The sequence below is a fragment of the Streptomyces sp. NPDC002446 genome (assembly GCF_053595675.1).
On record NZ_JBSFYC010000023.1, the window covers coordinates 53,745 to 103,211 of the forward strand.

Genomic DNA, 49,467 nt, shown 5'->3' on the forward strand with positions numbered 1-49,467 from the left:
CCGGTGTCGCCGTCGTCGATCGACTGGATCTGGAGGGAGTCGACGATCAGGCCGATCTTGGCCATCTCGGTCTTGGAGGTCTCCAGGACCTCGGTGGCCAGCTTCTGCCGCTCGGTGACGATCTCCTCGACGGTCATCGAACCGATGATGGAGCGCAGATGGCCGGCGAAGATGCGGCCGGTCAGGACCGACATCTGGTCCTGGTCGGACAGGAAGCGCTGACCGGCGTTGACGACGCTCTCGGTGTCGTTGCCGACCTTGAACGCGATCACCGCGCGGACCGTGAGGGCGATGCCCTGCCGCGTCACGCACTTCTCGGCGACCTCGGCCTCGCACATCGCCAGGGTCAGAAAGCGGACCTTGCGGAACACCGGCAGCACGAACTTGCCGTGGCCGGTCACCACTCGGAACGGCGCGCCTCCCTGTCCACGCCTGCCTCCCGAGATCAGCATGGCCTGGTCGGGGGCAGGAACGCGGTAACCGAACATCCTTCGTCTCCTCAGCCGGCGTCGCCGGCGGTGCCGGTCGACGCGTCCAACGGATCGGCCCACTCCATGACGTCGACCTGACGATGGCCACGGGACTCGATCACGAGCACGGTCGCCCCTACCGGAAGGGGCTCGTCGGACCAGGCGAGAAAGGCCTCAGAGCCACCCCTGATCCGCACCAGAACCTCACCGGGGCCGGCAGCCCCACGAGTGCCGATCAGCAGCACTCCCGTACAGCCGATCACGGCATCGTCCTGTGCCATCGGCGGCTGCCCTCCCCCGTAACGTTCCTGGAAAAACGACCATAGCGCCCCGGATGCACGGGGCCTATGGGGGGATGGCGGCGAGTTGGGAGGCCGCTCGCGGCGCCGGATCGCGGTGAGTCGCGGGCGGTCAAGGCTCTTTTCGACGCCGGTGGGAGCGCGCCGGCGGGCGGCCACCGCGCCGCCGACCTGCTGGGCGGTGGAGAGCACACCGGACGCCATCCCCACCTGCTATTGGCGGCATGCGGCCCCTGACCGAACACGCCGCGCCGCATACAAACCGGGGGTATGAGATTGCGTATTCACATGCTGTGACGGACCGTTAGCGGAGCCTGTCGTTCGGCTTTCACTACGTGCTTCGGGCAATCCAGTGTGGAGATACGGAGGGGGATTCCACCATCTGGTTCCGGATGGGCAACTGGCCCATGCTGGTACCGGAGTTCGGCAAGCAGAAGGAGCCCGTCTGCGTCCTCGGCGACCAGCGCGTCACTCACCACCGGCCGATCCACGCCGGCGGCCGGCTGTGGTTCGCGACCACCGTCCGCGATATCCGCGACATCGGCCGGCACGAGCTCTTCGAGAGGGAACACCGGGTGACGTCCGAGGACGGAGAACCCGTCTGCACCGTCGTCGACCAGATGATCTCCCGCGGCTCGGCCGCGCCGAAGGAGTAAGGGCCATGACTGTCCAGGTCGACTACGACACGGTGCCCGTCGGAATGCCGCTGGCCGCCCGGGAATTCCAGCTGCTGCCGGTCAACGAAATCATGTACTGCGGCGCCTCACTCGACTTCGCCGGCGTCCACTGGAACCCGCGTGTCGCGCGTTCCGTGGAAATGGATCATATCGTCGCGCACGGCCCGCTCACCGCGGCCAAGGCGCTCAGCCTGATCCACGAATGGACCGGAGATCCCGGCGCAGTCGTGGCCCAGCACGCCCGTTTCCACCGGCCGGTGCTGATACCGGACGACGGAGTGGGCGCCCGCTACCGCATCCATGGCACCGTCACCGAGAAACTGGCGGACCGGCGGGTCGTGGTCGAATTGACCGCGGTATCCCCGCAGGACGAGGAATTGGCCACCGTACGCGCGGTAGTGCAACTCGCGTGAATGCCCCAGAGACCCCAAGGAGCTCACCCATGCGCACGCTGCTCGTCGACAACCATGATTCCTACACCTTCAACCTCTTCCAGCTCATAGCCGAGGTCAACGGCGTCGATCCGGTGGTCGTCACCAACGACACCCCGATGCTGGGGACCTTCCGTCAGAGCGGCTTCGACAACATCGTCATCTCCCCGGGCCCCGGCCGCCCGCAGGAGGCCCGCGACCTCGGCCACATACCCGGCCTGCTGCGCCACACCGATCTGCCGGTCCTCGGCGTCTGCCTCGGCCACCAGGCCATCGCCCACGCGGCCGGCGCCGCCGTGATCCCCGCGCCGCGCCCCCGCCACGGCCACCTGGCCCGCATCACCCACGACGGCGACCCCCTCTTCGCCTCGATGCCCGCGGAGTTCACCGCCGTGCGCTACCACTCGCTGTGCGTCCAGGAGCCGCTCCCGCCGGAGCTGGAGGTCCTCGCCCGCGCCGACGACGGAGTGATCATGGCGCTCCGGCACCGGGACCTGCCGCGCTGGGGCGTCCAGTTCCACCCCGAGTCCATCGCCTCCGCCTACGGCCGCGAGCTCCTCACGAACTTCCGCGATCTGACCCGCGAGGCGTCGGGCGCGGCCCGGCGCACCGGCCGTACGGCCCCCACGACCCGGCACCCCGCGACCCCCGCCCGCCGTCCGGCCGACGCCCCCGCCCTCCGGCTGACCACCACCGCCCTGCCGAGAGCCATCGACACCGAAGCCGCCTTCACCACCCTCTACGCCGGGGCCCCGCACTGCTTCTGGCTCGACAGCAGCCGCGTCGAGGAGGGCCTGTCCCGCTTCTCCTTCCTGGGCGACGCCACCGGCCCGCTCAGCGAGATCCTCACCTACCGGCTGTCCGCCGGCGCGGTGAAGGTGCAGGACGCGCACGGGCTGCGCCTGGAGAGCGGCTCCATCTTCGAGGTCCTCGACGCCCGTCTGCGCCGGCGCCGCCTCGACGCCGCCCCCGACCTGCCCTTCGACCTCACCGGCGGCTATGTCGGCTACTTCGGCTACGAGCTCAAGGCCGACTGCGGCGCCGCCAAGCGGCACACCGCGGACACCCCCGACGCCACCTGGATGTTCGCGGACCGTCTGATCGCGGTCGACCACCTGGAGGAGCGCACCCATGTGATCGCGGTGCACACCGACGACGAGCGCGCAGCCATCGACGCCAAGGAGTGGGTGGAGGCCACCGCCGAACGCCTCACCGCGCTCGGGCCCCGCCCCGACGACGGCGTCACCGACCGGCGGCCCGCCGATCAGGCCCCCGACGCGGCCCCCTTCCTCGTCCGGGACCGCGAGCGCTACCTCGCCGACATCCAGGAGTGCCGCCGCCAGCTGGTGCGCGGCGAGAGCTACGAGATCTGCCTGACCGACAAGCTGCGGCTGCCGTTCGCCGAGGACGACCTGGCGTTCTACCGCCGGCTGCGCCGCGCCAACCCCGCCCCGTACTCCGCGCTGCTGCGCCTGGGCGAGGTCACCGTCTTCAGCTCCTCGCCCGAACGGTTTCTGCGCATCGACCGTGACGGCACCGTCGAGAGCAAGCCCATCAAGGGCACCGCACCGCGCGACCCCGACCCGGTACGCGACCGGGCGCTCGCCGAGGAGCTCGCCGCCGGCGCCAAGACCCAGGCCGAGAACCTGATGATCGTGGACCTGCTGCGCAACGACCTCGGCCAGGTCTGCGAGATCGGCAGCGTCACCGTCGACCGCTATATGGCCGTCGAGTCCTACGCCACCGTCCACCAGCTCGTCTCCACCATCCAGGGCCGGCTCAGCCCCACCGTCAGCGCGGTCGACTGCGTACGCCACTGCTTCCCCGGCGGCTCGATGACCGGCGCGCCCAAGCTCCGCACCATGGAGATCATCGACCGTCTGGAGACCGAGGCCCGCGGCATCTACTCCGGTTCGCTCGGCTACTTCGGACTCTCCGGCGGCACCGACCTCAACATCGTCATCCGCACCGCGGTCCGCAACGGCGACGCGCTGACCATCGGCGCGGGCGGCGCGATCGTCCTCGACTCCGACCCCGAGGACGAGTACGACGAGATGCTCCTCAAGGCCGCCGCCCCGCTGCGCGCCTGGCAGGCCGGGCGGTGAACCAGCGCCTGCGCTGGGACGACGCGGCGGCCGCCCTGCGCCCCGCCGGGCCGCCCGGCACCGTCCACGCCATCGACTCCTGGCTCAGCGCGGAGGGCAGGGTCCGCGGGCTGCCGCTGCACAACCGACGGTTCGCCGCCGCCTGCCAGGCCCTCGGCGGCCCCCCGCAGCCGCAGGTCGCCGCCTTCTTCCGGGCGGCCGCGGCCCGGGTCCCGACGACCGGCACATGGTTCCCGCGCGTCGAACTCGCCGCGGAGGAAGGGGAGTTGTCGCTCCGGCTGTGGATCCGTCCGGCGCCCGCACTCGGCGAGAGCGTACGGCTGTGGACCGCCGACGGTCCCGACCGCCGCGCCCGCCCCGACATCAAGGGCCTCGACCTCGACCGGCTCACCGCCCTGCGGCAGCGGGCCATGGCGGCCGGCGGAGACGAGGCGCTGCTGCTGGACGGGGCCGGCCGGATCGTGGAGGGGTCGACGACCAGCCTGATGTGGTGGCGCGACGACACCCTGTGCACTCCGCCCGCCACGCCCCGGCGGCTCGCCTCCGTCACCCGCGAGCTGCTCCTGGCCGTCGCCGCCGCCCAGGGGGTCCGCACGGCCCACGAGACCCCCACACCACGAGAACTCGACGGGCTCGAAGTCTGGGCCGTCAACGCACTGCACGGCATCCGCCCCGTGACGCAATGGACATCTGCGCAGGTCAGCGCCGGACCGGCGGTCCGCGCCGCGCGCTGGCGCGGCCATCTGAGCCGTCTGGCGCAGCCCGTCCCCACCGCCCTCTCGACCAGGAGGTCCGACCATGCCCGCGACACCCGCGACACCCGCCAGCCGACCCCAGCCGAGCGATCAGGCGCCACCGGCCTTCGAGCGTGATCTGCTGCACCAGCTCACCAAGCGCTGGGGCAAGCGGGTCGCCGTCAAGAAGGACGAACTCGACCTCGACGGCCACTTCGACCCCGAACTCCCCGACTTCCCCGAGCATTTAGTGCCGCTGCTCGCCCTCCCCGGGAGGAAGCCCCTGGACGCCGACGCCCGGCGCCAGATCCTCTCCGCCTCCTGGATCGCCTACAACGCCAAGACCACCGCGATCGAGGACGAGGTCATCCTGCCCGCCTGCCGGCTGATGCTGCACGAGCGGATCCCCGTACGGAAGGACGAGGCGGCCGTCACCGCCCTGCACCAGACGATCATCGACGAGCACTACCACATCCTGATGTGCCAGAACGCGGCCTCGGTCACCCGCCGCCGCCGCGGTCTGACCGGCCTCACCTTCGACCCGCGGGACTGGTCGGTGGTGCGGGCGCTGCGGGAGCGCCGCCGCGAGCTGACCGGCCCGGCCCGCGACCTGGTGGAGATCGCCTTCGCGCTGGCCGCGGAGACCACCATCAACGCGTTCCTGTCCACCATCTCCACCGAGTACGGCATCCAGCCGATGAACCGCATCACCGTCGACCTGCACCGCCGGGACGAGAGCGGCCACGCGGTGGTCTTCCGCGAGCTGGCGGTCTCCCTCTACGGCGAACTGGCCGCGGACCAGCGCGAACTGTTCAAGGACGCGCTGGTGCAGGGCTTGGACGCCTTCCGGGCGCCGGACTTCGACCCCTGGGTCGGTGTGGCGGCCGCCGGCGGGATGGACGTCACCGCAGACGAACTGCGCAGCGCGGCCGCGAACCGCCCGGCCGCACCCCGGGACACCGGCCCGCTCCAGACCCTGCTGGCCGACCTGGGCCTCGCCGAGGAACTGGCCCCGGCCCTGGCCGCCCCTTCCGCACCCGCGCAGAGGGCACGAACGAGATCATGCGGCTGATCATCGCGCGGGGGGTGGTGGGGGCGGCCGCGTGAGCGGGCGCGCCGGTCTCCGGCCGACGAGGGGGCGCCGAGGGGGCGGCGAGGGGCGGCCAGGGCGTATGGGTGTCGCGTCAGGCCGCCGGTCGTGTCCTCAGCGCCCCCCGCCGTCGAGGGCGGCGACCTCGCGTACGGCCGCGGCGACGGCCGGGAAGTCCTTCCTGAGGATCGCACCGTGGTTGCTGGCGACCTTCGCGCTGAGCCGGATGTTCGGGTTGCGCGCAAACACCGGGTCGAGACCGGCGCGAATGCGTTCCTGCTCATCACCCTTGCTTCCGAAGGACCTCCCCGAAGCAAGCACATACCGCACCGGGACGGTGATGCTGTCCAGGACGGGGCCCAGCTCGCGCTCGCGGGAGAGCTTGCCGACCTCGATGTTGCTGTTCGCCATCTGCTCGACGGTCATCCGCGGGGTCAGGCCCGTCGGGCGCAGCAGCGGCAGGAACCAGCCCATCCGCTTGAAGAACGTGCGGATCCCCTGCTCCATCTCCTCGGTGAGCCAGTCGTACGGCTGGGCGCCGTCGACCAGGACCGCGCCCAGGCAACGGCCGGGATTGCGGCTGGCCCAGTGCGCCCCGACGTACGCCCCGTAGGACCAGCCCACCACCAGCGCCCGGTCCACACCCCGGGCCGCGAGAACGGCATCGACGTCCCGGACGGCCGCCTCGAAGGAGTAGTCCGCCGAACGCTGCGACTTCCTGCCGCGGGCCCGCTCGTCGTAGGTGATGTGCCGCCACCCCGTCCCCAGGTCGCCGATGACCCGCCGCCAGTACCCCTGCGTGGCGAAGTGGCCGTTGAGGTAGACCACCGGGATCCCGGGACCGCCGGTGTCGGTGACGGCCAGGGCGGTGTCGTCGACCGGCACCATGCCGCTCCACGTGGCGCTGGTCGGGGAAGTGCTGGTCTTCGTCATGTGTTCCTCCTGGTCGTGTGGGGTGTCTTGCGCGGCCGGGCAGTCCTGGTCCTGCTCCGTCAGAGGCTGCGGGCGGTGATGTCGCCGTGGGAGGTGGTGGCGCGGATGTCGAGTTCGGCGGTGCCGTCGTTCTTGAGGGCGTTGCTGACGCGGCCGTAGGCGGTGCCGGCGTCCAGGGCGGCCGAGACGCCGGCGGCGGCGCCGACCGAGATGTTGCCGGACTGGGTGCGGAGCACGACCGTGCCGCGCACGGCCTCGGTGATCCGGATGTCGCCCCTTGCGGTGCTGATCTCCGCGGGGCCGCCCAGCAGGCCGACCTCGACGTCGCCGTCGGTCGCGGTGAGGCGGACGCTCGCGGCCTCGTCGATCTTGATCTGGCGGTACGCGCCGTCGAAGGCGACGTCGCCGAGGCGTCCGACGCCGCGGAGCTCGGCGCAGGCGGCCTTGCCCTCGATGCGGGAGCCGGCGGGCAACTGGACGGTGATCTCCACGGATCCGGAGGGGCCGAAGAGCTGGTTGTTGGGGGTCGGGGCCGTGATCCGCAGGACGCCGTCGGCGTAGGCGACCGCGGTCTGCTCGGCGGCCTTGGTGTCGCGGCTCTTGGCGGGGTTGGTGGGCCGGATCTCGACGGTGGTGTCGGCGCGGTCCGCGGCGATGAGCTGGACGCGTCCGGCGGGGAAGTCCAGGACGGCGGAGATCGGGGCGGGGGTGTCGAACTTCTGCATGGTGTTCTCCGTGGTCGTTTGATTGGCCGTTCGGTTGGCCGTTCGTTGTTTCTGACTCCAGAAACGCTACGTTGCTTTCCAGAATCCGACAACGACTTTGTTGCGTAGGATCGGCATTCATGCAGGTCAAAGCAGCAAAACTGTTGCAACGAGTGTGAACGTAACGCAACGAGAATCGCTCGACTCATTGCAATGACTGAGAAGTGAACGCTATGATGGGGGCTCAGGAACCGACCGCCACGAAAGATCACCCAGGATCACCAAGGAGACCGCAATGCCGGGAGGCAGGCTCACCCAGTCCGAACGCCAGCAGATCGCGCTGGGGCTGGCCGACAGCCTCCCCTACGCCGAGATCGCCCGACGCCTCGACCGTCCGACCTCGACGATCACGCGTGAGGTGATGCGCAACGGCGGCCCCACCGCCTACCGCGCCGACCTGGCCCACCGCGCCACCGAACGCCGCGCCCGCCGGCGCGGGCCCGCCCCCTCCCGGGGGCCGCAGTCGGCCCCGCAGCCGCATGGGCGCGACGCCGAGGCCGTGGCCGAGTACGAGGAGGCGTTCACCACCCTCCTGATGGGGCAGGGCATGCCCAAGATGACGGCTCGGGTGCTGACCTGCCTCTTCATTGCCGACGCGGGCAGCCTCACCGCGTCCGAACTCGTCCAGCACCTCCAGGTCAGCCCTGCGTCCGTCTCCAAGGCGATCGCGGTCCTCGAAGGGCAGGGCCTCATCCGCCGGGAACGCGACGAACGCCGCCGCGACCGCTACTTCGTCGACGACGACGTCTGGTACCAGTCGACGATCGACAGCGCCCGCGGCATCGCCCAGGTCGCCGAGACCGCACGGCAGGGCGTCGGCGTCCTCGGCCGCGGCAGCCCGGCCGCCGTCCGCCTGGAGAACATCGCCCGCTTCAGCGACTTCATCAGCGAGAGCATCCTCCGCGCCACGGAGCAGGCCCGCGAGGTCCTCTACGCCAAACCCGAAACCACCTCGAACGACACCGCAGCCCCGCCACGTCCGGACCACGGGTAGGCGGCCGCACGAACCTACGCACCTACGCACCTACGAACCTAGAGGCTCTAGGTAATCCTTACCTAGGGGTGCTAGGTTTCCACCTAGAGGCTCTAGGTAGGTGTAAGTATTCCCAGGTGGGAGGTGACGACCCGTGGTCCGTGCCGGTCTCAACGCGGCCAAACTCACGGAGGCGGCCGCGCAGATGGCGGACGAGGTCGGGCTGGAGAACGTCACGGTCTCCGCGCTCGCGCGCCGCGTCGGCGTGAAGGACGCCAGCCTGTACTCGCATGTGAAGAACCTGCGGGACCTGCGCGTACGGATCGCGCTGCTCGGCGGCGAGGAGATGACCGGCCGCATCGCCGAGGCGGTGGCCGGCCGGTCGGGCAAGGAGGCGCTGGTCGCCTTCGCCGACGCCTACCGCCAGTACGCGCTCGAACATCCCGGCCGCTACGCCGCGGGCCAGATGCGTCTCGAACCGGAGGAGGTCGCGGACTCCGTCGGCCTGCGCCGCAGCATCGAGCTGACCTACGGCATGCTCCGCGCCTACGGCCTGACGGAGCCGGACCTGACCGACGCCGGCCGCCTGCTGCGCGCCACCTTCCACGGCTACATCCACCTGGAGCTCAGCGGGGGGTTCGGTCACCCCCGTGCCGTCCAGGACTCCTGGTCGCGCTCGCTCGACGCGCTCCATGTGCTCCTGGAGAACTGGCCGTCCCGACCCGATGGGAACACGTGATGAACGCTCCCCAGACCGGCATGCTCAAGGTGCCCGGCGCCACCCTCCACTACGAGACGCGCGGCAGCGGCCCGGTCCTGCTGCTCATACCCGGCGGCTCCGCCGACGCCGGCCTGTACGCAGGCATGGCCCCGGACCTCGCGACCCGTCACACCGTGGTCTCCTACGACCCTCGGGGCCTGTCCCGCAGCCCGCTCGACGGCCCCCTCGCCGACCAGAGCGTCGAGGTGTGGAGCGACGACGCCCGCCGGCTGCTCGACCTCCTCGCCCCGGACGACGAAGCCTCCGTCCTCGGCTGCAGCTCCGGCGCCATCGTCGCCGTCGACCTCCTGGCCCGGCACCCCGGCCGACTGCGCAAGGTGGTGGCCCACGAGCCCCCGCTCCTGCAGCTTCTGGAGGACCCCGCCCCGCACATGGCGCTCTTCGCCGAGGTCCGCGAGGTCTTCCGCACCGAAGGGGTGGCCGCCGCGATGATCCGCTTCAGCGAAGCCCTGGGCGCCGAGCCGTCGGAACCGTCATCGGAGCGGCCGGCCGGGCAGCCGGAGCGGCGGGCGTCGGAACCGTCATCGGACGAGCCGTCGAAGCGCCCGACGGACCTGCCGCCCGAAATCCAGGAGATGTCGGCCCGGATGCACGCCAACCTCCCCGTCTTCCTGGACCACATGCTCTGCCCCTTCTCCTCGACCACACCGGACCTCGCCGCACTCCGCACCGCCGCCCACAAACTGGTCCCGGCGGCCGGCCGAGACTCCCGCGGGCAGGTACCCATCTACGGCCCCGTCTCCCGCCTCGCGGGACTGCTCGGCTCGGAACTCGTCGAGTTCCCCGGCGGCCACCTCGGAGCCGTCGAGTCCCCTAAGGAGTTCGCGAAGCAGCTTCTGGAGGTTCTGGGGGACTGAACCGCCGTACCGCGCTCTGCCCTTGCCGGGCGCGAGCAGGGGCGCCGTCGCCGTCGTCGGCGTCTTCCGATGCGGGCAGCCGCCCGAGCCTGCTGTCCGCGATCCGCAGGGCGTCGTCGAGGGCCATCGTGGTCCGCTTGAGCGTGACGCGGAGGGTGAGCGGCCCCGCCATGTGGTCGTCCAGCACGTCTTCCGCGTCGGCGAGTGCGGCGGCGCCGTCGCGCATCTGCTCGGCCTCCATCTGGTCGGCCTTCCGGGACAGGTAACTGCCGCGGTCATCCGTGCTCAGGAAGCACGGCTGTCCCGAGGCCGTCTCCCACGGCAGCAGGCGCAGCTTGGAGCCGGGGCGCTGGGGGTTGTCCGGGTCGTAGGTCATCGCGCGACCACCAGGGTCCGGCGCCGAGCCTGCTGGGCGCGGCGTTCCCGCCATTCTTCGGGTGTCAGCGCATAGGGGCGGATGAGGTGCGTGTCCTCGCCGCGGTACAGCGTCTCGGCGCTGCGGAAGACCGGGGGAAGGGGCGGGGGCAGGGGCGCGGGCAGGGGCGCGCGGTGGCGGCCCCTGGCGGGAATCAGCAGACCCAGCAGCGCGCAGAAGGATCGGGCGATAACTTTGCCCATGTCGTCAACCTCCAGGGGGTTGGTGGCCATGCCCCCGGGCCGTCGCGAGCGGTCGCGGGGGTCATTGCCGTGCAGCCTCCACTGTCAGTGACGGCGAGTAGCCTCGCTAGTACTCAGAGTGTGACAAGCCTTTTCGCACAAGGGAGTTGACGAGTGGGCACTACGTACGGGGACTGGCTGCGGGCCCAGCGAGAGGCGGCCGGGCTGACGCAGCAGCAGTTGGCGGACGCGGCGATGATGACGCGCTCGCACATCGCACACATCGAGGCGGGGCGACGGATCCCGTCCAGGGAGGACGCGCGGCGGCTGGACAAGGTGCTGAACACGGGGGATGTGCTGAGCAGCTTCTTGCCGCAGGACGACAAGACAATCGCCGACTACTTCGAAGCGGCGCGGCAGCTTGAGCAACAGGCGACGATGCTCCACGAGTTCGCACTGTCCTACGTGCCGGGAATCCTGCAGACGCGAGGTTACGCAACTGCGGTTCTGGGGGCTGGCTTCCCTCCCCGGAGCGACGAGGAATGTGACAAGCACGTCGTCACACGCCTGGAGCGCGCCAAGATTCTCACCAACCCGGTAACGCCTGTGGTGTGGGCACTGCTTGATGAAGCCGTGCTGCGTCGCCCTATGGGTGGCCCGGAGGTAATGGCGGAACAGCTGATGCACATCGTGGGACTGGCCGAGGACAAGCGTGTCCGCGTCCATGTGATGCCGTTCGGTGTGGGCGTCTATCCGCTTTTGCAGAGCATGCTGACGCTCATGTGGTTCGAGGATCAGCCCCCGGTGGCCTACTCCGAGGGTCAGGCCATCGGCAAGGTGCATGACTCTCCTGCCGTGGTCCAACGGCTGCAGAGCGTCTACGCTCTCGCACTGGGCGAAGCGTTGTCGACGAAGGAGTCAATCGCCCTGATGAGGGCGACAGCGAGGGAATTCGGACACCATGACTGAGCACACCATCACCGATACTTCCGGGCTGAGCGGTTGGCGCAAGTCATCACACAGCGGATCCGAATCCGGCAGCTGCGTCGAGGTCCTGGACGGCCACCCCGCCGGCATACCCGTCCGCGACTCCAAGAGCCCGGACGGCCCGGCCGTCGTGTTCCCGGTTGAGGCCTGGGGCGCCTTCATTGCGGGGATCAAAGCTGCTCGCTGACCGCCGGGTGGCGGGTGATCAGGGGAAGGGCAGGGGCTCGGCCCGGTGGGCGGCGGGGCGGGGGCCGAAGATGCGGCGGTCGGTCTCCGTGATCGCGACATCGTGGATGCCGGCCTCGCGGCGGCGCATCAGGCCCTGCTCGTCGAACTCCCACAGTTCGTTGCCGTGGCTGCGCCACCACTGGCCGTCGGCGTCGCGGCTCTCGTACTGGAAGCGCACCGCGATGCGGTTGCCGCTGTACGACCAGAGCTCCTTGCGCAGCGCGTAGTCCAGCTCGCGGGCCCACTTCCGGCGGAGGAAGGCGACGATCTCGTCGCGGCCGGTGAGGAAGGTGTCGCGGTTCCGCCATATCGAGTCCTCGGTGTAGGCGAGGGCGACGCGCTCGGGATCGCGGGTGTTCCAGGCGTCCTCGGCGGCCTGCACCTTCTGGAGTGCGCTCTGCTCGTCGAACGGGGGGAGGGGTGGGCGTGGTGCCATGGTGGGCTCCCTGTGGGGCAAGGCGGGACGGGTAAGACGGGACGGGCAAGGCGGGACGATGGAGAACGGTCGTTCTCCTTGGTGTGGGCTAGTGTAGAGAACGCCCGTTCTCTTGCAAAGTCACGGAAGTGCCATGGACCTCGAAGAAGCCCGTACGCGGATACTCGACGCCGCGGAGAAGCTGTTCTACGAGCGTGGGATCCAGGCCGTCGGCATGGATGAGCTCCGGGCCGCCGCCGGGGTGTCGCTCAAGCGTCTCTACCAGTGCTTTCCCGCCAAGCATGACCTCGTGGAGGCCTGTCTGCGGCGACGTGACGAGCGGTGGCGCACCTCGCTCGCCGGGTACGTCGGCGAGCAGGGCAGGCATGCCGAAGACGGCGAGGCACGGGCGCTCGCCGTCTTCGACTGGCTGCACACGTGGTTCGCGGAGCCGGATTTCCGTGGGTGCGCGTTCCTCAATGCGTTCGGGGAGCTGGGGGCGACCTCGGAGGGGGTCGGCCGCGTCGCCCGGGAGCACAAGCGCGCGCTGCTGGCGTATCTGACCGAGCTGGTCGAGGGGGGCGAGGCGGGCGAGGCGGGCGGCCCGGTACGTCAACCGGGCGTCGTTGCGGCGCAGTTGGCGCTGCTGGTCGACGGTGCGATCAGTGCCGCGGCCGTCATGGGCGATCCGGACGCTGCCCGGAATGCACGCGCGGCGGCCGCGGCACTGCTGGCCGCGGGCTAGCGCGGAGTCCTGGCCAGGGCCTTTCCGGCCCTGACCCACCGGACAGGCCCTAGCCCAGCACCCGCTCCAGCGCCCCCAGCGCCGACGCCAGTTCCTCGCCCGTGATGGTCAGCGGCGGGGCGAGCCGGATCGTCGAGCCATGGGTGTCCTTGACCAGGACGCCCTCCTTCAGCAGGCGTTCGCTGATCTCGCGGCCGGTGCCGAGGGCGGGGTCGACGTCGACGCCGGCCCACAGGCCGCGGGCGCGGAAGCCGGTGACGCCCTTGCCGGTCAGCGCGGCCAGGCCGGTGCGCAGCTGCTCGCCCAGGTCGGCGGCGCGGCGCTGGAACTCGCCGGTGGCCAGCAGGTCGACGACGGCCGAACCGACCGCCGCCGCCAGCGGGTTGCCGCCGAACGTCGAGCCGTGCTGGCCGGGGCCCAGTACGCCGAGCACCTCGCGGCGGGCGACGACCGCGGAGACCGGGACGATGCCGCCGCCGAGCGCCTTGCCGAGCAGCAGGACGTCGGGCACGACGGACTCGTGCTCGACGGCCAGGGTGGTGCCGGTGCGGCCCAGACCGGACTGGATCTCGTCGGCGATGAGCAGGCACCCGGCCCGCCGGGTCAGCTCGCGGACGCCGGTGAGGTAGCCGTCGTCGGGGATGAGCACGCCCGCCTCGCCCTGGATGGGCTCGATGAGTACGGCGGCCGTGGTCTCGTCGACGGCGGCTTCCAGCGCGGCGAGATCGTTGTAGGGGACGGTGCGGAAGCCGGGGGCGAAGGGGCCGAAGCCGGCCCGGGCGGTCTCGTCGTCGGAGAAGCCGACGATCGTGGTCGTACGGCCGTGGAAGTTGCCGCCGGCCACCACGATCGTCGCCCGGTCCGCGGGGACGCCCTTGATGTCGTACGCCCACTTGCGGGCGACCTTGATGCCGCTCTCCACCGCCTCGGCGCCGGTGTTCATCGGCAGCACCATGTCCATGCCGGTCAGCTCGGCGAGGCCCTCGGCGAAGCCGGCGAGACGGTCGTTGTGGAAGGCGCGGGAGGTCAGGGTGAGCTGGTCGAGCTGGCGGTGTGCGGCCTCGATGAGGTCCGGGTGGCGGTGGCCGAAATTGAGCGCCGAGTAGCCGGCCAGCATGTCGAGGTAGCGGCGGCCCTCGACGTCCTCGACCCAGACGCCCTCGGCGCGCGCGACGACCACGGGCAGCGGGTGGTAGTTGTGCGCCAGGACCGGGCGCTCGGCCTGGATCAGCTCGGCGGACGAACGGGGCGCGACGACGGAGACGGTGCGGGCGGGAGCGGTCATGGACGGATCTCCTGGGTGCAGCACTTGATGTCGCCGCCGGCCTTGTGGAACTCCGACAGGTCGACGGGGACGGGGACATAACCACGGGCGGTGAGCTGGTCGATCAGGCCGGTGGCCGACGGGGAGATGAAGACATGGCGGCCGTCGGAGACGGAGTTGAGGCCGAAGGCCATGGCGTCGTCCCGGGTCGCGGTCACCGCCTCGGGAAAGAGCCGCGCGAGCACTTCACGGGAGCCGGGCGAGAACGCCTCGGGGTAGTAGGCGATGTTCGTCTCGCCGTCGTCCCTGCCGAGGACGCAGAGCGCGGTGTCCAGGTGGTAGAAGTGCGGGTCCACCAGCTGGAGGCTGATGGTCGGTACGCCGAAGAACTCCTGCGCCTCCCGATGGGCCTCCCGCGACGTGCGAAAGCCCGTGCCGGCCAGCAGATAGCGGCCCGCCGGGACCAGATCGCCCTCGCCCTCGCACACCGACTCCGGCCGGTAGACGTCGAATCCGGCGGACTTGAACCAGGTCTCGTACGCGGGGGACTCCGGACGGCGCTCGGGCGAGTGGAAGTGGGAGCCGAAGACCCGGCCCTCCATCACGACCGCCGAGTTCGCCGCGAACACCATGTCCGGCAGGCCCGGCACCGGCGGCAGGGACTCCACCGTGTGCCCGTACTCCAGGTAGGTCTCGATCAGCGTCGTCCACTGGCGTCTGGCGAGCTCCCTGTCGACCGGTACGTCCGCGCGCATCCAGGGGTTGATGGCGTAGCGCACGTCGAAGTGCCGGGGCTCGCAGACCAGATAGCGCCGGGGGCTCGGCGCACGGTTCGTCGGCACAGAAGTATCCCTCCGCTTCCTCATGGGACAGGCGGGGACGACCAGCTGTCACTGATCGTCACCCGCGGTGCGCTCCACGGTAAGAAGGGACGCTTTCCGGTCACAAGTAACGAATGCTGCTTATTCGCGCAGGAATGCTGCGCAGAGAGGGCCGCTAGCGCCGGTTTGCTGCGCCGTCGTCGGTCGAGGACCGGCGTGCGCCGGCCTCCGGGCTCTCCGGCAGCAGATGGGACAGCACCATGTAACTGATCGTCTTGCGGATGAAGGGCTCGGTGCGGATCCGCTCCAGCACCTCCTCGAAGTGCTCGACATCGGTCGCCCGTACGTGCAGCAGCGCGTCGGCGCCGCCGGTGACGGTCATCGCCGCCGCGATCTCCGGATGGTTGCGCACCACCTCCGCGAGCCGCCGGGGCGGCGCCGCGCTGTCGCAGTACACCTCGACATACGCCTCGGTGAGCCACCCCAGCGCGGCCGGCCGCACGGTCGCGGTGAACCCCGTGATCACGTTGGTCTCCCGCAGCCGGTCAACCCGCCGCTTGACCGCGGTGGACGACAGTCCGACGGCCGCCCCGATCTCCGCGAAACTCGCCCGTGCGTTGTCGATCAGCGCCGCCACGATCTTGCGGTCGAGTGCGTCGAAGGGTGCGGCCTTGCTGGTCACTGGGGCTCCTGATCCATCCCGGTCCCGCTCCGGCGCGGGTGCCTCAGGGTAGGGATACCAGGCGCCGGGGCGGGGGAGGGAACGGCGGCCCGCCCGCTACCGCGGCTCCACGCGCTGGATCTTCGCGCGGCGTACGACCTCGGGGCCGAGCTCCGCCGCGCGGGCCACCAGGGCCGGGCCGTCCCAGTCCGGCGGCCAGCCGTGCCACAGGCGCAGTCTGCCGCCCACGACGACCGCGGCGATCTGATCGCGGTTCGCCAGGCGGACGAGCTCCCAGCGCAGGTCGTAGGAGGGCGTGAGCTCGGGGACGGCGATGTTGACGACGAGGAAGTCGGCGGCCTTGCCGACCGCGATCTCGCCGGTCACCTTGCCCAGCCCGAGCGCATCGGCGCTGCGCGAGGTCGCATGCTCCAGCCACAGCCGCCCGCCCCCGCACACCGAGTCGCCCGCGGCCATGCCGTACGCCAGCCGCTGCGCGGTCTCCCCCGCGTCGATCAGCCGGAAGCCGTCGCCGCGGGTGCCGTCGGTGCCCATGCCGAACCGCACGCCCATCGCGGCCAGCATGGTCGCGTGCGCGACGCCGTTGCCCTTCCAGGCGCTGGCCACCGGGTTGTAGCTGATGGCGGCGCCGGTGTCGGCCAGCAGCCGCATCTCCGCGGGGGTCAGCAGGGTGGCGTGCGCACCGAGGGTGTGCGGGCCGAGTGCGCCGATGTGGTGCAGATGGCCGAGGGGGCGGCGGCCGACGCTCTTCAACGAGCGTTCCACGGAGGCGAGATGCTCGTTGACGTGGATCTGCAGCACCGCGCCGGCCTCGGCGCACAGGTCGGCGGCCTTCTTGATGACGTCCGCGGGCGCGTCCTCGGGGACGGCGATCGCCAGCGAGGGGTGGATCAGCGGATGGCCGTCCCAGCGCTCCAGGTGCTCCGGACCGCCGCTGCCGGAGGAGACGATCTTGGCCAGTACGCAGCGGATGCCGGCTTCCTCCGTGCCCTTCGCCAGCGCCCGGACGTCGACGGGCGCCCGGGTCCCGGCGTCGGCGACGGTGGTGAAGCCGCCGCGCAGCGCCTCCAGTGCGGCGAGTTTCGCCGAGACGTAGGCGCTCTCCTCGTCCAGCGCGTGCTCCAGCGGTTCCCAGATCGTCTTGAAGATCTCCGACGGCTGGCCGAACGACTGGGCCTTGCCGAAGCTCTGCGTCAGATGGTGGTGCGCGTCCACGAAGCCCGGCATCAGCAGATGGCCGTCCAGGCGCACCGGGCGAAGGCCTGGGTGTGCGGCGATCAGCTGCTCCGCCGGACCGATGCTGCGGAACTTCCCGTCGTCCACGAGCACGGCCCGGCCCCGCACCGGCCCGTCCGGCAGGAGCAGCAGCTCGGGTACGAGCAGCTGCCGTGCGCCGCGGAAGTGCGCGGGGCGCGGCCCGCCGCCCGGTCCGTTCTTCTCCACGGCGTCGTACGGGGCGGCGGCCTGCGCCGTGCCCGTACCGCCGAGCCCCGAGGCGCCGACGACCCCGCCCACACCGGCCAGAAAGCCCCGCCGGCCGAAGCCGCCCTGCTGTTCGTTCGCCAACCCGCTCGCCTGCTTCCCGTACTTGGGTACTCGCGTACCGCTCGCCGATCCGTCCCCGGGGTGGCCTGACCTTAGGGGTACCCCAGAATTGGAACAAGGGTTCCGGCATGCGGGATTCTTCTGGGGGTGGTGGGTGGCGAACAGTGCGCGGCAGCCGGGCGCGTGGGCCGCCCCGTCTGCGGTGATCACCCCGTGCAATCCTGGTTTGTCGTGGATCTGCCGCACGGACGGTGGACGGACGTGCGGCGAAGACGAGGGGCCCGATGAGACTCTGCTTCCTGGTGGAGGAGCAGTACCGCCACGACGGCATGCCGCTGGATGTGATCCGCCAACTCCGCTCCTGGGGACACCGGGTGGAGGTGCTGTGGCCCGGCCGCTCGCTGATCCCCATATCCCGCTCGGTCCAGGCGGGCAGCCATGACGCCTGGGTCCTCAAGACCGTCTCCGGCGGGCCCGGGCTGACCCTTCTGGAAGCCGCCGCCGCCGTCGGGCTCACGACGGTGAACGACGTCCGGGCCATCCGCGGCGTACGGGACAAGGCGCTGGCCGCGGTGATCGCCCGCAGCAACGGGCTGCCGGTCCCCATGACGTATGCGGCGGCGCGGGCCGAGGAGTTCGCCGCCGTGCCCGAGGCGGAGTTCCCCCTCGTGGTCAAGCCGGCGGACGGCAGCTCGGGGCGCGCCGTCCGGCTGGTCGAGACGCCGGACCGGCTGACGGACCCGGGCGCCGGGGCGGCCGGCGGCGGACTGCTCATAGCCCAGCCCTACGTCCCCAACTCCGGCGCCGACCTCAAGGTCTACTGCGTCGCCGGAGAGCTGTACGCCACCGAGCGGCGCTCGCCGCTGCACCCCGGGCACGCCGTACGGGAGCGCCAGGTCCCGCTCACCGCCGAGGTCGCCCGGATCACGGAGGAGATCGGCGCGGTCTTCGGCCTTGATTTGTACGGCGTCGACATCCTGCGGGGGCCCGACGGGCCGGTGGTCGTCGACATCAACGACTTCCCCAGCTTCCGGCAGGTCCCGGACGCGGTGGCGCGGGTGTCCGCCGCCGTGCTGCGGCTCGCCCGTGAGGGGACCGGGGCCGGACGGCGGCCGGTGCCGGATGCGGCCTCCCCGGCGGCGGGCGCTCCGGCTACGGCCTCGCTCGCGGCGATCGGCGGCGGCCGGTGAGGATCGGTCTGATCGCCAGGGACCCCGGGCACCCCGTACTGGCCGCGGTCACCGCGCTGCTGACGCCCCGTCATGACGTCGAGCATCTGGACCCGGAGGGGGAGGACGACGCCCTCGATCGCGACGCGCCGCCGGCCGATGTCTACCTCCTCAAGGCGCGTACGCCACGGGCCCTGGCCCTCGCCGCCCGGCTGGAGGAGCGCGGCGCCCCGGTCGTCAACTCCGCGGCGGCGACGGCGCGTTGCCAGGACCGGGTGGAGATGGCGGCGGTGGCGCGCGCGGCCGGGCTGCCGTTCGCCGCGACCTCCTTCGTGCCCACGCTGCGGCAGCTGGCCGCGGCCGGGGAGCCGGCCACCCCGCTGGTGATCAAGAGCCGCCACAGCCGGCGCCATGACGTCGTGGCGCGCGCCGACACCGCCCGGCACCTGCGGGAGCTGGCCGCCGACCGGCCCGAAGAGCCGGTGGTCGTCCAGGAGTTCACCGCGAACAGCGGCTGGGACCACAAGCTGTGGGTGGTCGGCGGGCAGCTCTTCGCCGCGCTGCGCCGCTCGGAGCTGTCCCCGGACGGCCGCGGACCGACGCTGCCGCTGCCGGCCGGTGAACTCCCGGCGGGCTGGGCACGGTCCGCGCTGCGGGTCGGCGAGGTCTTCGGGCTGGAGGTCTACGGCGTGGACCTGCTCGACGCCGGCGGGGGCGCGCCGCTCATCGTGGACATCAACGCGTTCCCCGGCATCCGCGGCCAGGCCGGCGCCCCGGAGGCACTGGCGGCGCTCGCGCTCCGTACCGCGGCGCGCGGAACGAAAGAAGCGCGTCAGGCGTGAGCCCGAAACGATCGCCTGCGGAAGGTGATCGAACCCAAGTGGCGCCGAGGCGGAACCTCCCCCTCCGCAAGGACTGACGCCTCGGCGCCCGGGGTAGCGCTGGCCCCGTCAGGGGGCGTGCTTCGCCGCGCCTACCTTCCGTACGTATGGGGAGAGGCCGGTAACGGTGCCACAGCCATTCGAATTGCCTGACTTCTACACGCCCTACCCGGCGCGGCTCAATCCGCATCTGGAGGCGGCGCGTACGCACTCCAGGAAGTGGGCCCGCGACATGGGGATGCTGGAGGGCTCCGGCATCTGGGAGCAGAAGGACCTCGACGCCCACGACTACGCCCTGCTGTGTGCGTACACCCACCCGGACTGCGACGCCGACGCCCTCTCGCTGGTCACCGACTGGTACGTCTGGGTCTTCTTCTTCGACGACCACTTCCTGGAGAAGTTCAAGCGGACCCTGGACCGGGAGGGCGGCAAGGAGTACCTCGACCGGCTGCCCGCCTTCATGCCGATGGACGACTCCGCGGACCTGCCCGAGCCGGTCAACCCGGTCGAGGCGGGCCTCGCCGACCTGTGGGCGCGCACCGTGCCGCACATGTCGATGGACTGGCGCAAACGGTTCGCCGAGAGCACCGAGCACCTGCTCAACGAATCGCTGTGGGAACTGTCCAACATCAACATCAACCGGGTGCCCAACCCCGTCGAGTACATCGAGATGCGCCGCAAGGTCGGCGGCGCCCCCTGGTCGGCCGGCCTGGTGGAGTACGCGGCCGGCGCCGAGGTCCCGGCGTCCGTCGCCGCGTCCCGGCCGCTGCGGGTACTGAAGGACACCTTCTCCGACGGCGTCCACCTGCGGAACGACCTCTTCTCCTACCAGCGGGAGACGGAGGACGAGGGCGAGCTGAGCAACGGCGTCCTGGTGCTGGAGACCTTCCTGGACTGCACCACCCAGGAGGCCGCCGACTCCGTCAACGACCTGATCACCTCACGGCTCCAGCAGTTCGAGAACACGGTGCTCCTGGAGCTGCCCGCGCTCTTCCTGGAGGAGGGCCTGGACCCGAAGTCGTGCGCGGATGTGCTGGCGTACGCCAAGGGGCTGCAGGACTGGCAGTCCGGCGGCCATGAATGGCACATGCGCTCCAGCCGCTATATGAACGGCGGCGGAGCGGCGGCCGGCTCCGCGCGGCCCTGGTCGCCGTTCTCCGCCGGCGGCCTGGGCACCTCGGCCGCGGACCTGAAAACCGCGCTGGCCACCGCCGGCGCGCACCGCCTGCGCAGCTACACCCACGTCCCGCACCAGACGGTCGGGCCGTCGCGGATCCCCGACATCACCATGCCGTTCACCACCACCCTCAGCCCGCACCTGGAGGGCGCCCGCCGCCGGGTCGTGGAGTGGGCACACCGGATGGGCATCCTCCAGCCGCAGCCCGGAGTGCCGCTCTCGGACGTCTGGGACGAGCCCGCGATCATCCGGTACGACCTGGCGCTGTGCGCGGCCGGCCTCCACCCGGACGCCACGCCGGAGGAACTCGACCTGTCCTCCGCCTGGCTGGCCTGGGGCACCTACGCGGACGACTACTACCCGCAGGTCTTCGGCCGCCCCCGCGACATCGCCGGTGCCAAGGTGTGCACCGAGCGGCTGTCGGGCTTCATGCCGCTCGACCTCACGAAGCCCGCACCCGAACCGGTCAACGGCCTCGAACGCGGGCTGGCGGACCTGTGGACGCGTACCGCCGGGCCGATGACCCCCGAAGCACGCGAGTCGTTCCGGGCCGCGGTCGACAAGATGATCGCCAGCTGGCTCTGGGAGATCGACAACCAGATCCAGAACCGCGTCCCCGACCCCGTCGACTACATCGAGATGCGCCGCGCGACCTTCGGCTCCGACCTCACCATGGCCCTCAGCCGCCTCGGCCACGGCCGGCAGGTCCCGCCGGAGATCTACCGCACCGGCACGCTGCGTTCGCTGGAGAACTCCGCCGCCGACTTCGCCTGCCTGATGAACGACGTCTTCTCCTACCAGAAGGAGATCGAGTACGAGGGCGAGGTGCACAACGGCGTCCTGGTCGTCCAGACCTTCTTCGACTGCGACTACCCGACCGCGCTGGCCATCGTCAATGACCTGATGACCTCCCGCATGCGCGAGTTCCAGCACGTCGCCGCCGAGGAACTGCCCATCCTCTACGACGACTTCGACCTGTCGGCCGAGGCGCGCGAGATGCTCGACGGCTATGTGCGCGAGCTGGAGAACTGGATGGCCGGCATCCTCACCTGGCACCGGGGCTGCCTGCGCTACCGCGAGTCCGAGCTGCGCCATCCGCCGGGCTCCCCGGGATGGCTGGGCGCGCCGGCCGGGCTCGGTACGTCCGCGGCCCGGCTCTTCCAGCGGTCGGCCGCCGCCGTCGGGTAGGCCGCCGGCCACCGGGCCCGTGGTCCGCCGCGGTCACGGGCCCGCGCCATGCTCCCCGTGCTCCTCCCGTGCGCGCTACCGCGTCATGTGCCACCGACCTATGGTTCATGACCCCGCGGGTGCGGGGGCCAGGGGTGAGGGGGCGAGCGATGGCAGCAGCGGGTGCGGCGGGCGGTCCGGCGGGCGGTTCGGCCTCCCGGCGGGCGCAGGAAGCCCGCAGGCAGGAGCGCGTGTTACGGGAGCAGTGGCAGGCCGCCCGGCAGCAGGCCGAGCGCTGGGAGGCGGCGACCGAGGGCGAGCAGCGGGTCGCCGCACAGCTGCTGATGCTGACCGGGCGCGGCTGGCGGCTGCTGGTGGACCGGCGCTGGCCGGGCACCCGCGCGGCCAATGTGGACATGCTGCTGATCGGCCCCGGCGGGGTCTTCGTCATCGACGTCAAGAACTGGCGGGCCGCGCCGGAGCCGTCGGGCGGCCGGCTGCGGGCCGGCGGATTCTCCCGCGACGAGCACCGGCGCAAGCTGCTCGCGGTCACCAAGGCCGCCGAGGTCGCGGTGGCGTCCTTGGGGATGTCCCCGGTGGCGGTGCGCCCGCTGATGGTCTTCGCCGGCCAGCGCGTCGACGCCGAGCTGGGCCGGGTACGGCTGCTGGGCGAGCACGAGATCGGCCCCGCGCTGCTGTCGGAGCGCCGCCGGCTGACCGCGGACACGGTCCGCCTGCTCACCGAGCATCTGGGGCGGGTCTTCCCCGAGTACGAGGCCCCGGCGGACAGCGGGCCGGCCCGCACCGGCACCCGCCCGCCGGAGCCCGCGGACGACGGCCTCTTCGACCTCGACGGGCTGCGCGAGGCCGCGCTCGACGAGGCACGCCGGGCCCCCGTCGAGCAGTGGATGACCTTCCTGGACCCCGACCAGCTCGCACTGGTCCGCCGCAACTGGGCCGGCCCCGCCCGGATCAGCGGCCCGGCCGGCACCGGCAAGACGGTGGTCGGCCTGCATCGCGCGGCCCACCTCGCCCAGCGCACCGGCGGTCGTGTCCTGTACGTCACCTTCGCCAACAACCTGCCCCGGGTGCAGGCCACGTTCCTGCGGACGATGGCCCCGGCGGTCGCCGACCGGATCGAGTTCCACAGCCTGCACCGCTGGGCGCAGAGGTATCTGCAGAGCCACGACGTCCCCGTCCGCCTGCACCCGGACAAGGCGGAGACCGCCTTCAGCCTCGCCTGGAAACACGTCGGCCGGGACAGCTGCCTGGCCGAGATCGACCCGCTGCCCCGCTACTGGAAGGAGGAGATCGACTACGTCATCAAGGGGCGCGGCATCACCTCCTTCGAGGAGTACGCCCAGCTCCCCCGCCGTCGCCGCCGCGCCGGCCTGCGCCGCCCGCACCGGCAGACCGTCTGGACCCTGTACGAGGCGTACGAGGCCCAGCGCGCCGAGCGCGCGGTGCACGACTTCAACGACGTGCTCTCCCTCGCGCTCGCCCAGGCGGCAGGACGCACCGGCCACTGCGGCTACACCGCCGTCGTCGTGGACGAGGTCCAGGACCTCACCCTGGTCGGAGTGCGTCTGCTGCACGCGCTGGTGGGCGACAGTCCCAACGGACTGCTGCTCATCGGGGACGGCCAACAGGCGGTCTACCCCGGCGGGTTCCGGCTCTCCGACGCCGGTGTCGACATCCGCGGCGACCGCGGCCAGGTGTTGCGCGCCAACTACCGCAACAGCAAGGAGATCGTGGACACCGCGCTCTCCGTAGTCGCCGAGGACGCCTTCGAGGACCTCGACGGACTGCGCACGTCCGGCCGCCGGGAGGTGGACCTGACCTACCATCACGGCGAGGTGCAGCGCGCCGTACTGCCCACCCCGGACGCGCACGACGAGGCGCTGCTGTCCGCCCTGCGCGCCCTGACCCCGCAGGAACTGGCCGACTCCGCGGTGCTGTGCTTCTCCAAGCGCGCCATCGCGCGCTACCAGCGCCTGCTCACCCGGGCGGACATCGGCGTCTGCCTGCTGGAGCAGTACGACGGGAACCCGGTCGGGGGCGTGAAACTCGGCAGCTACCGCCGCGCCAAGGGCCTCGAATTCAAGCGCGTCTACCTGCCCCGCTACGACGCCGGTCTGCCGTCCGACACCAAACAGGCCAACGGGGCGGCGGGCGTCGAGACGGCCCGCGAGCGGGGCGAACTGGCGCGTAGTCAGCTCTTCGTGGCGATGACCAGGGCGCGGGATGTGCTGTGGCTGGGCAGCGTGGCGGGGGCGCCGGGTGAATATACGGTTTGTGGTGAATAGTCCGATATGGTATCGGGAACCTTCCGGCCATGCGACATATGACCGCCTTCCTCGGCGCCGCGGTCCTCAGCGGGGCGGCGCTCGCCGTGTTCGCCCCCTTGGGCGCGCAGGCCACGACCGGCACCATCACCTTCCACACCCGGCCGAACAACAAGCAGTACGAGATCCTCGACCCCGGCGACGACCACTGCTACGGGCTCGGGGCCGGGGGCGGCCTGATCGAGAACGACACCCCCCTCGAACTCATCCTGTGGCCCTCCCGGGACTGCACGGGGAAGCCGCTGGGCAGGATCTGGGCCGGAGACTCGGCCGAGGTGGCGCGGTACGGCAGCCTCCAGCTGGACCCGGCCACCGCCCCGGACCCGGACCCGTCCGACTCGGACTACCCCTCCGACTCTGACTACCCGTCCGACTCCCCGGACCCGTCGGACCGCCCCGACCCGTCCGATTCGCCGGACCCGTCGGACCGTCCCGACCCGTCGCACTCGGCGGACCCGTCCGACCGCCCGGACCCCTCCGACTCGGCGGACCCGTCCGGGTCGCCGGACCCCTCCCGCTCGCCGGATCCGTCCCGTTCTCCGGATCCGTCCCGCTCCCCGGATCCGTCCCGCTCACCGGCGCCCTCCGGCTCTGCGGACCCCTCCGGCTCCGAGGACCCCGTGAACCACCCGGACCCGGTCAACTCCCCGGCGCCCGCGAGGTCCACGGCGCCCTCCAAGTCGCCGGTGCCCGCCAAGTCCCCGACCCCGGCGAAGTCCTCGGCTGCCACCAGGCCTCCGGCGACCGCCAAGTCCCCCGCCCCTGCGAAGTCACCGGTCCCTCCCATGTTCCCGGGCCCGGACAACTTCCCAGGTGCCTCCAGGCCGCCGGCTGCCTCCAGCGCCCCGCCCGTCACGCTGCCGGCCTCCCACGCGCCGACCCAGCTGGGTGATCGCCCCAGAGTGGCCGAGCGCCCCTCCGACGAGCTGCCCACGGGATAGCCCTCGCAGGTCGTCACACGGTGCCGGGATGCCGGGGGCCGGCCGCCAAGGCGGCGCGCTCCTCGGGCATCCCGGCCCGGTGGCCTGCGTACGAACCGACGGGCTCACAGGATTGGCGGTCGACGGGGTGCCCGAGCTGCCCGATGTCGAGGAGTTCCGGAGGATCTTCGCCCGCTGCGCACAGGGCAGGGTGATCCAGCGGATCGAGGTCCATGACGCGGGTGTGCTGCACGGGGTGAGTGCCCGGCAGCTGCGCCGTGCCCTCGAAGGCCGCCGGTTCGCGGCGCCCGAGCGGCACGGGAAGTGGCTGATCGCCCGCACCGGCGGCCCCACGCTGCTGCTGCACTTCGGGATGACCGGGGAGCTGGTGTGCGGCGCCCCGGCCGACGACGTCCAGGCACATGACCGCGTGCTGTTCACGCTGGGCCGCGGACGTCAGCTCCGCTACCGCGACCAGCGCAAACTCCAGGGGCTGTGGCTGGTCGACGACGCCGGGCTGGAGCGGAAGCTGGGCGGCCAGGGTCCGGACGCGGCGGCGATCACCCGCGGGGAGTTCCGGGCCGCGCTCGCCGGGCACCGGGGCAGCCTCAAGTCGGTCCTCATGGACCAGTCGGTGCTGGCCGGGCTCGGCAATCTGCTCGTCGACGAGGTCCTCTGGCGCGCCCTGCTGCACCCCGCCCGCCCGGCCCGCGAGCTCACCGGCGACGAGAGCGGGCGGCTGTACACCGAGATGCGCCGCACCCTGCGGTCGGCGGTGCGGGCCGGACGCGTACCGCCGCGCGACTCCTGGCTCACCGGGCACCGGGACGACGCCCACGCGGCCTGTCCGCGCTGCGACGCACCGCTGAGCCGCCGGCGCCTCGCGGGGCGGGGCACGGTGTGGTGCCCCCGGTGCCAGCCCTAGGGCTCCGGTGGCGCGCTCTAGGACGCCCCGCGTCCTAGAGCGCTCCTAGCGTCAGGAAGGCGGGCAGCGGCGATCCTCCGCTGCCCGGCACGACACGAGAGACGAGAGTGAGCACGACCATGACCGCAGACCACACCGGCGACCACACCGGCGAGACCGGCAACACCGCCCGGGTGAAGTGCGCGGCCTTCTGGGGCCACCACGGCCCGGCGCTCGCCGACTTCTACGCGGCCGCTCTGGGGTGGCGGGTCACCCAGACCTACGGCGACGCCGCGGCGATGATCAGCGACGGCACGACCAGCTATGTCTTCTACACCGCCAAGGACTTCAAGGCCCCCAACTGGCCCGAGGACGAGCTGGTGTTCCACCTCGACCTGTCCTTCGGCGACGTCGCGGCGGCCGAGCGGCGGCTGCTCTCGCTCGGCGCGACCAAGCCGGACCACCAGCCCGGCGGCAAGCACTGGACGGTGCTGCTGGACCCCTCCGGCCAGCCGTTCTGCATCAGCGCCGGCTGAGGCACCGTCCGCCTGACCCATTGGACAGGCCTAGCTCTGCACCTCGCGTACCCAGGCCGTGAGGCCGGCCAGGAAGCCGGCCCGGTCGCCGGGGGAGAGGCCGTCCAGCGCGCGCAGCAGCGGCTCGGTGCGGCGGGCGACGAAGGTTTCGAGCGGGGCGCGGTAGTGCTCGGACAGGGACACCAGGATCCGGCGGCGGTTGCCCGGGTCCTCGGCGCGTTCCACGATCCCGGCCCGGTTCAGGGCCCCGACCAGTTCACTGGCGGTCGGCAGCGAGACATGGAGCCGGCGGGCGATCTCGCTGACGGCCAGCGGCTCCCCGGCCAGCAGCTGCGGGAGCACGGCGCCGTGCCGGGGCGTCAGCCCGTGCGCCTCCATCGCCTCGCGCAGGGGTGCCGGCATGAGATCGCGCACCACCGAGCCACGGAAGAACGGCTCCAGCAGCGGTACGAGGCTGGTGATCCGCAGCTCGTCGGGGGTCGGCATCCGGGGCGCCTTCCCGGCCTCGTGCGTGTGCGGCATACTGCGAGTGTAGATGGTTTGGAGATCCAAACTGTTCGGATAGTCGAATGGGACAACCGAAAGGTGAGCCCGTATGCCGTCGCTCGATTACCGCGATGCCCTCAACGACGCCCTGGAGCGGATGGACGACCTCGGATACGAGCGCGGGCAGGGGGTGGACCTCGCCAACCACGGCCCGATGGGCGCTGAGGCGCTCGCCGTGCTCGGTCAGGAGGACGAGGTCGCCGCTTGGGTGCGCCGCTACCGGCGCGCGATGGAGCACCATGAGCCGCCCGCCGCGCGCTTCGCCCTGGACCCCGCCGACGAGTCCTCCTGGCGGCCGGCGCTCGGCGCCTTCGGCCGGGCCGGGGACTGGGAGCGGCTCTTCGTCCGCGAACTGGCCGAGGCCCACTGGCGCGAGGTCCTCGTCCGCTGGTGGCCCCGGCTGATCCCGGGCCTGTTCGCCGGTCTGACCCACGGCCTGATCCGCACCGCGCACGCGGTACGCGGTCTGCACGCCGCCGGCGCCGATCCGACGCGGCTTCAACTGAACGAACTGGCCAGGGGCTTGGCGTACTGGGCCGCCCGCTACGCCGCGCTGCCCGGCCGGCCCCGGCTGGGCGGGACCGATGCCCTGCCGGCCGCCGTCGCCGCGCTGCCCCGGGTGCCGCAGGACGGCGGGCTGGGGCCCGGCACCGCCCGCGACCGCCTGGAGTCCCTCGCCGAACTCCCCGGCTATCACGAGTCGTTGCAGCGGCTGGCGCCGGATCAGGCGCCCGGGCTGCTGGGCGAGATGACCGTCCAGTTCGCCGATGTCTACCTCGGCCACCCCGAGGTGTACCCGGTCCCGCTGGTCCACGGCGTCACCGCGCCGGCCGCCGTACGCCTTGTGCTCCCGCATCTGCCGCCCGCGCTGCACGAGCCGACGCTGCTCCGGCTGTGGCAGGTGCAGACGGCGTTCCTGCTGGCCTTCACCGTCGACCGGCGGGAGGAGGGCACGGCGGCCTGGCGCACGGAGCTCCCTGACCTGCCCCCGGTGGGCGAACTCGGCGCGCGGGCCGCCGAACACGGTGACGAGCACGTCATCAAGTTCACCGAGGCCTGTCTGCGCGAGTACGCCCTGCGGCCCGATCCGCGCTACCCGGCCGCCGCGTTCGCGGCACAGCGGCGGATACCGCGGCTGGACGCGGGCGGCGGCGTCGGCGGGGTGCGGGCGGACACGCCGTAGGGCCCGGCCCGGGCCGCGGCTCAGTCCCGGCGGTCCGGGGCCGTCCGGCGGCGTGCGGCGCGGGGCGGGGCCGGGGATGCGGCCGGGGGAGAGGGGCGGGCGGGGCCGGGAGGGGCGAGGGGGCCCGCGCCCTTGACGGTGCGCAGTACGGGCGCGGTCTCCAGGGTGTGGATCGCGCGGTGGCCGCCCAGGCGGCGGGTGAGGTAGTGGTGCAGGGCCGCGGGGCCGGGGCACAGGGCGTGTGCGACCACGTTCGTCCGGCCGGTGGTGGCGGCGACGAACGCCAGCTCGTCGTGCCGGGCCAGCGCGGTCGCGACCTCGTCGAGGTGCGTGGGGGCCACGGTCAGCCACAGCAGGGCCTGCGTGGTGGCTCCGTAGAGCGCGTCGTCGAACTCGACGTCGAAGAAGAGCGCGCCGCCCTCCCGCAGGGCGGCGAGGCGGCGTGCGACGGTGGCCGGTGACCAGCCGGTGGCCGCGGCCAGTTCGGCGAGGGCGGTCCGGCCGTCCCGCTGGAGCGCGGTCAGGAGTGCGTGGTCGGTGTCGGCCAAGTGCTCGGCGGGGGAAGGACGTTGGCCGCCCTCGACGCTCTCACGGGGCGTCAGCCGGCGCTGCTGGGCCGCGTCCAGGATGGCGACGCGGCCGCGCCAGGCCGTGGGGCCGCCGAGGTAGGTGTGGAGCAGGTAGTGGGCGGAGACCGCGGTGATGCCGGCGGTGCGCGGGATGTCGTGCAGCAGCAGCGGGTGGTCGCCGAAGCCGTCGGCCGGGGTGTGCACCACCGCGATGATCTCGGTGCCGCCGGAGGCCAGCTTCACCCAGGACGTGTCGGTGCGCCGGGCCAGCGCCCGGGCGAGGTCCTGGGCGCTGTGCGGGGCGGCGGTCAGCCGCACCAGCCACTGCGCCCGGCCCGCGCGGTGCGGATCGGCGAGTCCGACGACCCGCAGCCCGGCCTCGGCGCACAGCCGCCGGTAGCGGCGGGCCACGGTCTGGGTCGACACCCCCAGCACGGCGGCGATCCTGCTGAACGGCGCCCGCCCGTCGAGGTGCAGCGCGTGGATCAGCCCGCGGTCGACGTCGTCCAGCCCCATGGCAGCGCCCTCCGTGGATCATGGCCGTCCGCATCCTCGTGCGGGGCGGCCGCCCGCCTCCATCATGGATGAATCCTTCAGCAGATCTGCTCCGGTGGAAAAGATCAGCGATCTGAGAGCTGTAGGTGGAACACCCGCGGTGCGCGCCCGCACGCTCTGCCGTGCATCTGCCGCATCTGCTGAAGGGAGCCACCCATGCCGTACCCCCGGCGCTGGGCCGCCCTGGTGGTCCTGCTGATCGCCGAGGCCATGAATCTGCTCGACACCACGATCATGACGGTCGCCGCCCCGGTGATCCATGCCGACCTCGGCGGGCCCGCCGCCGGCATCCCCTGGTTCAGCGCCGCCTGCACGCTGCCGTTCGCGGTGCTGCTGATCACCGGTGGCCGGCTCGGCGACATCGCCGGGCGCCGGCGCATCCTCCGGATCGGGACCGCCGGGTTCGTGGCCGCCTCGGTGCTCTGCGCGCTGGCCGCCTCGCCCGCGGTGCTGATCGCCGCGCGGGCCGCCCAGGGCGCCGCGGCCGCGCTCGTGATCCCGCAGACCATCGGCCTGATCCGGAGCATGTTCGACGGCGGTGAACTGGCCAGGGCCATGGGCAGCATCGGCCCGGTCATGGGCCTGGCCGCGGTGTGCGGTCCCGTCCTCGCGGGCGTGGTGACGCACGCCGATCTGCTCGGCTCCTCCTGGCGGGCGGTCTTCCTGATCAACGTCCCGCTCGGCCTCGGGGTGCTCGCCGCGACGCCCCTGCTGCCCGAGGACCGCTCCGCGCGGCGGCCGCGCCTCGACCTGGCGGGCACGGTGCTGGCGATCCTCGGCACGGGCCTGACCATCCAGCCGCTCATCGACAGCGGCCGCTCCTGGGGGGCGCCCCGGCCCTGGGCGGTGCTGGCCGCCGGCCTCGCGGTGCTGGCGCTCTTCGGCGGCCACCAGCGCCGTCGCGCGGCGCGGGGCCGCAGTGCGCTGGTCGAGGCCGGGCTCTTCAGGGACCGCGGCTTCCCCGCCGCGCTGGCCGCTTCCGTGCTGTTCTTCGCGGCGATCAACGGGCTGATGATGGTCATCGTGCTGCAGCTCCAACTCGGGCCGCACACCGATGTCCGCTCCGCCGGACTCACGCTGCTGCCGTGGTCGGGCGCGATGGCGGTCTCCTCCTGGAGCGCGGGCGCCCGCCTGGTGCCCCGCTACGGCTCACGCGTGATGTTCGCCGGTCTCGCCGCCCTGATCGCGGGCTCCCTGGCCGCGATCGCCGTCTACGCGAGCGGCCCGGCGACGTCCTACCCGTGGCCGCTGCCGCTGGCGCTGGCGGTCGGCGGCCTGGGGCAGGGGCTGTTCGCCGTCGCGTTCTTCACCACCGCCCTGCGCCGGGTCCGCCCGTACGAGACGGGATCGGCGGCCGGGCTGCTCAACGCCGCCCAGCAACTCGGCGGCACGCTCGGCGTCGCGCTGCTCGGCGCGGTCTTCTTCCGCGCCGCCACACCGGTGTCCGGTGCCGCCGCACCGGCCGCGGCCGGTGCGCTGCACGGCGCCCGTGACGCCTTCGCGGCCGGGCTCGTACTCCTCGCCGCCACCGGCGTCGCCGCGGCGCTCATGCACCGCCCGTCGCCCGGCCCGTCGGCCTCGGAGCGCCGCCATCGAACCGTCAAGTCCCGTACCGGCTACGGAGGGTCATAGATGCCTGGTGAGGACGGCTCCGCCGAGGCGCCGTCGTCGTATCCGGAGCGTGAACAGGCGCCACTCTGTGGTGTTACGCGAAGATTTTCCGCTTATGTCTGAAATTTCACGCATTTTTCCTTGTTGGTTGGTAGGTCGGCGTCGTAGCTTGGGAGTTGACGAACCCGTAAAGAGCTCGTCAGCAAGGATTCAAAACCGAGGAGGCGAGCATGAGCTTCCGGAATGTCTTCCCCCGTAGGCGCAACCACTGCGATGACTGGGACGACCACGGCAGGGGCCGCGGACGTCGGCGCGGCCGCCGTAGGCACGGCCGTAGGAACCGTAGGCGTCGCTACTTCCGCTACTACGACTGACCCAAAGCTCTGAGCTCGAGGCTGGCTCGCGTGATACGCGGGTCCGCCTCGTGTGTATAAGGGGCAATCAGCGCTACCCAGTCCCGGCCTTCCCGGGCAGCCCGAGATGACGTAGTCACCATGCACCTGCGCAGCTCACGCCCGCGAGCGGCGCCCGATCCGCCGCCCGATACGCAAACGGCGCCCTATACGGAAACGGCGCCCGCCCCGCCCCAACAGGGCGCCGTATCACCGCCCGTTGGCCAGGGCGAAGGCCTGGGGCGCGGCCTGTGGGGGGCGATGGCGGACCCCACGATCCGCACCAGGCGCGTCGGGCTCAAGGAGTCGGTCCGCCGCTTCTGGCCGCTGACCAAAGGCGACCGCCGCTGGATCGTGCTGGTCTGTCTGGCCGCCATCGCGGCCGCGGTCACCGAGACCGTGGCGATCCTCGTCTTCGCCCAACTCACCGACAACGCCCTGCAGAAGGGCTCGGTCAGCGCCTTCTGGCAGCCCGCCGGAGTATGGCTCGGCGTCGCCGTGGCCGGCGCGGTGGTCGGCTACCTCGGCAACTCGCTCGCGGCCTGGACCGCCGAGCGCTTTGTGATGCGGCTGCGGGCCCGCACCTTCGCCCATCTCCAGGAGCTGCCGCCGCACTTCTTCCAGCGCAACCGCCGCGGCGACCTGGTCGAGCGGATGACCGGCGATGTCGACGCCATCGAAGAGCTCGTGGTCTCCGGGCTCGTCCAGGCCGTCTCCGCCGTGTTCGGCATCGTCTTCTACGCCGGTGCCGCCCTGTGGCTGCGCTGGGAGCTGGCGCTGGCCACCTTCCTCCTGGCCCCGGTGTTCTGGTACGCCACCCACCGCTTCACCGGCCGGGTCAAGGAGATCTCCCGCCGTGAGCGCGCCGCGGACGGCGCCATCACCTCGGTCGTCGAAGAAGGCCTGGTGAACGTCGTCATGACGCAGGCCTACAACCGCCAGCGCGACGAGGAGAAGCGGCTCCAGCACCGGGCGGACAGCTGGTTTCGGGCCTCGGTCAGCAGCGCCCGCCTCAACGGGCTCTACGAGCAGGTCGTGGAGCTCCTCGAAACGCTCTGCGTGCTGGCGATCATCGGCCTCGGAGCGTGGGAGATCTCCGCGAACCGCATGACCCTCGGACAGCTGCTGGCCTTCGCCGCCTTCGTCGGCTACCTCTACCCGCCGATCCGCGCCCTGGGCCAGCTCGGTCTGACCGCCACCGAGGCGACCGCCGGCTCCGAGCGCCTGCTGGAGATCCTCGACGCCCGCCCCGCCGTGGCCGACCCGCCCCCCTCACTGGCCGCCCCGCCGCGCATCGACCGCGCCATCGGGGAGGTGGAGGCGCGGCACGTCGACTTCCGTTACCCCAGCAGCCCCGAGGACGTCCTGCACGACTTCTCCTTCACCGCGGTCCCCGGCGAACTGCTGGTCATCACCGGTCCGAGCGGCGCCGGCAAGTCGACCCTGGCCGCCCTGCTGCTGAGGTTCTACGACCCGGACGCCGGCAGCATCAGGCTGGACGACGTGCCCGTCAACCAGATGCCGCTCGCCCAGCTCCGCCGCAACATCACGCTCCTGCCGCAGGACACGCTCGTGCTGCACGACACCGTGGAGGAGAACATCGCCTGCGGACGCGTCCGGGCCCACGCCTCCCACGACGAGGTCGTAAGCGCCGCCCGCGCGGCCGACGCCCACGCCTTCATCACTGCCCTCCCGGAGGGCTACCAGACCGTCATCGCCCCCGGCACCGCCCGCCTCTCCGGCGGACAGCTGCAGCGCATCGCGATCGCCCGCGCCATGCTGCGCGACGCCCCGGTACTCGTCCTCGACGAGCCGACCACCGGTCTGGACGTGCTGGCCACCCAGCGCATCCTCACCCCGCTGCGGCGCCTGGCCGAGGGCCGCACCACGATCGTGATCAGCCATGACCTGGACCTCGCCGCGGACGCCGACCGCGTCCTCGTCCTGGACCACGGCCGCCTCGTGGAGTCCGGCACCCACCCCCAACTCCTGGCCCGGCACGGCCTGTACGACACCCTCTTCCACGCCCAGCCGCCCGCCCGCGCGCACAACGGGGCACCGAGCCCGGCCGGCTACCCCGCCGGGGGCCGCACGGGCCTCATCGGCTGAGCCGATCGGCTGAGCCGATCAGGGCAGCTCAAGCGTCTGCTCCGCCCAGATGATCTTCCCGTGCGGGGTGTAGCGGGTACCCCAGCGCTGAGCGAGCTGGGCGACGAGGAAGAGACCGCGGCCGCCCTCGTCCTCCGCGGCGGCGTAGCGCAGATGCGGGGCGGTGCTGCTGGTGTCGGAGACCTCGCAGATCAGGGTGCGGTCGAACAGCAGGCGCACCCGGATCGGGCCGGTGGCGTGGCGGATGGCGTTGGTGATGAGCTCGCTGACGATGAGCTCGGTGGTGAAGCCCATCTCCTCCAGGCCCCACCGCGTCAGCTGCCGGGTGATCTCGGCCCGGGCCTCGGCCACGGCCGCGGGGTCGGAGGGCACCTCCCGCTCCGCGATGCGGTCGGGGCTCAGCCGGCGGGTGCGGGCGACGAGCAGGGCGATGTCGTCGCGCTGGCGGTCCGGCAGCAGCGCGGCGAGTACGGCCTCACAGGTCTCGTCCGGCGTCCGGCCGGGGTGCGCCAGCGTCGCGGACAGCAGCTGCAGCCCGGCGTCGATGTCCCGCCTGCGGTCCTCGACGAGACCGTCGGTGTACAGGACGAGGCTGCTGCCCTCGGGCAGGGGCAGGTCCACCGCCTCGAAGGGCAGCACACCCAGGCCGAGCGGCGGGCCGGCGGGGAGCTCGGGGAACTCCACGGTGCCGTCCGGGGCGACCAGCGCCGGCAGGAGGTGGCCGGCGCGGGACATGCTGCACACACCGGAGGACGGGTCGTAGATCGCGTACAGGCAGGTGGCGCCCGCGACCGTGGCCTCCTCGCCCGCCGCACCCGCCTCCTGGTCGATGCGGCTGATCAACTCGTCCAGATGGCTGAGGAGTTCGTCGGGCGGCAGATCGAGGGTGGAGAAGTTCTGCACCGCGGTGCGCAGGCGGCCCATCGTGGCGGCGGCGTGCAGACCGTGACCGACCACATCGCCGACGACCAGGGCGACCCGGGTGCCCGGCAGGGGGATGGCGTCGAACCAGTCGCCGCCGACGCCGGTCTGCGCGGGCAGATAGCGGTGGGCGACGTCGAGGGCGTTCTGCTCGGGCAGACCGCGGGGGAGCAGACTGTGCTGCAGCGTGACGGCCATGGCGTGCTCGCGGGTGAAGCGGCGCGCGTTGTCGATGCACACGGCCGCGCGGGCGGCCATCTCCTCGGCCAGGGACAGCTCGCCCTCCTCGAACGGGTCGCGCTCGCGAGAACGCCAGAAGTTCGCGACCCCCATGAGCACACCGCGTGCCTGCAGCGGCACGGTGATCAGCGACTGGCACCCGTGTTCGAGGACCCGCCGGAAGCGCTCGGGGTCCTGCTCGCGCCAGTGGTCGGCGCCCCGCAGATCGGGTACGAGCACGGACTGCCCGGTGACGAAGACCGTGGCCATCGGCGTGCGCGGGGTGTACGTGTGGAGCTCGCCCGCCCGGTAGAGGGGGTGGTCGTCACGGATGCCGGCCAGCGCCACCCGGCGCAGCTCCGGAGCCTCGCGGTAGGCCCCCTGCGGCGGCTCGTCGCCGCTGAGCACGGCCTCGGCGAGATCGACGGTGACGTAGTCGGCGAACCGGCCCACGGCGACCTGCGTCAGCTCCTCGGCGGTGCGCCGTACGTCGAGGGTGGTGCCGATCGCCACGCTCGCGTCGTACAGCAGCCGCAGGCGGCTCTGGGCGGCCTCGGCCTTCCCGGCGAGGGCGAGCAGCTCGGTGGAGTCCCGCAGGGTGGCCACGCTGCCGGGCGGCCCGCCCCGGCGGTCCGTGGGCCGGTTGTTCACCGCCAGCAGCCGGTCCCCGACCTGGAGCACCTCGTCGGTGATCACGCGCCGGGAGAGCAGCAGCTCGGACGTCCGCGGGGAGAGCCCGAGCTCGGCGACGGGGCGCCCCTCCACGTCGGGCGCCAGCCCGAGCAGCCGGCGCGCCTCGTCGTTCGCCAGCAGCACGCGCCCGTCCGCGTCGACGATCAGCACGCCCTCGCGCACGGCGTGCAGCACCGCGTCGTGGTGCTCGTACACCCGGGTCATCTCCGCCGGGCCCAGCCCGTGGGTCTGGCGCAGCAGCCGCCGGCTCACCAGGGCCGTACCCGCCGTGGCCAGGGCGAGCGCGGCCGCCCCCGCGCCGAGCACGACCGGCAGCTGCCGGTCGATCGCGCTGCTCACACGGGTGACCCGCAGGCCGGACGACACCATCGCCACCACCTTGCCGCGGGCGTCGCGCACCGGGACGACCGCCTGCACCTCGCGGCCGAGCGGGCCGTTGACGCTCTCCAGCGTGACGCGGCCGTTGCGCGCCGGTCCGATGGTGCCGACGAAGTGCTTGCCGATCAGCTCGGGCTTCGGGTGCGTGTAGCGGATGCCGTCCCGGTTCATGACGACGATGAAGTCGACGCCGCCGCGCTTGCGGGCGTCCTCCGTCAGCGGCTGGAGCACCGCGGACGGGTCCTTCCCGCGCAGGGTCTCCACCAGGCCGGGGCTGTGCGCAAAGGCCTCGGCGGACGCGAGCGAACGGTCGCGGGCCCCCTGGAACCTGTCGCTGCGGGCCTGGATCAGCAGCGTGGCCACCGCGGCCACGACCAGCAGCAGGACGATCAGCACCTGCAGCACGAACAGCTGACCGGCGACGCTGTGAAGGCTCGCCAACGGACGCAGGCGCCGCACCGGCGTTCCCGGCGAGGCTGCACGCCGCTCCCGCCGGCTGCGGCCCGGGCGCCGACCGGTGAACCAGCGCCCCGAAGGCAGCCACGGGAAGCGGCCGGAATTTCGGGCCATGCCCCATGTGTACCGCTGACCTGATGAGTCCGACACACACCACGCCGGGCTCTCGCATGACTGTGCGACGCGAGCGGGGCCCCGGACGCCGCCGCGGGACGGAGAAACCGGGCCACGGATAGGGGCGGCGCTGAGCCGAACGGATGACGAGGCGGGGTTCGGGCCTCTGCCCAATTCAGCCCGGCGGCGGACCGGAGAGAGTTCGCCGGCCCGGGATGGGAAAGGCCGACCGGATGCGAAAGAAAGGAGAAAGGATCTCCTGCCCGAATGGCGGCCCGCTGTCCTGCCGTGTCGAAAGGGCCGCGCGGTGGGAAGTCCGGTGGTGAACGACGGACCGCGGCCACTGGAGCGCGAGGTCTCGCGGGAATGAAAGCGCCCGATCGCTGGCGACGGGGGATGCACCAGCGATCGGGCTAGGAGTAAGACTAGCAAGACTGCCCACGGAGCGGGAGTCAACTTCTGAATGACAAGGCAGAGTTGTGATCGGAGTCACGTGGTGGGGTCCGATAGCGGGCGGAGCGGAGAATCATGGTCCGAAGAACCGACCGCGGCGTCCTGTCCGGCGACCGGGGCGCATGCCGTAGGCCGGTCCTCCGCTTCGTTACGTGTCACACGGGGGCTCGTACGAGAGATGAGGAAGATATTCGCGCCATTTTTCCGGCGTGAGAACGCCCCGTGTGGTTGAACAAATGTGATGAATTGCCTTGTTGGCGTCGAGGCTCCAGAGCCGGACGGTACCGGCGCCGCTCGACACTCCGAGCATGTGGTTTTGGGGGCTGAACGACAGGAAATTGCCCGCCTTGGCGTTGGGGCTGGTCGATTGACCGATGGGAGTCGTGCGGGCGGGTTCCGTGACGTTCCAGAACCGGACCGTGTTGTCGTTGCCGCCGCTGGCGAGGGTGCGGCCGTCCTTGCTGAACGTCAGCGACACCACCGCTTCGGTGTGGCCCGTGAGCGGGGAGCCCAGCAGGGCGGCCTTGCGGGGGTGGGCCGTGTTCCAGAGCCGGACGGTGTCGTCGTCGCTGCCGCTGGCCAGGGTATGGCCGTCCGGGCTGTAGGCGAGCGCGTTGACGGGTCCCAGGTGCCCCGTGAGAGGCGCGCCGAGCGGGGCGGCATGACGCGGGTCGGCCGTGTTCCAGAGCCGGACGGTGGCGTCCGCGCTGCCGCTGGCGAGGGTGCGGCCGTCCGGGCTGAAGACGAGGGAGTTGATGTAGCCCTTGTGGCCGGTGAGCGGTGCGCCGAGCGGAACGACGTGGGACGGGTCGCCCACGTTCCACAACTGGACGGTGCGGTCGTCATAGGCGGTGGCCAGTGTGCGCCCGTCCGGGCTGTACGCCAGCGCGTCGGGGCCCATGAACCGGGTCCGCAGGGTGATCGGCGGCCCGGAGGAGACCGGCCGTTCCGGGTCGGTGACGTTCCACAGGTGCACCGTCCGGTTCTCCGTCAGCACCGCGAGCGTGCGGCCGTCGGGGGAGAACGCCATCGCACGCTGGCCGCCCTCGGCACGCATGAACGGTTTGCTCAGGGACACGGGCCGGCCGGGAGTCTGCACGTTCCACAGCCGGATCCGCCCGTCGCGCGCGGCCGTGGCGAGCACCCGGCCGTCCGGGCGGAACGCGGCGCTGCGGCCGATCATGTCCGACGTCGGCATCGACCACAGGCGGACCTTGCTGTCGCCGCTCCCGGTGGCGAGGGTCCGGCCGTCGGGGCTGAAACCGAGGGCGTACATTTCGCCGCTGCTGCCCGCGAGCGGCTCGCCGACCTGCGACGGGTACGCCGGATCGCTGACGTTCCACAGACTCGCCGTGCTGTCCGCGCTGGCGGCGGCGAGCATGTTTCCGTCGGGGCTGAAGGCCACGGACCAGATGGGACTGGTGTGGCCGGTGAGCGACGCGCCGAGCTGGGTGGCACGGCGCGGGTCGGACACGTCCCAGAGCCGGACGGTGTCGTCCGCGCTGCCGCTGGCGAGCGTGCGGCCGTCGGGGCTGAAGGCCACGGAGTGCACCAGGTCCGTGTGGCCGGTCAGCACCGCGTCGACCGGCTTCGGACGACGCCGGTCGGCCACGTTCCACAGCCTGATCGTGTCGTCGTCGCCCCCGGCTGCCAGCATCCGTCCGTCGGGGCTGAAGGCCACGGAGCGCACGGCGGCGGTGGGGCCGGTCAGCGAACCGAGCGCCTTCGGCCGGTCCGGGTGGGCCACGTCCCACAGGCGGACGGTGTGATCCTCGCCGGCGGAGGCCAGGGATCGCCCGTCCGGGCTGAAGGCGACCAGGTAGATCGTGCCGTCATGGCCGGTCAGGGGCGCACCGAGCGGCTTCGGGTGGCGGGGATCCCGGACGTCCCACAGCCGGATCGTGCCGTCGTCGCCGGCGGTGGCCAGGGTGCGGCCGTCCGGGCCGAAGACCGCGCTGCTCACCCAACTCCTGTGACCGGTGAGCGGCTTGCCCAGGGGTTCGGGGCGAGCCGGGTCGGCCACGTTCCACAGGCGTACGGTCCGGTCGTAGCTGGCGGTCGCCAGGAGCTTCCCGTCCGGGCTGAACGAGGTGAGGTAGACGGCGCCCGTGTGGCCGAGGAGCGGTGTGGCCAGCGGCGCGTTCACGATCGAGATCAGCCGGTTCTTGGTGTCCTTGTCGTCGGGCCGCCGACGGTGCGCCACCAGGTCGAGCTGGGCGGACAGCGACGGATCCGTGTACTGGACGCGATCGGCCTCGGCGAGCACCTGCGCGAACACGGCATCGTCCCGCTGCTGCCACGCGACCACCGCCGAACCGACGGCCAGCATCGCCATGACGACCAGGGCCGCCACCGCACCACGGCTGATCAGGACCGTGCGCTTGCGCAGTCTGACCGACGCGGCCAGGAACTCCACCGCGCTGCGGGTCAGAAAGGTGTCCCCGGCGGACTGTGCCCAGCTGCGGGCCTGCTCCAGACGGGAGCCCCGGTAGAGCAGCGACGGGTCGCGGTCCGAGCCCTCCCAGGCCCTGCCGTCCTCCTCCAGCCGCTGGCGCAGCAGATTGCCGTTCCGGTCCTCGTCGATCCAGTCGCGCAGGCGCGGCCAGGCGTGGAGCAGCGCTTCATGGGTGATCTCCACGGCTTCCGCGTCGAGTGTCACCAGCCGGGCGTGCACCAGCGCTTCGAGTGATTCCTGCGTTTTGTTCGGATCCGTCGACTCGTCCGCCAGTTGGCGCCGCGTGCCCCGTCTGCGGGTGGCCTGGGTGTCCTCGCCCAGCCGGACCAGCCTGAGGAGGAGCAGCCGCGCGGCCGTGCGTGCCGTCGGGTCGAGACCGGACCAGGCCCGCTCGGCGGTCGCCGCCACCGCTCCCTGGATTCCGCCCGCCGCGCGGTAGCCGGACAGCGTCAGCCGTCCCGCCTTCCGCCGCTGCCAGGTGGCGAGCAGGGCGTGGGACAGCAGCGGCAGCACCCCCGCGTCATGCGTCCCGCCGGGGCCGTCGGCGCTCACCTCCCGGATGATCAGCTCCGCCAGCCCCGGTTCGAGTTCCAGACCCACGGCCTTGGCCGGGCCGGTCACCGCTTCGCGCAGCTCCGCGGCGGTCAGCGGCCCGAGCACCATGTGGCGGTGCTGCAGCGCGTCGGCCAGTTCGGGGTGGCCGAGGCACTGCTCGTAGAAGTCGGCACGTATGCCGATGATGACGAGGGCGGGGGCCTGCTCGCCCGGCCCGGAGGGCGTGCACGCGGCGTGCAGGAGCTGGATGAAGGTGCGCCTGGTCGCCTCGTCCGGGCAGAGGGTGAACGCCTCCTCGAACTGGTCCACGATCACCACCGGACGGGCGGCGGCGGACGTCTCCCGGCGCGCCCACGCGGTGACGGCCGCCCGCACCGCCCGCGCGAAGTGCGGAGTACCGGGCTCGGCCGCCGGCTCCTGTCCGCCGGAGAGGACGTCGGCCAGCCCGGGGATCTGGCGGGCCAGCTCCGCGAGAGGGTCGCTTCCCGGTACGAGCTGGAGGACCTCCCGGTCCCGGCCGCTCGCGTCCCCCAGCGCGCCCTTCTGCAGCGCGGGCACCAGGCCGGCGCTCAGCAGGGACGACTTCCCCGCCCCCGAGGCGCCCACGAGCATGACCAGGCCGCCCGTCTTCTCCGCGGCGCGCAGCTGGGCGACCAGGGCGCCCGTGCTCCGCTCCCGGCCGAAGAACCACCGGGCGTCCTGCTCGCGGTACGAAGCCAGCCCGCGGTACGGGCACACACCGGGGACGGCGGCGGCGTCGACCGGGGGACGCTCCTCCGGCGCGGACGTAGCGGTGCGGTCGCCGACCGGGTCGGCGACCGCTCGTTCCCACAGACGCTGCCACTGGCCGAGGTCGTACAGGCCCGCGGACACCGGCACGGGCCGCAGGCGCCGTGCCTGGGGGATCAGGATGTGCAGCACCGCGGTGAGCGCGGCGAACTGCGCGGGCACGTTCTTGGCCCGCCGCCAGTCGCTGATCCGTTGTACGGACACCCGAACCGGGCGGCCTCTTTCGTCGACCCGCTGCAGCCGGACGACTGCCTCTGCCACGCTCTTGAGGGGAGGGTTGCCGGCTTCCTTGTACAGCAGCGCGAGACGTTCCGCGAAGGCCGTGCGTGCCCCTGAGTCGGAACTCAAGGTCTCCACTCCTTACTTCCCCCGCGCCTGGACATCCGGACCGGAAAACCCACTTTATACGGCTGACCTGCGAGGAGACCGCCGGGCCGAGGCTCAGGCCTCCTCGCCGGGAGCCCCGGCTGGCAGGATCTCGCCGCAGCAGCGCAGCAACCGGGCGGCGCCTGGCCAGGCCACCGGTTCAGCGCTCGGAGAGGCAACTCATGGCGCCCGCCGTTCTCGGTCATCTTCCGCCGAAGTGACGAGAGCAACGGTTCTGGCACATGAGCCCGAGAGACCCGCGGACCCGGTCCCACCGGACCGCCGCGCCGCCACGGGTCCGTCCTGTCCTCGATCCGCGCCGGTACGGGGGGCGCGGATCGATGCCGCCCGCGCCGTTCGGCACCGGTCCCCACGAGGGGAGGGACCGGCGCCGAATGGCGCGACGTGTGGCGGGGCGCCGGGCACGACGCCCTTGGCGGCCGCGGCCTTTTCCTTGTCGCCTTTCCTTGCCGCCGGTGAATTCCCAGCGGGTGGAATCCACCGCGGCGGGCGTGATCCAGCCCGTCCGCATGACGGACGTACAGCCGGGGATGACGGTCGTTTGCCGCGGCGGCGGGGCCGGGGTGCGCCGCGGCCTTTCTTCCGGCGCCGATGGGGCAGGCGCAGAATCTCTTGGGAAATCGGGGCGGCTGACACCGGGTATGCGGGTCTGCGCGAGTTCGGTGCCGATAGTCGGAACACGAAAACGACCCGCTGGTCCGGTGGCATGGCGAACGGGTGCGGCGGAAATTGCGGTTGACGATGCGCTTTCCCCGGCCGCCCGCCGGGGGATGCGCACGAGGTGACACCGGACCATGACACCGGACCAGCGGGTCGTTTTCGTGCCCCGGCTACGGGAAAAGCCCGAGGGCCTACGGGAAAAGCCCGAAGGCGGCGTCGAGCGACCAGCTCTGCCAGCTCATGGCCAGGAGTGCGGTGGCGGAAATGAGCCCCATCATCAGGTTCTGCCCCTGCTCCGCCCAGTCGTGGATCATCAGTACGAGATAGATCAGATTGAGCACCAGCCCGGCGACCAGGGCTATCGGTGTCAGAAAGCCCGCGACGAGCCCGAGGCCGAGGGCGAGCTCCGCATGGGCGACGAGGTGGGCCATCAGCCGGGGGCGGGGCTTCACGAGGCGGTCGAAGCCCTTGCGGACGGCGGGCCAGCGATGGTCGGCCGCGACGCCGGCCGCCCAGGTGATGCCGCCGCCGGCGAACCAGGTCTTCTTGTCCTTGTGGCGCCAGCTCTCCAGCCACCACAGGCCGAGGCCGATGCGGAGGACGGCGAACCACTCGGCACCGCTGAGCCAGATCGTGTGCATGCTGCTCCCTCGGCTCGACTCGTTCAACGTCGGCTGACGGTGTGTCAGTTCAGCGGACATCGGCCGATCCCACAAGGGGCGGGATGACGGGCCTTGCCTTGTCGTCTCAGGGGTGAGCCCATAACCTCAAAACTGATGGGTCGTCAGGTATCGCTCCGGCGGACTCGCCGGCGGGTGGTTGGGGGTACAGCGTGATCAGCAGTGAGAGCGGCACGACGGAGCTTCCCAAGGTCATCAGCGTGGACGATCACGTGATCGAGCCCGCGCACCTCTTCGAGACCTGGCTTCCGAAGAAGTACCGCGACCGGGGGCCCAAGCCCTTCACCGCGGGCATCGGAGAGCTGGAGTACGTGGGCGGGAAGTACCGGTTCACCACCGACCCCGACGGTCAGATCACGGACTGGTGGGAGTACGAGGGGCTGTTCTTCCCGTACAAGCGCATCATCGCGGCCGTCGGCTTCTCCCGGGACGAGATGACGCTGGACGGGATCACCCGGGAGCAGATGCGGCGCGGGTGCTGGGACCCCAAGGCCCGGCTGGCGGACATGGACCTCAACCACGTGGAGGCCTCGCTCTGCTTCCCCACGTTCCCGCGCTTCTGCGGGCAGACCTTCGCCGAGGCCGAGGACAAGGAGGTGGGCCTCGCCTGCGTCCGGGCGTACAACGACTGGATGGTGGAGGAGTGGTGCGGGGACAGCGGCGGCCGGCTGGTTCCGCTGTGTCTCATCCCGCTGTGGGACGTCGACCTGGCGGTCGCCGAGATCCGCCGGAACGCCGCCCGCGGGGTGCGGGCGGTGACCTTCAGCGAGATCCCCACGTACCTCGGGCTGCCGTCCATCCACTCCGGGTACTGGGACCCGTTCTTCGCCGCGTGCGAGGAGACCGGCACCGTCGTGAACATGCACATCGGGTCCTCGTCGCAGATGCCCGCCGCGTCGCCCGACGCGCCGCCCGCGGTACAGGCCTCCCTGAGCTTCAACAACGCGATGGCGTCGATGATGGACTTCCTGTTCAGCGGCGTACTGGTGAAGTTCCCGCGGCTGAAGCTGGCGTACAGCGAGGGGCAGATGGGCTGGATCCCGTACGCCCTGGAGCGCGCCGACGACGTCTGGGAGGAGCACCGGGCGTGGGGCGGGGTGAAGGATCTGATCCCCGAGCCGCCGTCGTCGTACTACTACCGGCAGATCTTCTGCTGCTTCTTCCGCGACAAGCACGGCATCGAATCGATCGAGACCGTGGGCGTCGACAACGCGACGTTCGAGACCGACTATCCGCATGTCGACTCGACCTGGCCGCACACGAAGAAGGTGGCGGCCGAGCATGTGGCGGGCCTGACCGACGACGTGACGTACAAGATCCTGCGGGGCAACGCCATCCGGATGCTGGATCTCCCCTTCGACCGGGAGTGACCGACCGCCCGGCGCGCACGGGCCGGGCGATCCCGTCCGGCACCGCCGACGCCCCGCGGTGCGGGCCGGTGGTGCCGGACGGGGTGCGGTGGCCGCTACAGCCAGCCCGCGGACCTGGCCGCGGCGACGGCGGCCTTCTCGGCGGCCTCCGCCTCGGCGTTCAGGGCCGCGCTCCTGCCCAGCCCCTCCCTCCCCGCGGCCTCGCCGGCGGCCTGGGACGCCTTGAGGGCGGCGTGGTACGCGGCGTCGGAGAGTTCGCCGGCGCCGTGGGACTGCGCGATCCGGGAGGCGAGGACGGCGGCCGCGGCGGCGTTGCGGGCGTGGCGGGCGTCCGCCGCGGGGTCGGGGGCACTCCCGGTGAGCGCGGAGAGGGCCTCGGCGGACAGGTGGAGGGCGTTGGCGGCCTTCGCGGCAGCCGCCGTCGGCACCGGTACGACCTCCGCCCGGTCCTGCTCGACGCCGGCGAAGCGACAGGCCGCCCTGGCACGGCCGGAGGCGCTTCGCGCGCGTGCGGCGTGCCTCGTCCGGAGGGCGTCCTCCACGCTCTGCGACGGCGGTTCCCGGAGCAGGGCGACGTGGTCCTGTGAGGTGTCCTGTTGCTCACCGCTGGTTTCGCTCATTGCCGTCCCCTTGTCTGTAAGAGCGACAGTGCCGCGTGTTCGGGTCCCGTCGTCGGCGCGGAGGCCTGTCGGGCGCGGGCCGTGCAACGGGTGTCGCGAAGGGTGGCACGTCGGGCATCAACAGGCCAGAGCGGCGGCCCTGTTGGGGCGGGGGGAAATCCCGTTCCCGGCCTTCGCCTCCGTCACCGGCGCGGGGCGAGACGGGCGAGCGCGTCGGCCTCCGGGCTGCCCTCCCCGGCGCTGAACACATGCACCACCAGGCCCGTTTCGCCGGGCGCCGCCGGCACATGGAGGGTCTCGAAGTCCAGGGTGAGCAGTCCGGCCTCCGGGTGCCGCAGCCGCTTGCGCCCCGCCGCGCACATGACGACCTCGCCGGTGGCCCAGATACCGCGGAACTCGGCGCTGTGCTCGGACAGTTCGGTCAGCAGCGCGGCCAGCTCCCGGTCGTCGGGGTAACGCCCGGCGGCGACCCGCAGCTGGCCCACGGCCTCGGCCGCCCTGTCCTCCCAGTCGGGGTGGACGAGCCGGGAGGCCGGATCCCGGAAGAGGTACCTGGCGTTGTTCCGGTCGCGGCGGGCCGGGTCGTCCAGGCCGCCGATCAGTTCGGCGCCCAGGCCGTTCCAGGCCACCACGTCGAGGCGGTGGTTCGTGGCGAAGGCCGGCAGGCCGGCCATGGCGTCCAGGATCCGCTGGAGCAGGGGGCTGACCCGGGCCTTCGGCACGGGGTCGCGCGGGGCGCCGGCCAGCGTGGCGAGGTGCCTGCGCTCCGCCGCGTCCAGGTCCAGCGCCCGGGCGAGTGCGTCGAGCACCTCGTGGGACGGCTGGGTCGCCCGGCCCTGTTCGAGACGTACGTAGTAGTCCACGCTGATCCCGGCGAGCTGGGCCAGCTCCTCGCGGCGCAGCCCCCGTACACGGCGGCGCCCACCGCCGGCGAGCCCGACGTGCTCCGGTGCGACGCGCCCCCGGCGGGCGCGCAGAAACCCGCCGAGCGCCCGCCGGGTGTCGCCGATCCCGTCGGCGCCGGTCCCGTCGGTGCCGTCGCGGTTCGCGATGCGGTTGCCCGGGCCGTCTGTGTGCTTGCTCTGATCCACGCCGCCCATGCGGTCAAGTATGGGTGGCCCCCGCGGTACCAGGATCGCCGGTCCGCCGGTCGAAGGGGGGGCTGGCTACCCGGCCGCGCCCGGGAGAGCGTGGCCGCATGACCGATGGCACGCCGCAGCAGCGGCCCCAGAAGATCCTTGTCGTCAGCGCCCACCCCGAGCCCCGTTCCCTCAACGCGGCTCTGGCCGACTTCGCGGTCGGGCATCTGCGCGCGGCGGGGCACGAGGTGCGGGTGTCCGACCTCCACGCGATGAAGTGGAAGGCGGCGCTGGACGCCGACGACTTCCCCGACCACGCCGCGGACCAGCGCCTCGACGTGCTGGCCGCCCATGAGCGGGCCACGCTCGCGGGCCGGCTGTCGCCCGACATCGCGGCCGAGCAGGAGAAGGTGCGCTGGTCGGACGCGGTGATCCTGCAGTTCCCGATGTGGTGGTTCTCGGTGCCCGCGATACTCAAGGGCTGGATCGACCGGGTGTTCACCAACGGGTTCGCACACGGCCCGGCGGTCCCTGCGCCCTACAGCGAGGGCGCCCTGGGAGGACGGCGCGCACTGCTGTCGACGACGATCGGCGCCCGGGAATCGGCGTTCTCCGACCGGGGCATCCACGGCAGCCTCCCCGACGTCCTCCACCCGCTGCAGCACGGCCTGTTCTGGTTCACCGGCATGGCACCGCTCGATCCGTTCGCGGTGTACGGCACGGTCGACCTGCCGCACGAGCGGTTCGCGGCGGTCACCCGGGAGTACGGCCGACGGCTCGACGGACTCTTCACCGACGAGCCGGTCCCCTTCCGCTCGCTCGTCGGCGGCGACTACGACCGCGAGATGCGGCTGCTGCCGGGCCTGGAGGCGCCCGGGACGAGCGGACCGGAGATCCATGTCCGTCCGCGCGGCTGAGCGGCGGGCACGTCAATCGGCGGTGGGAAAGCTCCACTTGAGGCGGGCGAGCTGCCGGGCCCTGGCCTCGATGACGGCCATGCGGGCGTCGCGCTCGGCGGTGTCGGTGTGGGGTGCCTGGCCGGTCATCTGGCCGGGCCACTTGCGGTAGTGGAGGCCCACCTCGGAGGAGAACCAGCCGCGGCTCGTGGCGTTCAGCGCGAGGAGCAGACCGGTGTCCTCCGAGGCCGGCAGGGCCATCCAGCCGCCGAGGGCGAGGAGCAGACCGCGGCGGACGAAGAGCGTCGCCGGGTGGACCTGGGCGCGGTAGCCGTTGGCCTTCCAGTGGTCGAGTACGGCCCCGCGCTCGATCGGACCGGGCTCGGGGTCGCCGGGGAAGCCGGCGGTGCTGCCGTCGGGGAGCAGGTCGAGGGCGCGTGAGGTGGCCCAGCCGAGGCTGCTGTCGCCTTCGAGGGCGGCCAGGTCGCGGGCCAGCGCACCGGGCGGCAACTGGTCGTCGGCGTCCAGCACCTTGACGTACTCGCCGTCCGCCTGCGCGAGGGCGATGGTGCGGGCGACGCCGGGGCCGCCGGGCCGTCCCTGCCGGAACGTCACCCGCTCGTCATCGGGGACGTACCGGGCGACCTCGTCGCTCTGCCCGTCCTCCTGGATGGTCCAGTGCCATGCCCACCCCTCGGGGAGCTCCTGCCGGCACAGCGACGCATACGCCTCCGGCAGGAAGTGCGCCGAGGGCGCATGGACGGCGGTGACGACGACGATGCGCCGGTGCACGGCGGTCACCGCCTCTCCGGGTCAGTGGTGAACTGCAACTGCGTGCGGATCTGCCCACGGAGACCGTCCGCGGTCCGCTCGTACGCCACTGGCATGGGTGCTCATCGTTTCGTCGCCTGGTGCCCCGGCCGGCCGGCCGACCCTCGCCCTCAGCGTACGGCTCCACAAGGGGCGCCGACGGGTGGGGGACAGGCGCGCGGGCGGGCCGGCCGCACCGGGGGCGTCAGCCGCGGTAACGGGCGCGGCCCACCGCGGCGGCCACGGTCAGCGGGACGGTGAGGAGCGCGGCGGTCAGGAACATGCCCCGGTAGGCGTGGTGTTCCGCGGGCCCGGCGGCGATGGCGCTGGCCAGGGCGCTGCCCACGTAGAGGGCCACGCCGAACATCGCGACGCCGGTGGCGCGGGCCGCCGGCGACAGGGCGGTGGCCCAGGACTGGATCGTGGAGTGCATGAACGACCAGCCACCGCCGAGCAGCAGGGCGCACCCCACCAGCGCGGGCACCGACGTACTGGCCGCGGCGAGGCCGAACGCCACCAGCATCTGCACCCCGCCGACCACGATCAGCCGCACCGGCGTCCAGCGCCCGACCAGCCGCTTGACCATCTGCGCCGCGGCCATCGAGCCCACGCCGTACAGCGCGGACACCGCACCGGCCAGCGTCGCCGAGGCGCCCTGGGCCTCCAGCGCGGGGGCGATGTACGTCAGGAAGCCCAGCAGGACGGCGCCCTCCAACATGGCGACGGCCATGACGTACCACTGCCAGCGCGACGTCAGGACGACCTTGAACGGGGCGAGCAGCGCACCGGGCGCCGCCCGCGGCGGCTCCGGCAGCCGGCGCAGGGCCACGACCAGGTAGACGGCGATCACGCCGGGCAGGGCGAAGACCAGCCGCCAGCTGACGTAGTGCGCCAGCGCCCCGGCGACGACGGTGGCCACGGCGGTGCCCAGCGCGAACGCGGTCATCAGCTCACTGAGCGGGCGCTGGCGGACGGCGGCGGGCACGGTGTCCCCGACGTAGGTGATGGACGCGGCGATGGACGCGGCGAAGAACGCGCCGGCCGCGACGCGGGCCACGATCAGCACCGTCGCGCCGGACGCGAGCACCGAGCAGAGAGCGGCGAGCGCGGCCCCGGCCAGCGAGATCCGCATGACCCGCACCCGGCCCAGCCGGTCGCTCGCCAGGCCCCAGACCGGCTGCATCAGCCCGTAGGCGAGGAAGTAGCCGCTGGCGGCGAGCATCACCGTGGTCAGCGGGACGCCGAGCTGCGTGCCGATGAGCAGCAGCATCGGGGTGATGCAGAAGCGGTCGAAGTTGCTGACGAAACCGGCCGCGCGCAGCAGGCGCAGCGCGGCGGCGGGCATCGGCGGGGCGGTCGGGCCGGCGGCCGTGGACGGAGGGGGTGCGGGGGTGGTGCGCGGTGAGTCGGCGGTGTCCATGGGGCTCCTTGTGTCGTGCCTGCCGGTGCGCTCGACCGGCGGCTCCAGCCCATCACCGCGGCCGGCCGGGGTGGCCCCGTAGCCGATTACCCTTGCTCACACCCTGGGGCGCGGTGCGCTGCCCCGGGAGCAGGCCGGCGCAGGGAGGGGTGGGGGCGTGAACGGCGGCGGACCGAGCGGCCCACGCCGCGAACTGGGCGCGTTCCTGCGCTCCCGCCGTGAGCGGCTGGCGCCCGCCGACGTGGGCCTGCCCGGCTCACCGCGGCGCCGTACCCCGGGGCTGCGCCGCGAGGAGGTCGCCGAGCTGGCCGGGGTCAGCAGTTCCTGGTACGCGTGGCTGGAGCAGGGCCGGGTCCGTACGTCGGAGCAGGTGCTGCGGTCCGTGGCGCGGGCGCTGCGGCTGAACGCGGACGAGACCGCGCATGTGCTGTCGTTCGTGGAGCACGCCGCGAGCGCCGAGCGGCCGCCGGGCTGGGTGTCGCGGAACCTGCTGTCGCTGGTGGAGTCGCTGGCGCCGAACCCGGCCGTGGTGCTCGACCCGCACTGGGACCTGCTGGCCTGGAACGCGGGGTACACGGCACTGCTCACCGACCTGGCGCGGCTGGCTCCCAAGCAGCGCAATCTGCTGTGGCTGGTGTTCCGCTGGCCGCCGGCCCGTACGCTGCTGGCCAGTTGGGAGCCGGAGGCGCGGAGTCTGCTCGGCCAGTTCCGGGCGAAGGCGGCCCGGCACCCGGAGGACTCCAGGTACGCCGAGATCACCGAGGAGCTGCTGGCCGACCCGGACGCGGCCGGCTGGTACGGCCGCCGGGAGACCTCGGCGTTCCATCCCGCCGTACGCCATTTCCGGCACCCGGTGGCCGGTGATCTGCGGCTGCGGTACGTCAAGCTCGCCGCCGTGGACGAGCCGGGCCACCACATGCTGGCCTACCTTCCCGACGACCAGGCGACGAAGGAGGCGCTGGGGGCGCTCGTGGGGTGAGCCGGCGCCGCTTTGCGCGGGCGGGCAGGCAGCGGTGACGGCCCGACCGCGGCGGAGCCTGCTGTCGGGCC

44 protein-coding genes (1 of these 44 cut by a window edge) are annotated in these 49,467 nt (G+C 72.3%); 24 read left to right on the plus strand and 20 right to left on the minus strand.

The window, feature by feature from the left end; all coding sequences use genetic code 11:
• Both ACWD6P_RS15775 and ACWD6P_RS15780 read right to left on the minus strand, forming a co-directional pair.
• Positions 1-488 carry the 5' end (the start) of an SPFH domain-containing protein gene (locus ACWD6P_RS15775; protein ID WP_451444635.1) on the minus strand. Its footprint begins 676 nt before the window's first position, so 488 of the gene's 1,164 nt are visible here — the first part of the coding sequence; it begins with the start codon at positions 486-488; the stop codon falls past the left edge of the window.
• An 11-nt stretch (positions 489-499) separates the two neighbouring features.
• Entirely contained in the window at positions 500-751 is a 252-nt protein-coding gene (locus ACWD6P_RS15780; protein WP_451444636.1) for a hypothetical protein, read from the minus strand.
• Positions 752-1,161: 410 nt separating this feature from the next.
• Between ACWD6P_RS15780 and ACWD6P_RS15785 the strand changes: the two genes are divergently transcribed.
• The 5 genes from ACWD6P_RS15785 to ACWD6P_RS15805 are packed head-to-tail and all read left to right on the plus strand — an operon-like array spanning position 1,162 to position 5,788.
• Positions 1,162-1,425, plus strand: coding sequence for an FAS1-like dehydratase domain-containing protein (locus ACWD6P_RS15785; protein ID WP_451444637.1), 264 nt, complete (start codon positions 1,162-1,164; stop codon positions 1,423-1,425).
• A gap of 5 nt (positions 1,426-1,430) precedes the next feature.
• Positions 1,431-1,859 carry a MaoC/PaaZ C-terminal domain-containing protein gene (locus ACWD6P_RS15790; RefSeq protein ID WP_451444638.1) on the plus strand — a complete coding sequence of 143 codons (429 nt, stop codon included), beginning with the start codon at positions 1,431-1,433 and terminating at the stop codon, positions 1,857-1,859.
• A 29-nt stretch (positions 1,860-1,888) separates the two neighbouring features.
• Positions 1,889-3,982, plus strand: coding sequence for an aminodeoxychorismate synthase component I (gene pabB / locus ACWD6P_RS15795; protein WP_451444639.1), 2,094 nt, complete (start codon positions 1,889-1,891; stop codon positions 3,980-3,982).
• Positions 3,979-4,854: an aminotransferase class IV gene (locus ACWD6P_RS15800; RefSeq protein WP_451444640.1), complete on the plus strand. Its 876-nt coding sequence runs from the start codon at positions 3,979-3,981 to the stop codon at positions 4,852-4,854. The genes pabB and ACWD6P_RS15800 overlap by 4 nt, the downstream gene beginning before the upstream one ends.
• A complete protein-coding gene (locus ACWD6P_RS15805) occupies positions 4,781-5,788 on the plus strand; it encodes a diiron oxygenase (RefSeq protein ID WP_451444641.1) in 1,008 nt (335 codons plus the stop codon). The genes ACWD6P_RS15800 and ACWD6P_RS15805 overlap by 74 nt, the downstream gene beginning before the upstream one ends.
• A gap of 132 nt (positions 5,789-5,920) precedes the next feature.
• Here ACWD6P_RS15805 and ACWD6P_RS15810 read toward each other — a convergent pair whose 3' ends face one another.
• Positions 5,921-6,739 carry an alpha/beta fold hydrolase gene (locus tag ACWD6P_RS15810; RefSeq protein ID WP_451444642.1) on the minus strand — a complete coding sequence of 273 codons (819 nt, stop codon included), beginning with the start codon at positions 6,737-6,739 and terminating at the stop codon, positions 5,921-5,923.
• A 59-nt stretch (positions 6,740-6,798) separates the two neighbouring features.
• A complete protein-coding gene (locus ACWD6P_RS15815) occupies positions 6,799-7,464 on the minus strand; it encodes a DUF4097 family beta strand repeat-containing protein (RefSeq protein WP_451444643.1) in 666 nt (221 codons plus the stop codon).
• Positions 7,465-7,738: 274 nt separating this feature from the next.
• Between ACWD6P_RS15815 and ACWD6P_RS15820 the strand changes: the two genes are divergently transcribed.
• The 3 genes from ACWD6P_RS15820 (at position 7,739) to ACWD6P_RS15830 (ending at position 10,114) form a co-directional block, all read left to right on the plus strand.
• Positions 7,739-8,497 carry a helix-turn-helix domain-containing protein gene (locus ACWD6P_RS15820; protein ID WP_451444644.1) on the plus strand — a complete coding sequence of 253 codons (759 nt, stop codon included), beginning with the start codon at positions 7,739-7,741 and terminating at the stop codon, positions 8,495-8,497.
• Positions 8,498-8,630: 133 nt separating this feature from the next.
• Positions 8,631-9,215, plus strand: coding sequence for a TetR/AcrR family transcriptional regulator (locus tag ACWD6P_RS15825; RefSeq protein WP_451444645.1), 585 nt, complete (start codon positions 8,631-8,633; stop codon positions 9,213-9,215).
• Complete coding sequence (locus tag ACWD6P_RS15830) at positions 9,215-10,114, plus strand: alpha/beta fold hydrolase (protein WP_451444646.1); 900 nt, start codon at positions 9,215-9,217, stop codon at positions 10,112-10,114. Before ACWD6P_RS15825 ends, ACWD6P_RS15830 begins: the two co-directional genes overlap by 1 nt.
• Here ACWD6P_RS15830 and ACWD6P_RS15835 read toward each other — a convergent pair.
• Both ACWD6P_RS15835 and ACWD6P_RS15840 read right to left on the minus strand, forming a co-directional pair.
• Positions 10,071-10,490: a hypothetical protein gene (locus tag ACWD6P_RS15835; RefSeq protein WP_451444647.1), complete on the minus strand. Its 420-nt coding sequence runs from the start codon at positions 10,488-10,490 to the stop codon at positions 10,071-10,073. The genes ACWD6P_RS15830 and ACWD6P_RS15835 overlap by 44 nt on opposite strands.
• Complete coding sequence (locus ACWD6P_RS15840) at positions 10,487-10,762, minus strand: hypothetical protein (protein ID WP_451444648.1); 276 nt, start codon at positions 10,760-10,762, stop codon at positions 10,487-10,489. Before ACWD6P_RS15840 ends, ACWD6P_RS15835 begins: the two co-directional genes overlap by 4 nt.
• Positions 10,763-10,885: 123 nt before the next feature.
• Between ACWD6P_RS15840 and ACWD6P_RS15845 the strand changes: the two genes are divergently transcribed.
• Both ACWD6P_RS15845 and ACWD6P_RS15850 read left to right on the plus strand, forming a co-directional pair.
• Positions 10,886-11,680 (plus strand): helix-turn-helix domain-containing protein, encoded by a 795-nt coding sequence (locus tag ACWD6P_RS15845; RefSeq protein ID WP_451444649.1) that lies wholly within the window; start codon positions 10,886-10,888, stop codon positions 11,678-11,680.
• Positions 11,673-11,885: a DUF397 domain-containing protein gene (locus ACWD6P_RS15850; protein WP_451444650.1), complete on the plus strand. Its 213-nt coding sequence runs from the start codon at positions 11,673-11,675 to the stop codon at positions 11,883-11,885. Before ACWD6P_RS15845 ends, ACWD6P_RS15850 begins: the two co-directional genes overlap by 8 nt.
• An 18-nt stretch (positions 11,886-11,903) precedes the next feature.
• On the opposite strand, the gene ACWD6P_RS15855 is transcribed toward ACWD6P_RS15850, so the two are convergent.
• A complete protein-coding gene (locus ACWD6P_RS15855; RefSeq protein ID WP_451444651.1) occupies positions 11,904-12,362 on the minus strand; it encodes a nuclear transport factor 2 family protein in 459 nt (152 codons plus the stop codon).
• Positions 12,363-12,495: 133 nt separating this feature from the next.
• On the opposite strand from ACWD6P_RS15855, the gene ACWD6P_RS15860 reads away from it, so the two are divergent.
• Positions 12,496-13,086: a TetR/AcrR family transcriptional regulator gene (locus ACWD6P_RS15860; protein WP_451444652.1), complete on the plus strand. Its 591-nt coding sequence runs from the start codon at positions 12,496-12,498 to the stop codon at positions 13,084-13,086.
• 49 nt (positions 13,087-13,135) lie between these two features.
• Here ACWD6P_RS15860 and rocD read toward each other — a convergent pair whose 3' ends face one another.
• The 4 genes from rocD to ACWD6P_RS15880 all read right to left on the minus strand — a co-directional run bounded on the left by rocD (position 13,136) and on the right by ACWD6P_RS15880 (position 17,296).
• Entirely contained in the window at positions 13,136-14,371 is a 1,236-nt protein-coding gene (gene rocD / locus ACWD6P_RS15865) for an ornithine--oxo-acid transaminase (protein ID WP_451444653.1), read from the minus strand.
• Positions 14,368-15,216: a dimethylargininase gene (gene ddaH, locus ACWD6P_RS15870; protein WP_451444654.1), complete on the minus strand. Its 849-nt coding sequence runs from the start codon at positions 15,214-15,216 to the stop codon at positions 14,368-14,370. Before ddaH ends, rocD begins: the two co-directional genes overlap by 4 nt.
• Before the next feature lie 130 nt (positions 15,217-15,346).
• Entirely contained in the window at positions 15,347-15,853 is a 507-nt protein-coding gene (locus tag ACWD6P_RS15875) for an Lrp/AsnC family transcriptional regulator (protein ID WP_451444655.1), read from the minus strand.
• A gap of 96 nt (positions 15,854-15,949) precedes the next feature.
• Positions 15,950-17,296 (minus strand): amidohydrolase family protein, encoded by a 1,347-nt coding sequence (locus ACWD6P_RS15880; protein ID WP_451444683.1) that lies wholly within the window; start codon positions 17,294-17,296, stop codon positions 15,950-15,952.
• 386 nt (positions 17,297-17,682) lie between these two features.
• On the opposite strand from ACWD6P_RS15880, the gene ACWD6P_RS15885 reads away from it, so the two are divergent.
• From ACWD6P_RS15885 to ACWD6P_RS15915, 7 genes are all read left to right on the plus strand, one after another.
• Positions 17,683-18,588: an ATP-grasp domain-containing protein gene (locus ACWD6P_RS15885; protein WP_451444656.1), complete on the plus strand. Its 906-nt coding sequence runs from the start codon at positions 17,683-17,685 to the stop codon at positions 18,586-18,588.
• Entirely contained in the window at positions 18,585-19,409 is an 825-nt protein-coding gene (locus ACWD6P_RS15890; protein WP_451444657.1) for an ATP-grasp domain-containing protein, read from the plus strand. Before ACWD6P_RS15885 ends, ACWD6P_RS15890 begins: the two co-directional genes overlap by 4 nt.
• Before the next feature lie 166 nt (positions 19,410-19,575).
• On the plus strand, positions 19,576-21,813 hold the full coding sequence (locus ACWD6P_RS15895) for a family 2 encapsulin nanocompartment cargo protein terpene cyclase (RefSeq protein ID WP_451444658.1): 2,238 nt from the start codon (positions 19,576-19,578) through the stop codon (positions 21,811-21,813).
• 149 nt (positions 21,814-21,962) lie between these two features.
• Positions 21,963-24,098, plus strand: coding sequence for a UvrD-helicase domain-containing protein (locus ACWD6P_RS15900; RefSeq protein ID WP_451444659.1), 2,136 nt, complete (start codon positions 21,963-21,965; stop codon positions 24,096-24,098).
• Positions 24,099-24,127: 29 nt separating this feature from the next.
• Entirely contained in the window at positions 24,128-25,078 is a 951-nt protein-coding gene (locus ACWD6P_RS15905) for a hypothetical protein (protein ID WP_451444660.1), read from the plus strand.
• 127 nt (positions 25,079-25,205) lie between these two features.
• Positions 25,206-25,982, plus strand: a complete 777-nt coding sequence (locus tag ACWD6P_RS15910; protein ID WP_451444661.1) for an Fpg/Nei family DNA glycosylase — start codon at positions 25,206-25,208, stop codon at positions 25,980-25,982.
• A 119-nt stretch (positions 25,983-26,101) separates the two neighbouring features.
• A complete protein-coding gene (locus ACWD6P_RS15915; RefSeq protein WP_451444662.1) occupies positions 26,102-26,497 on the plus strand; it encodes a VOC family protein in 396 nt (131 codons plus the stop codon).
• A gap of 30 nt (positions 26,498-26,527) precedes the next feature.
• On the opposite strand, the gene ACWD6P_RS15920 is transcribed toward ACWD6P_RS15915, so the two are convergent.
• Positions 26,528-27,019: a MarR family winged helix-turn-helix transcriptional regulator gene (locus ACWD6P_RS15920; RefSeq protein ID WP_451444663.1), complete on the minus strand. Its 492-nt coding sequence runs from the start codon at positions 27,017-27,019 to the stop codon at positions 26,528-26,530.
• A gap of 73 nt (positions 27,020-27,092) precedes the next feature.
• On the opposite strand from ACWD6P_RS15920, the gene ACWD6P_RS15925 reads away from it, so the two are divergent.
• The gene (locus ACWD6P_RS15925; RefSeq protein ID WP_451444664.1) at positions 27,093-28,226 is read left to right on the plus strand and encodes a questin oxidase family protein; all 1,134 of its coding nucleotides are present in this window, start codon (positions 27,093-27,095) and stop codon (positions 28,224-28,226) included.
• Between the two features lie 20 nt (positions 28,227-28,246).
• On the opposite strand, the gene ACWD6P_RS15930 is transcribed toward ACWD6P_RS15925, so the two are convergent.
• The gene (locus ACWD6P_RS15930; protein WP_451444665.1) at positions 28,247-29,311 is read right to left on the minus strand and encodes an Lrp/AsnC family transcriptional regulator; all 1,065 of its coding nucleotides are present in this window, start codon (positions 29,309-29,311) and stop codon (positions 28,247-28,249) included.
• Positions 29,312-29,506: 195 nt separating this feature from the next.
• Here ACWD6P_RS15930 and ACWD6P_RS15935 point away from each other — a divergent pair, with 195 nt between their 5' ends.
• Together ACWD6P_RS15935 and ACWD6P_RS15940 are read left to right on the plus strand one after the other, a co-directional pair.
• Entirely contained in the window at positions 29,507-30,982 is a 1,476-nt protein-coding gene (locus ACWD6P_RS15935; protein WP_451444666.1) for an MFS transporter, read from the plus strand.
• A gap of 632 nt (positions 30,983-31,614) precedes the next feature.
• Positions 31,615-33,462 (plus strand): ABC transporter ATP-binding protein, encoded by a 1,848-nt coding sequence (locus tag ACWD6P_RS15940; RefSeq protein WP_451444667.1) that lies wholly within the window; start codon positions 31,615-31,617, stop codon positions 33,460-33,462.
• 18 nt (positions 33,463-33,480) lie between these two features.
• Here ACWD6P_RS15940 and ACWD6P_RS15945 read toward each other — a convergent pair whose 3' ends face one another.
• The 3 genes from ACWD6P_RS15945 to ACWD6P_RS15955 form a co-directional block, all read right to left on the minus strand.
• Positions 33,481-36,243 (minus strand): SpoIIE family protein phosphatase, encoded by a 2,763-nt coding sequence (locus tag ACWD6P_RS15945; protein WP_451444668.1) that lies wholly within the window; start codon positions 36,241-36,243, stop codon positions 33,481-33,483.
• A 601-nt stretch (positions 36,244-36,844) separates the two neighbouring features.
• Entirely contained in the window at positions 36,845-40,852 is a 4,008-nt protein-coding gene (locus ACWD6P_RS15950) for an nSTAND1 domain-containing NTPase (RefSeq protein WP_451444669.1), read from the minus strand.
• An 881-nt stretch (positions 40,853-41,733) separates the two neighbouring features.
• Positions 41,734-42,183 (minus strand): DoxX family protein, encoded by a 450-nt coding sequence (locus tag ACWD6P_RS15955; RefSeq protein ID WP_451444670.1) that lies wholly within the window; start codon positions 42,181-42,183, stop codon positions 41,734-41,736.
• A gap of 191 nt (positions 42,184-42,374) precedes the next feature.
• Here ACWD6P_RS15955 and ACWD6P_RS15960 point away from each other — a divergent pair, with 191 nt between their 5' ends.
• Complete coding sequence (locus tag ACWD6P_RS15960) at positions 42,375-43,592, plus strand: amidohydrolase family protein (RefSeq protein WP_451444671.1); 1,218 nt, start codon at positions 42,375-42,377, stop codon at positions 43,590-43,592.
• A gap of 95 nt (positions 43,593-43,687) precedes the next feature.
• On the opposite strand, the gene ACWD6P_RS15965 is transcribed toward ACWD6P_RS15960, so the two are convergent.
• Together ACWD6P_RS15965 and ACWD6P_RS15970 are read right to left on the minus strand one after the other, a co-directional pair.
• Positions 43,688-44,212: a hypothetical protein gene (locus ACWD6P_RS15965; protein WP_451444672.1), complete on the minus strand. Its 525-nt coding sequence runs from the start codon at positions 44,210-44,212 to the stop codon at positions 43,688-43,690.
• 182 nt (positions 44,213-44,394) lie between these two features.
• Complete coding sequence (locus ACWD6P_RS15970; RefSeq protein ID WP_451444673.1) at positions 44,395-45,312, minus strand: helix-turn-helix domain-containing protein; 918 nt, start codon at positions 45,310-45,312, stop codon at positions 44,395-44,397.
• 98 nt (positions 45,313-45,410) lie between these two features.
• Here ACWD6P_RS15970 and ACWD6P_RS15975 point away from each other — a divergent pair, with 98 nt between their 5' ends.
• A complete protein-coding gene (locus tag ACWD6P_RS15975; protein ID WP_451444674.1) occupies positions 45,411-46,208 on the plus strand; it encodes an NAD(P)H-dependent oxidoreductase in 798 nt (265 codons plus the stop codon).
• 12 nt (positions 46,209-46,220) lie between these two features.
• On the opposite strand, the gene ACWD6P_RS15980 is transcribed toward ACWD6P_RS15975, so the two are convergent.
• Together ACWD6P_RS15980 and ACWD6P_RS15985 are read right to left on the minus strand one after the other, a co-directional pair.
• On the minus strand, positions 46,221-46,979 hold the full coding sequence (locus ACWD6P_RS15980) for a glycosyltransferase family 2 protein (protein WP_451444684.1): 759 nt from the start codon (positions 46,977-46,979) through the stop codon (positions 46,221-46,223).
• A gap of 223 nt (positions 46,980-47,202) precedes the next feature.
• Complete coding sequence (locus ACWD6P_RS15985; RefSeq protein WP_451444675.1) at positions 47,203-48,417, minus strand: MFS transporter; 1,215 nt, start codon at positions 48,415-48,417, stop codon at positions 47,203-47,205.
• Between the two features lie 157 nt (positions 48,418-48,574).
• Here ACWD6P_RS15985 and ACWD6P_RS15990 point away from each other — a divergent pair, with 157 nt between their 5' ends.
• A complete protein-coding gene (locus ACWD6P_RS15990) occupies positions 48,575-49,396 on the plus strand; it encodes a helix-turn-helix domain-containing protein (RefSeq protein ID WP_451444676.1) in 822 nt (273 codons plus the stop codon).
• The last annotated feature ends 71 nt before the right edge of the window (positions 49,397-49,467 follow it).

Excerpts from the sequence above, each read along its gene's own strand:
- ACWD6P_RS15905 (WP_451444660.1), top strand. The coding sequence starts at position 24,128 with ATGCGACATATGACCGCCTTCCTCGGCGCCGCGGTCCTCAGCGGGGCG.
- ACWD6P_RS15820 (WP_451444644.1), top strand. The coding sequence starts at position 7,739 with ATGCCGGGAGGCAGGCTCACCCAGTCCGAACGCCAGCAGATCGCGCTG.
- ACWD6P_RS15925 (WP_451444664.1), top strand. The coding sequence starts at position 27,093 with ATGCCGTCGCTCGATTACCGCGATGCCCTCAACGACGCCCTGGAGCGG.
- rocD (WP_451444653.1), bottom strand. The coding sequence starts at position 14,371 with ATGACCGCTCCCGCCCGCACCGTCTCCGTCGTCGCGCCCCGTTCGTCC.
- ACWD6P_RS15830 (WP_451444646.1), top strand. The coding sequence starts at position 9,215 with ATGAACGCTCCCCAGACCGGCATGCTCAAGGTGCCCGGCGCCACCCTC.
- ACWD6P_RS15840 (WP_451444648.1), bottom strand. The coding sequence starts at position 10,762 with ATGGCCACCAACCCCCTGGAGGTTGACGACATGGGCAAAGTTATCGCC.
- ACWD6P_RS15805 (WP_451444641.1), top strand. The coding sequence starts at position 4,781 with ATGCCCGCGACACCCGCGACACCCGCCAGCCGACCCCAGCCGAGCGAT.
- ddaH (WP_451444654.1), bottom strand. The coding sequence starts at position 15,216 with ATGAGGAAGCGGAGGGATACTTCTGTGCCGACGAACCGTGCGCCGAGC.
- ACWD6P_RS15850 (WP_451444650.1), top strand. The coding sequence starts at position 11,673 with ATGACTGAGCACACCATCACCGATACTTCCGGGCTGAGCGGTTGGCGC.
- ACWD6P_RS15855 (WP_451444651.1), bottom strand. The coding sequence starts at position 12,362 with ATGGCACCACGCCCACCCCTCCCCCCGTTCGACGAGCAGAGCGCACTC.
- ACWD6P_RS15955 (WP_451444670.1), bottom strand. The coding sequence starts at position 42,183 with ATGCACACGATCTGGCTCAGCGGTGCCGAGTGGTTCGCCGTCCTCCGC.
- ACWD6P_RS15975 (WP_451444674.1), top strand. The coding sequence starts at position 45,411 with ATGACCGATGGCACGCCGCAGCAGCGGCCCCAGAAGATCCTTGTCGTC.
- ACWD6P_RS15965 (WP_451444672.1), bottom strand. The coding sequence starts at position 44,212 with ATGAGCGAAACCAGCGGTGAGCAACAGGACACCTCACAGGACCACGTC.
- ACWD6P_RS15930 (WP_451444665.1), bottom strand. The coding sequence starts at position 29,311 with ATGGGGCTGGACGACGTCGACCGCGGGCTGATCCACGCGCTGCACCTC.
- ACWD6P_RS15920 (WP_451444663.1), bottom strand. The coding sequence starts at position 27,019 with ATGCCGCACACGCACGAGGCCGGGAAGGCGCCCCGGATGCCGACCCCC.
- ACWD6P_RS15780 (WP_451444636.1), bottom strand. The coding sequence starts at position 751 with ATGGCACAGGACGATGCCGTGATCGGCTGTACGGGAGTGCTGCTGATC.
- ACWD6P_RS15810 (WP_451444642.1), bottom strand. The coding sequence starts at position 6,739 with ATGACGAAGACCAGCACTTCCCCGACCAGCGCCACGTGGAGCGGCATG.
- ACWD6P_RS15915 (WP_451444662.1), top strand. The coding sequence starts at position 26,102 with ATGACCGCAGACCACACCGGCGACCACACCGGCGAGACCGGCAACACC.
- ACWD6P_RS15935 (WP_451444666.1), top strand. The coding sequence starts at position 29,507 with ATGCCGTACCCCCGGCGCTGGGCCGCCCTGGTGGTCCTGCTGATCGCC.
- ACWD6P_RS15785 (WP_451444637.1), top strand. The coding sequence starts at position 1,162 with ATGGGCAACTGGCCCATGCTGGTACCGGAGTTCGGCAAGCAGAAGGAG.
- ACWD6P_RS15860 (WP_451444652.1), top strand. The coding sequence starts at position 12,496 with ATGGACCTCGAAGAAGCCCGTACGCGGATACTCGACGCCGCGGAGAAG.
- pabB (WP_451444639.1), top strand. The coding sequence starts at position 1,889 with ATGCGCACGCTGCTCGTCGACAACCATGATTCCTACACCTTCAACCTC.
- ACWD6P_RS15970 (WP_451444673.1), bottom strand. The coding sequence starts at position 45,312 with ATGGGCGGCGTGGATCAGAGCAAGCACACAGACGGCCCGGGCAACCGC.
- ACWD6P_RS15940 (WP_451444667.1), top strand. The coding sequence starts at position 31,615 with ATGGCGGACCCCACGATCCGCACCAGGCGCGTCGGGCTCAAGGAGTCG.
- ACWD6P_RS15945 (WP_451444668.1), bottom strand. The coding sequence starts at position 36,243 with ATGGCCCGAAATTCCGGCCGCTTCCCGTGGCTGCCTTCGGGGCGCTGG.
- ACWD6P_RS15790 (WP_451444638.1), top strand. The coding sequence starts at position 1,431 with ATGACTGTCCAGGTCGACTACGACACGGTGCCCGTCGGAATGCCGCTG.
- ACWD6P_RS15885 (WP_451444656.1), top strand. The coding sequence starts at position 17,683 with ATGAGACTCTGCTTCCTGGTGGAGGAGCAGTACCGCCACGACGGCATG.
- ACWD6P_RS15900 (WP_451444659.1), top strand. The coding sequence starts at position 21,963 with ATGGCAGCAGCGGGTGCGGCGGGCGGTCCGGCGGGCGGTTCGGCCTCC.
- ACWD6P_RS15835 (WP_451444647.1), bottom strand. The coding sequence starts at position 10,490 with ATGACCTACGACCCGGACAACCCCCAGCGCCCCGGCTCCAAGCTGCGC.
- ACWD6P_RS15985 (WP_451444675.1), bottom strand. The coding sequence starts at position 48,417 with ATGGACACCGCCGACTCACCGCGCACCACCCCCGCACCCCCTCCGTCC.
- ACWD6P_RS15815 (WP_451444643.1), bottom strand. The coding sequence starts at position 7,464 with ATGCAGAAGTTCGACACCCCCGCCCCGATCTCCGCCGTCCTGGACTTC.